General features: G+C 42.5%; 51 protein-coding genes and 1 tRNA gene (2 of these 52 cut by a window edge). 20 read left to right on the top strand and 32 right to left on the bottom strand.

Going from position 1 to position 57,671, the window contains the following annotated elements; all coding sequences use genetic code 11:
• The 19 genes from WC788_04285 to WC788_04195 form a co-directional block, all read left to right on the top strand.
• A protein-coding gene (locus WC788_04285) for a PAS domain S-box protein (protein ID MFA6096818.1) crosses the window boundary here: on the top strand, positions 1–971 show its 3' portion. The gene continues 1,654 nt to the left of window position 1, outside the view; 971 of the gene's 2,625 nt are visible here — the last part of the coding sequence; its start codon lies off the left edge, out of view; it ends in the stop codon at positions 969–971.
• Positions 972–1,042: 71 nt separating this feature from the next.
• Positions 1,043–1,420 carry a response regulator gene (locus WC788_04280; protein MFA6096817.1) on the top strand — a complete coding sequence of 126 codons (378 nt, stop codon included), beginning with the start codon at positions 1,043–1,045 and terminating at the stop codon, positions 1,418–1,420.
• Positions 1,421–1,504: 84 nt separating this feature from the next.
• Complete coding sequence (locus tag WC788_04275) at positions 1,505–1,882, top strand: response regulator (protein ID MFA6096816.1); 378 nt, start codon at positions 1,505–1,507, stop codon at positions 1,880–1,882.
• A gap of 265 nt (positions 1,883–2,147) precedes the next feature.
• Complete coding sequence (locus WC788_04270) at positions 2,148–2,822, top strand: type II secretion system protein (protein MFA6096815.1); 675 nt, start codon at positions 2,148–2,150, stop codon at positions 2,820–2,822.
• Between the two features lie 197 nt (positions 2,823–3,019).
• Positions 3,020–3,625: a hypothetical protein gene (locus WC788_04265; GenBank protein MFA6096814.1), complete on the top strand. Its 606-nt coding sequence runs from the start codon at positions 3,020–3,022 to the stop codon at positions 3,623–3,625.
• A 101-nt stretch (positions 3,626–3,726) separates the two neighbouring features.
• Positions 3,727–5,427 carry a GspE/PulE family protein gene (locus tag WC788_04260; protein ID MFA6096813.1) on the top strand — a complete coding sequence of 567 codons (1,701 nt, stop codon included), beginning with the start codon at positions 3,727–3,729 and terminating at the stop codon, positions 5,425–5,427.
• 237 nt (positions 5,428–5,664) lie between these two features.
• A complete protein-coding gene (locus WC788_04255) occupies positions 5,665–6,876 on the top strand; it encodes a type II secretion system F family protein (GenBank protein MFA6096812.1) in 1,212 nt (403 codons plus the stop codon).
• 117 nt (positions 6,877–6,993) lie between these two features.
• The gene (locus WC788_04250) at positions 6,994–7,461 is read left to right on the top strand and encodes a prepilin-type N-terminal cleavage/methylation domain-containing protein (protein MFA6096811.1); all 468 of its coding nucleotides are present in this window, start codon (positions 6,994–6,996) and stop codon (positions 7,459–7,461) included.
• 24 nt (positions 7,462–7,485) lie between these two features.
• Positions 7,486–8,199 (top strand): prepilin-type N-terminal cleavage/methylation domain-containing protein, encoded by a 714-nt coding sequence (locus tag WC788_04245; GenBank protein MFA6096810.1) that lies wholly within the window; start codon positions 7,486–7,488, stop codon positions 8,197–8,199.
• Positions 8,200–8,217: 18 nt separating this feature from the next.
• On the top strand, positions 8,218–8,805 hold the full coding sequence (locus WC788_04240) for a hypothetical protein (GenBank protein MFA6096809.1): 588 nt from the start codon (positions 8,218–8,220) through the stop codon (positions 8,803–8,805).
• Positions 8,806–8,820: 15 nt separating this feature from the next.
• Entirely contained in the window at positions 8,821–9,792 is a 972-nt protein-coding gene (locus tag WC788_04235) for a serine hydrolase (GenBank protein ID MFA6096808.1), read from the top strand.
• Positions 9,776–13,393: an IPT/TIG domain-containing protein gene (locus WC788_04230; GenBank protein ID MFA6096807.1), complete on the top strand. Its 3,618-nt coding sequence runs from the start codon at positions 9,776–9,778 to the stop codon at positions 13,391–13,393. Before WC788_04235 ends, WC788_04230 begins: the two co-directional genes overlap by 17 nt.
• Positions 13,394–13,402: 9 nt before the next feature.
• Entirely contained in the window at positions 13,403–14,680 is a 1,278-nt protein-coding gene (locus WC788_04225; protein ID MFA6096806.1) for a hypothetical protein, read from the top strand.
• 327 nt (positions 14,681–15,007) lie between these two features.
• A complete protein-coding gene (locus tag WC788_04220; GenBank protein MFA6096805.1) occupies positions 15,008–15,589 on the top strand; it encodes a hypothetical protein in 582 nt (193 codons plus the stop codon).
• A complete protein-coding gene (locus WC788_04215; GenBank protein MFA6096804.1) occupies positions 15,586–16,005 on the top strand; it encodes a hypothetical protein in 420 nt (139 codons plus the stop codon). Before WC788_04220 ends, WC788_04215 begins: the two co-directional genes overlap by 4 nt.
• 12 nt (positions 16,006–16,017) lie before the next feature.
• Positions 16,018–17,493, top strand: coding sequence for a pilus assembly protein PilM (gene pilM, locus WC788_04210; protein MFA6096803.1), 1,476 nt, complete (start codon positions 16,018–16,020; stop codon positions 17,491–17,493).
• A gap of 3 nt (positions 17,494–17,496) precedes the next feature.
• Entirely contained in the window at positions 17,497–18,027 is a 531-nt protein-coding gene (pilO, locus tag WC788_04205; GenBank protein ID MFA6096802.1) for a type 4a pilus biogenesis protein PilO, read from the top strand.
• Positions 18,028–18,036: 9 nt separating this feature from the next.
• Entirely contained in the window at positions 18,037–18,258 is a 222-nt protein-coding gene (locus WC788_04200) for a hypothetical protein (protein ID MFA6096801.1), read from the top strand.
• A 122-nt stretch (positions 18,259–18,380) separates the two neighbouring features.
• Positions 18,381–19,793: an NAD(P)/FAD-dependent oxidoreductase gene (locus WC788_04195; protein MFA6096800.1), complete on the top strand. Its 1,413-nt coding sequence runs from the start codon at positions 18,381–18,383 to the stop codon at positions 19,791–19,793.
• A gap of 27 nt (positions 19,794–19,820) precedes the next feature.
• Here the strand turns inward: WC788_04195 and WC788_04190 are convergent, their stop codons facing one another.
• The 25 genes from WC788_04190 to WC788_04070 form a co-directional block, all read right to left on the bottom strand.
• Positions 19,821–20,651, bottom strand: a complete 831-nt coding sequence (locus WC788_04190) for a response regulator (protein ID MFA6096799.1) — start codon at positions 20,649–20,651, stop codon at positions 19,821–19,823.
• Positions 20,652–20,655: 4 nt separating this feature from the next.
• A complete protein-coding gene (locus tag WC788_04185; protein MFA6096798.1) occupies positions 20,656–21,396 on the bottom strand; it encodes a hypothetical protein in 741 nt (246 codons plus the stop codon).
• A 44-nt stretch (positions 21,397–21,440) separates the two neighbouring features.
• Complete coding sequence (locus WC788_04180; GenBank protein ID MFA6096797.1) at positions 21,441–22,169, bottom strand: hypothetical protein; 729 nt, start codon at positions 22,167–22,169, stop codon at positions 21,441–21,443.
• 20 nt (positions 22,170–22,189) lie between these two features.
• The gene (locus WC788_04175; GenBank protein ID MFA6096796.1) at positions 22,190–22,570 is read right to left on the bottom strand and encodes a response regulator; all 381 of its coding nucleotides are present in this window, start codon (positions 22,568–22,570) and stop codon (positions 22,190–22,192) included.
• A gap of 92 nt (positions 22,571–22,662) precedes the next feature.
• Entirely contained in the window at positions 22,663–24,075 is a 1,413-nt protein-coding gene (locus WC788_04170; GenBank protein MFA6096795.1) for an ATP-binding protein, read from the bottom strand.
• Positions 24,076–24,122: 47 nt separating this feature from the next.
• Positions 24,123–25,301, bottom strand: coding sequence for an FIST N-terminal domain-containing protein (locus WC788_04165; GenBank protein MFA6096794.1), 1,179 nt, complete (start codon positions 25,299–25,301; stop codon positions 24,123–24,125).
• 26 nt (positions 25,302–25,327) lie between these two features.
• A complete protein-coding gene (locus tag WC788_04160; protein ID MFA6096793.1) occupies positions 25,328–26,854 on the bottom strand; it encodes a HAMP domain-containing protein in 1,527 nt (508 codons plus the stop codon).
• Positions 26,855–27,125: 271 nt separating this feature from the next.
• Positions 27,126–27,197 (bottom strand) — tRNA-Arg (locus tag WC788_04155).
• 78 nt (positions 27,198–27,275) lie between these two features.
• Positions 27,276–27,740, bottom strand: a complete 465-nt coding sequence (locus tag WC788_04150; protein ID MFA6096792.1) for a hypothetical protein — start codon at positions 27,738–27,740, stop codon at positions 27,276–27,278.
• A gap of 8 nt (positions 27,741–27,748) precedes the next feature.
• Positions 27,749–28,303 (bottom strand): hypothetical protein, encoded by a 555-nt coding sequence (locus WC788_04145; protein MFA6096791.1) that lies wholly within the window; start codon positions 28,301–28,303, stop codon positions 27,749–27,751.
• A 7-nt stretch (positions 28,304–28,310) separates the two neighbouring features.
• Positions 28,311–28,946 (bottom strand): hypothetical protein, encoded by a 636-nt coding sequence (locus WC788_04140; protein MFA6096790.1) that lies wholly within the window; start codon positions 28,944–28,946, stop codon positions 28,311–28,313.
• 16 nt (positions 28,947–28,962) lie between these two features.
• Complete coding sequence (gene pilM, locus WC788_04135) at positions 28,963–30,033, bottom strand: type IV pilus assembly protein PilM (protein MFA6096789.1); 1,071 nt, start codon at positions 30,031–30,033, stop codon at positions 28,963–28,965.
• A gap of 237 nt (positions 30,034–30,270) precedes the next feature.
• The gene (locus tag WC788_04130; protein ID MFA6096788.1) at positions 30,271–32,331 is read right to left on the bottom strand and encodes a hypothetical protein; all 2,061 of its coding nucleotides are present in this window, start codon (positions 32,329–32,331) and stop codon (positions 30,271–30,273) included.
• Between the two features lie 4 nt (positions 32,332–32,335).
• Positions 32,336–32,890 (bottom strand): prepilin-type N-terminal cleavage/methylation domain-containing protein, encoded by a 555-nt coding sequence (locus tag WC788_04125; GenBank protein ID MFA6096787.1) that lies wholly within the window; start codon positions 32,888–32,890, stop codon positions 32,336–32,338.
• A gap of 6 nt (positions 32,891–32,896) precedes the next feature.
• Positions 32,897–33,406 (bottom strand): hypothetical protein, encoded by a 510-nt coding sequence (locus tag WC788_04120; GenBank protein MFA6096786.1) that lies wholly within the window; start codon positions 33,404–33,406, stop codon positions 32,897–32,899.
• Between the two features lie 20 nt (positions 33,407–33,426).
• Positions 33,427–34,314 carry a prepilin-type N-terminal cleavage/methylation domain-containing protein gene (locus WC788_04115; protein ID MFA6096785.1) on the bottom strand — a complete coding sequence of 296 codons (888 nt, stop codon included), beginning with the start codon at positions 34,312–34,314 and terminating at the stop codon, positions 33,427–33,429.
• Positions 34,315–34,419: 105 nt separating this feature from the next.
• A complete protein-coding gene (locus WC788_04110) occupies positions 34,420–35,634 on the bottom strand; it encodes a type II secretion system F family protein (GenBank protein ID MFA6096784.1) in 1,215 nt (404 codons plus the stop codon).
• Positions 35,635–35,748: 114 nt separating this feature from the next.
• On the bottom strand, positions 35,749–37,542 hold the full coding sequence (locus WC788_04105; protein MFA6096783.1) for an ATPase, T2SS/T4P/T4SS family: 1,794 nt from the start codon (positions 37,540–37,542) through the stop codon (positions 35,749–35,751).
• A 231-nt stretch (positions 37,543–37,773) separates the two neighbouring features.
• The gene (locus WC788_04100) at positions 37,774–38,154 is read right to left on the bottom strand and encodes a response regulator (GenBank protein ID MFA6096782.1); all 381 of its coding nucleotides are present in this window, start codon (positions 38,152–38,154) and stop codon (positions 37,774–37,776) included.
• 77 nt (positions 38,155–38,231) lie between these two features.
• Positions 38,232–39,209 (bottom strand): HAMP domain-containing sensor histidine kinase, encoded by a 978-nt coding sequence (locus WC788_04095; GenBank protein MFA6096781.1) that lies wholly within the window; start codon positions 39,207–39,209, stop codon positions 38,232–38,234.
• A 253-nt stretch (positions 39,210–39,462) separates the two neighbouring features.
• Positions 39,463–41,877, bottom strand: coding sequence for an O-antigen ligase family protein (locus WC788_04090; protein MFA6096780.1), 2,415 nt, complete (start codon positions 41,875–41,877; stop codon positions 39,463–39,465).
• 212 nt (positions 41,878–42,089) lie between these two features.
• Positions 42,090–43,016: a hypothetical protein gene (locus tag WC788_04085; GenBank protein ID MFA6096779.1), complete on the bottom strand. Its 927-nt coding sequence runs from the start codon at positions 43,014–43,016 to the stop codon at positions 42,090–42,092.
• A 209-nt stretch (positions 43,017–43,225) separates the two neighbouring features.
• On the bottom strand, positions 43,226–44,428 hold the full coding sequence (locus WC788_04080; protein MFA6096778.1) for an ATP-binding protein: 1,203 nt from the start codon (positions 44,426–44,428) through the stop codon (positions 43,226–43,228).
• A 275-nt stretch (positions 44,429–44,703) separates the two neighbouring features.
• Positions 44,704–46,641, bottom strand: a complete 1,938-nt coding sequence (locus WC788_04075) for a nucleoside-diphosphate sugar epimerase/dehydratase (protein MFA6096777.1) — start codon at positions 46,639–46,641, stop codon at positions 44,704–44,706.
• Between the two features lie 36 nt (positions 46,642–46,677).
• Positions 46,678–47,790, bottom strand: a complete 1,113-nt coding sequence (locus tag WC788_04070; GenBank protein ID MFA6096776.1) for a DegT/DnrJ/EryC1/StrS aminotransferase family protein — start codon at positions 47,788–47,790, stop codon at positions 46,678–46,680.
• A 379-nt stretch (positions 47,791–48,169) separates the two neighbouring features.
• On the opposite strand from WC788_04070, the gene WC788_04065 reads away from it, so the two are divergent.
• Positions 48,170–49,036 (top strand): hypothetical protein, encoded by an 867-nt coding sequence (locus tag WC788_04065; protein ID MFA6096775.1) that lies wholly within the window; start codon positions 48,170–48,172, stop codon positions 49,034–49,036.
• Positions 49,037–49,242: 206 nt separating this feature from the next.
• Here the strand turns inward: WC788_04065 and WC788_04060 are convergent, their stop codons facing one another.
• The 7 genes from WC788_04060 to WC788_04030 all read right to left on the bottom strand — a co-directional run.
• Positions 49,243–50,001, bottom strand: a complete 759-nt coding sequence (locus WC788_04060) for a cephalosporin hydroxylase family protein (GenBank protein ID MFA6096774.1) — start codon at positions 49,999–50,001, stop codon at positions 49,243–49,245.
• 192 nt (positions 50,002–50,193) lie between these two features.
• Positions 50,194–51,231, bottom strand: a complete 1,038-nt coding sequence (locus tag WC788_04055) for a TIGR00180 family glycosyltransferase (GenBank protein ID MFA6096773.1) — start codon at positions 51,229–51,231, stop codon at positions 50,194–50,196.
• A gap of 122 nt (positions 51,232–51,353) precedes the next feature.
• Positions 51,354–52,949, bottom strand: coding sequence for a radical SAM protein (locus WC788_04050; protein MFA6096772.1), 1,596 nt, complete (start codon positions 52,947–52,949; stop codon positions 51,354–51,356).
• Complete coding sequence (locus WC788_04045) at positions 52,939–54,285, bottom strand: glycosyltransferase family 4 protein (protein ID MFA6096771.1); 1,347 nt, start codon at positions 54,283–54,285, stop codon at positions 52,939–52,941. The genes WC788_04050 and WC788_04045 overlap by 11 nt, the downstream gene beginning before the upstream one ends.
• Positions 54,286–54,361: 76 nt before the next feature.
• Positions 54,362–55,984: a radical SAM protein gene (locus tag WC788_04040; protein ID MFA6096770.1), complete on the bottom strand. Its 1,623-nt coding sequence runs from the start codon at positions 55,982–55,984 to the stop codon at positions 54,362–54,364.
• A complete protein-coding gene (locus WC788_04035; protein ID MFA6096769.1) occupies positions 55,977–57,167 on the bottom strand; it encodes an FkbM family methyltransferase in 1,191 nt (396 codons plus the stop codon). The genes WC788_04040 and WC788_04035 overlap by 8 nt, the downstream gene beginning before the upstream one ends.
• Positions 57,142–57,671 carry the 3' portion of a radical SAM/SPASM domain-containing protein gene (locus WC788_04030; protein ID MFA6096768.1) on the bottom strand. 499 nt of this gene lie beyond the right edge of the window, so the window shows 530 of its 1,029 coding nt (coding positions 500–1,029); its start codon lies off the right edge, out of view; it ends in the stop codon at positions 57,142–57,144. The genes WC788_04035 and WC788_04030 overlap by 26 nt, the downstream gene beginning before the upstream one ends.

Genomic DNA, 57,671 nt, shown 5'->3' with positions numbered 1-57,671 from the left:
CATTCAGCAAAAAGATCAAGTTCATTGAAGAAGAGACCCAAAAGACCAAGGAGGATTTTATCGACAAGGTCCTTTTGAAAGGTGAAAAAGTGGAGCTGGACGATCTCGCCATTTTGAATAAAAAAGGAAAAATGGTCCTTGTCGACATAAATGCCGCCCCGATCAAGAACTACAAAGGCGTCATTATCGGATGCATCATAATTTTCAAAGACGTGACGTTCAAAAGGGAAGCGGAAAGAATGAGAACAGATTTCATCTCGATCGTTTCACACCAGCTGAGAACTCCCCTTTCGGCAATGAAGTGGTTCCTGGAGATCCTTCTTGACGGAGATGTCGGAGCTCTCAAAAAAGAACAGAAAGATGTCGTCAGCGAGATACATGAAAGCAACAAGAATATGATCAATTTCGTGAACCAAATGCTCAACGTATCCAGGATCGAAAGCCGGCGCCTCGCGATAAACATCGAGAAAATAAAACTTTGCAAGACTATAAGCGAACTTCTGAAAGAGATCAAGCCCTTTTTCACGGAAAAGAAACAGAAGATATCATATAACTGCATCGCCGACAAAGACCTTGAGATAAACACCGACAAGAACCTCCTCCGGAATGTCCTGAGCAGCGTCCTGCTCAACGCATCGAGATATACTCCGCAAAAAGGGATCATCGAGCTTCAGGTCAGCAGATATAACAAAGATTTCGTGCTGTTTAAGATCAAAGACAATGGCATAGGCATCCCCGAAGATGAACAGGTGAAGATCTTCAGAAAGTTCGCGCGGGCAAGCAATGCCATCAGATATGAAGCGAATGGAACTGGCTTGGGCCTCTATATAGTGAAATCGATCATAAATATGGTCTGCGGGAAGATCTGGTTCGAATCCGTTGAGAACAAGGGCACGACATTCTATTTCACGATTCCAATCGAAAATATGGTCTGCGAGATCGATGAAAATGACAAAAAAATGCTGATCTGACCGCAGTTCTCCGGAGATTGTTCAAATTTCGCTTATTTTGTGCTATAATCATCCTGTAACAACAAAAACATATGGCAAAGAAAAAAAAGACTATACTTATAGTTGAAGACGACAGATACCTCACGAAAGCGTATTCCATAAAAATAAAGAATGCGGGTTTTAATGTACTCCTTTCCGCGAACGGCGAAGACGGGCTGGTCATGGCTAAAGAAAAAAAACCGGACCTTATCGTTCTGGACCTGCTTCTTCCGAGAGTCGATGGATTCGAGTTCCTGAAACAGATCAAAGCGGACGATGAGCTCAAGGGTATACCGGTTCTGACCATTTCCGTTCTCGGCCAGAAAAGCGACCAGGAAAGGGCTCTCGCGCTCGGTGCAGAGGCATATTTCATCAAAACGGAATATAAGCTGGAAGATATTGTTGACAGGATCAAGGAATACCTCAAATAACCCCCTTCCATTCCCCGAAAAAGACCACGGTCGTCCGGGCAAAAATGATTGCATAGAACGAATTAAACATTACCGCAAAAAAACATGGCAAAAAACGGAAAAAAGATCTTGGTAGTCGAAGACGACAAATTTTTGATCAAGGCCTACAACATCAAATTCACAAAAGAAGGGTTCAATGTCGTCACGGCTATGGACGGAGTTTCCGGGCTGGACCAGGCAAAGAGCGAATTGCCCAAGCTGATCCTTCTGGACCTGATGCTTCCGAAGATCGACGGTTTTGAATTCCTGAAGAGGATGGCGCAAGATGAAAAAATAAAGAACATTCCGGTCATCATTCTTTCCAATCTTGGACAGCAAAGCGACAAAGACAAAGCGCTCTCTCTCGGAGCGAAAGAATATCTCATCAAGGCGGATTATTCTCTGGATAATATAATCGAGTTCGTAAATAAGCACATCGGATAGTTTGGACAGAATAGCGATAAGCTCAATGTTACTGCGACGAATGAAACAATAGGATGAATAAAGCCTTAACGTCAAAGCTCAAATGGCAAATTTCAAATCAATATCAAAAAAACAAATCACAAATGAAAATATATGAACAAACTACAGTGTCCAAAACACAAATGATTTTTGTTTGTTGTTTGTGATTTTGGCAATGCCGGACTTTTTATTGATGAATCAAATGAACTAACATATAATAACTAATTTTGAAAGGGGGTGAAAAATTGTGACTAAACAAGAACAATTAAAAGGATTTACGCTTCTGGAACTTTTGATAGTCATTGCAATACTATCAATCTTGGCTATGGCCCTGATCCTGGTGCTAAATCCGGCAGAAACGATGAAGAAAAGCAGGGACACTCAAAGGATGACCGATCTTTCAACAGTTAAAACAGCCATCGGACTATATCTTACAAATAGTACGACCCCTGCCATGGACATGGGAAGCAATGGTTCCTGCAAAGTGGGAGCAACCTGGGTAGGAGAAGAATCCAGTGGTAAGATATATTACAGCGTTCCAAGCGATACCACCGATATTTCGGATATGATACTGGATGGAACCACTTTCACAGGAACAGCTGGCGCTGGTCAGGTAACCGCAGCAAATATCGGGCTTACGACCGGAAATGGATGGATTCCCGTTAATATAAGCAGTCTAGCGGGAGGCTCTCCAATATCGAATTTTCCAGTTGACCCGGTCAATACAGTTACTGCTGCAGGCGTGGCCAATTCAGACCTTGTTTATAGATATGCTTGCGGAGATAGCTTAACTTATGAGATAGATGCCAAACTCGAAAGCACCGAATTCGGTGCGAAGGCAGTATCGGACGGCGGCAATAACCCGGATTTATACGAAACCGGAACTAGTCTGACAATTTTGGGTGGAGGAACAGATTTCTAAGTTAGCACTCATTTCGATAGATCGTTAAAAAACGATCTATCCATAATGGCTGCTAGATCGATGGGTCTTAAAGCAAATTAAATCTTCAGCGCCTTGTGCCCTAAAGCTTAGTTTTAGGATTATCCTAAAACTAAGCTTTAGGCTCGCCGAGCAAAACAAAAACAAATTCTTCACAAAAATATTCTAAACAAAACACTGTGCAAATTCTTCCTGCATTAAAAATATCCGAGCTTGCAATATCCTTCCTATGGATGTTTTTGCTGCTATACGATTATGTGAAAAACAAAAGGGTCAGCGCGGGCTTTGTTAAATTCGGCATCCTATTTTTGATGTCTGTTTTTATTATGACCGCGTGCTTTTCGACGTCGATCCAATTCCAGGTCTGGGAAAAAGATCCCTTGAGCCAATTTATCCTCCCCCCTTTCCGCTCGATCGACTATTTCTATAACTATGCAATATATCGCTTCTGGCTCCCCTATGTCCTTGACGTCGCAATAGCTCTCGCCTGGGCTTTCTATCTCATGCTGCTTTGCAAATATTCGAACAGACGCTTCCTGGATGAAAAGGAAGTTTATCTGGGTTTTCTCACGGCGCTCATCGCCGGCTGGCCGAATTTTATCATCTATGTCTTTGCCGTTTTCGGGCTTCTGGTCATAAAGCAAATTTTCAATTATTACGCACTTCAAAAAAGAGAGCTCATACCCATCGCGCCATATATGATCATAGCGGCCATCACCGTCCTTTCCCTCTCGCTATATTTCGGCGACAGACTGGGCCTCGACAAGCTGAAGCTGGTATCATAATGATTCTATAATTTTGATTTTGATTTAGACTTTAAGCTTTTGACTTTTGGTTTTAAACTTACGACTTTTGACTTTGGACTATTAACTTTTGACTTTCGCCCATGCTTCTCCCCGAAAAAACATTGGAAAAAATAATCCTGGATTCCGGAATTATCGACGGATCCGATTTTGCAAAAGCGAAAGAAGAGTCCATCCGGTCCGGAGAATCGATAGCGGATGTGCTCATCGGCGGCAACATGCTGACCGAAAACTATCTCACCGAACTTCTTTCGGAATATCTTGATGTTCCCGAAGCCGATCCCTCCAAAGAAAAGATCGATTCGAAGGTACTTTCCAGAATAAGCGAAAGCATGGCCCAAAAAAAACAGCTCATCGCATTCGGGGAAGAAAAAGGATTCCTGAAGATTGCCATGCAGGATCCCCTGGACCTTGAAACCATAGAATATGTGAAAATAACGACTGGCATGCCGGTCAAAATATATATTGCCGGAAAAGAAAAGCTGAAAAAGGCGATGAAAAACTACAAGCGCGATATCGGAAAGGAATTCTATGATATAATCGAAAGCAACATCGAAAAAGCAAAAACGAGCCAGGATGATCCCGCAAAGATCGCCCAGGAGATCCCGATCATTTCCATCATGGACACGATCCTGGACTATGCGGCCTATGGCAACGCGTCCGACATCCACTTTGAGATATTTGCGAACAAGGTCGTTGTGAGATTCAGGATCGACGGCATTTTGCATGACATCACGGAACTTCCCGCCATCGTTCATTCCGCCCTTATCGCAAGGATCAAGATCCTTTCGAACCTGCAGATCGATGAACACAGAGCGCCCCAGGACGGCCGGTTCAAATTCAGATCTCAAGACAGGGATATTTCGGTCAGAGTTTCCATCATGCCGACATTCCATGGAGAAAAAGCCGTGCTCAGGATACTTTCAGGATCCCTCGGACCCGTCAGCTTCGCCGAACTGGGACTATCCGAGAACTGCCATGAATCGCTTTATGCGAACATCATGAAAACTCAGGGAATGATCCTCGTGACAGGCCCCACCGGAAGCGGAAAAACAACCACTCTTTATTCCATATTGCACATATTGAACAAACAGGAGGTCAACATCTGCACCATTGAAGATCCGATCGAATACGACATAGCCAGGATAAACCAGACGCAGGTCAACAAAAAGACCGGCATCACTTTTGCGGACGGACTCCGGTCATTCCTCCGCCAGGACCCGAACATCATCATGGTCGGAGAGATAAGGGATAAAGAAACACTTAATATGGCGATCCAGGCCTCGCTCACGGGACACCTCGTCCTTGCAACCCTCCACACGAACAGCGCGTCTCTTGCGATCCCCCGAATGATCGACATGGGAGCTGAACCGTTCCTTCTCGCTTCCACGCTGAACCTTGTCATAGCGCAAAGGCTGGTCAGGAAGAACTGCACCAAATGCCTTTCGAGCGGAAAGATCGACGCCGAAACGCTTGAGATCATCAAGAGCCAGCTGTCTCAGAATCCGCACTCCAAGTTCAATATAGGCACCTTCGACACTATATACAGCGCGAATGGCTGCGAGATCTGCGGAAAAAGCGGGTATCGCGGAAGGATCGGCATATTTGAATTCTTGAACATCACGAGCGAAATAAAAAAGCTGATCCTGAGAAAAGCCCAGGGAAGCGAGATCAGGGATACCGCGGAAAAAGAAGGCATGGTCCCTATGTTCGAGGACGGACTTGAGAAAGTGCAGAAAGGGCTCACTACCATTTCGGAGATATTGAGGGTGATAAGGGAGTGATGATAATGTAAAATTTAAATATCAAAAATCAAAGTGAAAATGCAAAGCTTAAAATATCCAAACATCAAAATATCTGTCTGCCTGCAGGCGAGTAATAATCAGATGCTCGTACTTTGTTCATTCGGTGATTGAAACTTGTTTGGCGTTTGTTTCCCGGTCATCAGTTATTAAATGCAAACTTTTATCATTTTGATCTGTCATTTTACATTTTGATTTTTTATTTTTGAATTTACTTCAATGTCCACATTCATATATACCGCGGTAAACAGCAAGGGAAAGATAACCAACGGGGAGACAGAGGCTCAGAACAAGGATATCGCCCTCGGCTATCTCAACCGTCAGAATCTGACGGTCGTCTCCATAAAAGAAAAGCAGAATCCCATGGGAAGGCTTTCGCTTTTTGGTCATTCGGCGCCGTCTGCAGTCGACAAGCTCATGCTCACGAAACATCTTTCCATAATAATCAAAGCCGGCCTCAGCCTAAAGGAAGGGCTGGACACACTTCTTAATGACGCAAGAAAAAAGATCCTCATCAGGATCCTCACTGAAGCGAAATCAAACCTGGAAAAAGGACAGCCGCTGTCCTATACTTTCAAAAAATATCCGAATTTCTTTTCAAAAGTATTCATCGCGATCCTCGAATCCGGAGAAGTGTCCGGAACCTTGGAAAGATCTCTTGATTATCTCGGGATCCAGATCGAAAAGGATTATAAGATGAGGCAGAAGGTTAAAAATGCGATGATATATCCGGCGATCCTTGTTCTGGCATCCCTCGGCGTCATAACGATCCTCATGGTCCTTGTGATCCCCCGGCTGACCAAGGTCTTTTTTCAGAACAACCTGAATCTTCCATGGAGCACAAAATTCATAATGAGCGTCAGCGATTTTCTGGGAAAGAATATCCTTGTCATCATAATTGCGCTTATTGCATCCGTTGCAACATTCATGCTTGTCAAGAACCGGCCTTCATTCCAGTTTTTCAGTTCATCGCTGATGCTGAGGACGCCCGTCGTTTCGGACCTTTATAGGAAAATAGTGCTGGCGAGATTCACGCGGACATTGGGGATCCTTCTTTCAAGCGGAGTCAGCATCCTCAAGGCCATTGACATATCAAGCGAAGTCCTCGGATACAACCGATATCGCAACGACTTCAAGGAGATCAACACCGAGATCAGCCAGGGATCATCGCTGGGAATGTCACTGCGAAGAAGAAAGAAGGATTTCCCCTACCTCGTGATAAACATGGTTTCAGTGGGAGAAAAAACCGGAAAACTGGATTCGGTCCTGAAAGATCTTGCCGCTTTTTATGAGGAAGAAGTTGATAACGGACTCAAGAATGTCATCTCCCTGATAGAACCTCTGCTCATCCTTGTGATGGGGCTGATCGTCGGAGGCATCGCGTTCTCGATCATCGTTCCCATATATCAGATCGTCGGGACGGTGGGATGAATCGGTACATAGTATATGGTATGTGATATATGGTATTAGAATTTATACTAGATGCCAGATACTGGATACTAGATACTAACTGTTTGATTCCATATATTAATGCTAAATACAAAATACTTGATACTTGATACTGAGCATGGTTTCAGCCTGATCGAGCTTCTGATATCGATCGCCATCCTTGCTGTTTTTGCTTCCGGAATTTCGCTCTGGCTGGGAGGGTATAAAAAATCGGCAGACCTCGATTCTTCTTCAAGGATAATCATCAGCTTGCTCCGGAGCGCTCAGGCGAAAGCCCTAAGCGGAAACGAAGCAAAGAATTGGGGAGTTTCATTTGATGCGGCAAGCGGCAAGATCTCGACGTTCAGCGATGACGGCACGACAAAAACCACGGTCAAGGAAGATTATCTGCCGAACACCCTGAAGATCAATGCCGATTCGCTTTTGGGCGGATGTAATGAGATCATTTTCTCGCGGCCCAATGCAGAAACAACGCGCGACTGCACTATCAGGATAGAGGACTTCGCAGATACCAGCTTGTATATAGATATATCCATAAGAACTTCCGGATTTGTCGGCATGCCTTAAATCAGAGATAATTCAGGAAATAAAGTGAAATTAAATTCAAAAGGCCAGCTTTTAATAGAAATGCTCGTTGCCATAATGGTGGTTGCGATTATCGTGATCGCGGTCTCAAACCTCTTTTTCGTGAACATGAAAGAAGGAAAGTTCACGGAAAGCAGATTTGATGCGTTGATGCTCGCCCAAGAAGGCATGGAAGCTGTCAAATCCATAAGCGAAAGCTCCTGGCACAGCATTTATCTTCCTCCGGACGGAAACGGCAGCAAGAACAACAAGGGCGAAAGTTTCGTTTATTGCTTGAAGAATGACGCATCCTCCTGGCTGCTCACCGACGTCGCGTCCGATTGCGATATCACGCTTAACAACAAGGTCTATACGAGAAAGATAATCATCGACAACGTCAATCGCGACAACGGAAACATCTCGATATCATCCGGGTCCGAAGATCCGTCAACGCAGAAAATAAAGATAGTAATATCCTATGCCGACGGGAAAGACGCTATTCTGGAACAATATGTCACACGATGGAAGAACAGGATAATGAAACAGGACGGCTGGGGATCCCCCGCTCCCGCCGATCAGGCCGGATGCGAGGCGCTTTCGGGAACATGGAACGCCGCATTGTCCGTTTGCACCGCAGGATTGGATAACCCCGCAAATGAGAATGGATGGGATTCCTATAGCGACCTGGATAATGGCAGCGGTAAACTGGACACCGGTGCGGGCTCGCTGAAATTTAAATAACCTTCTAATAAAAAGAATATGAAATATGGTAAAGCTTTATCAGGTCTTGCGATCATCCTCGCATTCCTCACGGGTCTTGCGCTTGGCTATACGCTGAAACCAGGACCCCTATCCGGAACAAAGACCATCAATCTGCAAAACGATGTTCCTTCTGAAAAAAATGACAATAAATTGATCGAACGAGAAACAGTTCAGGCCGACCTTACGGCGAAAGAAGCTCTGCGGCTTGCAGATCAGGATGCCCTGGCCTGGTCAGAAGATTCATATCTTTCCGAGATCACCCTTTTTTCCAAAAAGTTCACGGCCGAAGGAAAGTCCAATGGCTGGAAATTCGTTTTCTATTCACAGGCGAAGAACATGCTCTATGAGATCGTCGTTAAAGACGGAGAATCGCGGGGCGGAGAAGAAAAAGAATCGGTGAAAGCTCTTCAGACACTGAAAGGAGAATTTGTGGATTCTACGCTTGTCGCAAAAACATTCTTCTCGACTTATCCGGAAAATCCTGAGATCACAAGCCTATCGATGCATTATGATGCTGGAGCTAAAAAATTCATCTGGACGATCTTCTTTCCAAAAGGCAGCCATACGGTTAATGCGGAAATTTAGTTAATTATATATTTTATGAAAGAAATCGGGAACAAGAAAAACAATGATAAAAATATAACTGTAATCGCATTAGGGATTTTGACGGCGATTTTGACGATAACAAACTTGTGGACATTTTTCGTTTATGCGCCGGATGAAACGAATATTTCGAAAGAGTCTGCGAGCGGAAAATTCGAATTTCTTGATCCCGCCAGGAAACTAATTGATAAACAAGACTTGATAATCAATGTACAGCCGCTCCGCGAATACTTAGACGAAAAATATAAAAAAGATTTGAATGTTTCGATCTATTTTGAGTATTTGCCGACAGGTGCCAGTATCGCAACAAACAAAGACGCCGAATTCTATCCGGCAAGCTTACTGAAAGTTCCAGCGGCTATGGCCGTTGCAAAAAAAATAGAAAAAGGCGAATGGAAATGGACCAACAAGCTGGTGCTCATGTCTTCGGATAGGGATGATAAATTCGGATCATTGCACAAAGAATCTACCGGATCGACATTCACCATAGAAGAACTCGTAAGACGTTCTCTTGCCGATTCTGACAACACGGCACACTTTATCCTGGTTAGGAATTTGGAAACGGAGGAAATCGACGATGTGTATGAGCACATGGGATTGAAAGGTTTTCTCTCTACGAACGGCAATCTTAGCGCCAAAAGATATTCGGTTATTTTTAGAACGCTGTATAATTCCTCCTATTTATCCGACGAGAATTCGCAAAAACTGCTTAACTTCCTGTCTCAATCGCCGTTTAAAGATTATATCCAAAGCGCACTGCCCCAAGATATCATTTTTTCGCATAAAATCGGCATAGATCGGGAAAAAGAAATTTATTTGGATTCCGGACTGATATATTTTAAAAACAGGCCATACTTGCTGACCATAATGATAAGAGACAACAATGAAAAGATGGCCATGGAAAAAATGGAAGATGTTTCAGAAAAAACTTACGCCTATATAAGAGATTATCATGAAGAAAATAATTAATAAAATCCTCAGATCTTTTCTGATCTTTACAGCGATCTTGGGAATATCATTTTCCAACGGTCCTTTTTATGTTATCGATTCAGTTATCAACTCCTATCTCGCTTCGCGCGATATCGTCGATAAGGCTTTTCACATTTCAAAAGACGAGAATGTGGTCGATAAATTCAATTCATACAGAAATTTGGCCGAGGGAATAAAAGTTCAGGAAGCGCGTGCGGCAGCCGGTTATATCGGCAACTCCAACATAATTTATACTAATGGAGGCGCACCGGGCGCGATAACTCCGAACGCTTCCACCTCAGACGGCGATCTGTTGGTTTTCTACCACTATTCCCGCGCTACAGGCGGAAATGAAACCGTAAATCTCCCTGCAGGCTTTACTCCCGTTTTCAGTTCAGTAACGGTAAGTAGGGGTCTGGTTGCGGTTGGCTGGCGAATGAAGCAAGCTGGTGATGGAACATTTCAGGCAAGTATCACCAATCACACGGCAGGTAATTCCGGTGAAACCGTGATTGAATTCATTCAAACTTACAGGGGAACAGATACAATAAATCCGATCGTCAACTACACCGCCTCTCTTTCCAACTGGGCATCATCGCTTAATATCGGACCGATAGCCGCGCCGGCGATAGCCACAGTTAATGACGGAGACATGGCCGTGGTGTTTGGTGGCAGATTTGAAAATATTACCGGCCAGACCGTGCTTTCGGGAAATTCGCTTACCTGGGCGGTGCGAACTACCGCCAATACTAATTTGGGAACCGATGCCGGAGCGGTCGTGCAAACCGGATTGAATTCATCCGGCGCGAGCCAGACCATAACCGCCAAAACGATTACCACTACAGGTACCACGCAGGCCGGCGCAGGCAGAATGTTTATTATAAAAAAACAGCCTAACACTGCACCCGTACTTTCTGTCATCCAGCCCGACGGCACAAGTGACACTGTGGCTGTTGGCGATCCATACAACATCATGTATGATCTTTCCGACGCAGAAGACGCGGCTACGGTTAATTTCTATTATGACAGCGATACCAATAGCGGAAATGGATATACAGCAATTCCAACCTGTCAGAATCAAGCTGAGGGTTCCGGCGCCATTTGTTCATGGGACACGACAGGGATTACTCCCGGAAATTATTATATTTATGGGATCGCCACTGATGGCGTCAACCCTGATGTCAGCGATTATTCTCCAGGCATGATTACGATCAATGCGGCGGTGATGGATGCAACCTCCGTTTCTTATGAGATCGGCGGTGATGGAGCGCGAAGCGGCTATAGCGCCATCATAACCGGCTCCAATTTTGGGACGGTGCTGGCAGGCTCCAGGGCAAACTGTGCGGGAGGCGCAGGAACGGGATGCGTGAGATTTATCGTGGGTGGCAATGCCACAGTGACTGACGCCGATGTAACCGCCTGGTCAAACTCGTCCATTACATTTGCGGTTAATGCCAATCTCGCCTCATACGGAGGACTGGTTTCCCTGCAAGTAGTCAGCGCAGGAGCTCCCGACAGCACGCCTTTGGATTTTTATATTTACCCGAATATCAGTTCCGCACCGGCAAACGGACAGATCGGCTCGAATATCGTAATCTCCGGCGATCATTTTGGAACAAGCACCGGCAGCGTGACTGTAATCAATAATTCTGCCGCACTGATCGGAGGTTGGAGTGAAACTAGTCTGACAGTTCGAATTCCCGGACAGCAGGGAGTTGGTGTCACGACCGGCAAAATCCAGCTAACTCGTTCAGACGCAAAAACCAGTAATCAATATCCGGCAGGAAATTTTACTATTGACCCTCCGCTCATAACCAGCTCCTCTTCATCTCCGGTTACAAGCGGACAGACAGGTGTCGTCATACATTTCAATGGTTTCGGGATCGATTCTGACACAATGCCCACCGACACGAGACCGGTTTTCCGGCTGAAGAAAACGGGTCAAACTTCCATTCAGGGAGACAATGTCGGAGCTGCCTATGGCGTTACAACCGCATATCAGAATGTGTACGCAACATTTGACTTATCCAGCGCCATCGACGGAGCATGGGACCTCGAGCTTACAAACATGGACGGATTTGTAAGCACCTGCGGGGGATGCCTTACTGTAAATCCGAACGGACCAAGTATTACAGGAATCTCTCCCGCAAATGGATTTGATTTTGAACTACTGTCGGGCATTTCAATAAATGGAAATAATTTTGACTTAAGTCCTACTATAAAACTTACCATGGCAGGAGAAACCGATCTAACACCTTCCACTCCCTTTACAAGAGTAAGTGCCGCACTTTTGAACGGAGGAGCTTTTGATTTTACAGAAATAAAAGTCGGCACATGGACTGTCGTCGTAACTAATCCCTCTAGCGGCCTATCGGGAAGCTACAGCAGCTTAACCATAAATTCGGCAATCTCAAACATTTTTCAGTTCGCAGCCAACACTGATCTTGCCCAACCCCCGACCTTGGACATTGCGGAAGGAGGAGGGCTCGGGAATCAATCATCGGCGTATTTCAGACTGGATATGGATTCCAACAAGACATCGGGGGAAACGATCACGCCAGAATTTGAAATGCAGCCGATAGGAATAAGCTTTCAGTGCATACTCCCGAATTGTCCTGAACGGACCTCCGGATTCTTTGTTCAGGGATCGTTCCCCTATTCCGGAATAATGATCAGAGACTTCCTGAACGTAAGCGGTATAACCGCAGCAAATGACGGGAATTATCATTGGCATATAAGACTGACGAATTCAGCCGGAAAGATCGGCCCATGGACCGAATTCGGAACCGCGCCTCAGGCGACAAACACGGACCTCTATCTCGACAACACTCCCCCTCTCCTTGCAGGAGTCTGCCCGGCATCGAATATTTCCGATACATCCGCTATGATCGATTGGAATACGAACGACGCCAATCCTCCGGGAGAAGAAGATTTCGCCACAGCTCAAGTCGAATATAAGATCGGTACAGATGCCGAAACATGGTCCATTCCCGGAAACTTTTCTCCGGCGATCCCGAATCCCAGAGCAGGCGGAATTCATATGATCAGCCTTTCAAATCTTTCGCCCGGATCGGGTTATGTGTTAAGGGCCCGTTCGAAAGACTTTTTTGGAAACGAAGGCTTTTCTGCAAACTGCACTTTCGCCACCGGAGCCGCCATGCCCATAAAGACCGTTGAGATGTTTATTGCCCAGGAGCAAGGGTCTGTTGTGGAAACAGCCAGATCATTTAATTTTTCTGTTACCATCCCCGAAAACCCGAATAACACCGTATCCCTGAGATCCGCAATGATAGAACTGAATGGCGTGTCCGGAGCCTCTGCGTCCGATCAGACCATAAACGTGGGATTCCTGCGCGGAAATCAGCCCTCAGGGCCTGCAGGAGACAATTTCACGATCGAGTCTTCTTCCTCAGGACCCACACCGTTCACGATCCTTTTTGACGCATTGAATGTTCAGGGCAACGGACAGGAGAATATGCAGGACCTCACAACCTCAGGCCCCGCCGGAAGCAAGAATTATACCTTGTTCCTGAAAGGTACAACCACACCGACTTATGTCCTGAACGCAAAATTGATCTTAACGTATTCCTACACCCCCTAATTCGATCAGATGAAAAAGCGCAATAAAATTATTTTGATGTTTTTGATCTTGCCGCTGACAACGCTATTTTTTTCATATTCAAAAAAACTGAATGCGCTTACGGTTTCCAAGACAGTGACTTTTTTTGCCGCACAAGATAATGCCGTTCAAACGGCAGGAACCCCCTATTCTTCCGCATTCAGTGTTACGATCCCGGAAAATGCAGTCACGATCAAGACAGCTCACATCGAGATTAGCGGAATTTCATATAATACCTCAGGATCTCAGAGCATCACAACAGACCTTCAGGGCGGAATAGCTTCTGATCCAAAAACATATATGATCGACCTTTCGACCAAAGCACAAGAATTCAATATAAACTACGATGCAACATCCATAATTTTCAATACAACCGCTGCCTATACCCTGAATCTGACGGGAAGCGCAACCGGGGGTAATTTCTCCATATTTTCCGCAAAACTGATCCTGACCTATGAATACGACAGCGTTCAAAGCACTCTTCTCAAGACAACGGAATTCTTTGTCGGACAGGAAAACAGCAAAACTGCCGCAAACGGAGTGATCACCAAAAATTTTTCGATCTCGGCTCCCGAAACAAATCCCGTTTTGAGAAGCGCGATTGTCGAGATTGGCGGCGTCTTCAAAGGCTCCGGTGCCGGCACGGTTCAGGCAGGTCTCTATAATTCGGGCGCTTCAGTGAACTATAAAAAGTCTTATGCGATCGATCTTGGTCCGCAAAGCACGACAAAATTCATGATAAGATATGATGCCTTATCCGACATGGACATCGTCAACAATAAAGATTATACATTTCACTTCACTTCCGATAAACCGGTCAGCTCCTGGAGCGCCCGTCTTTATCTGACTTACGAACACGCGGAACAAGGCACATATCCGATAACCGGATACTCGATATCCTCGACCTTCGACACGGGATCCGCAAAAGGCGCCGCATATAATTCGATAATGTGGATTGGGCTTTTGAACGGCGGGGGCGTCAGACTCCAGCTCGCAACATCGAATTGCCCGAACGGAAAAACAAATCCTCCTGCCTGTGACGACAGCGGCAATTGGGCATACCTCGGACCCGATCAGGGGTTGGGATGTCTGGACACGACATACTACGAGAACGCATCCGGCGCCCCTCAGGAGATCAAGTGCTATGACGATCACAACAACAAAAAATATTTCCGATACAAGATCATCCTATGCTCGGATCCGAGCTGCGCCATAAGCGGATCGAACAATCCGCAAGTTGACAGCGTTGTCGTGAATTGGGCACCCTGAAACAAATGTAAATTTTAAATAAAAAATGAAAATGACAACTCGGATTTCAAACTTTAGGAAAGTCTGAAAAACAGTCAGAATGTAACATTTTGTAAAATAAAGTTTAGCTTAAATAGTGGATTCCTGCTTTCACAGGAATGACAAAATGGAGTTTTTCAGAGGTTCCTTTATTGATTCAGATCTGTTTTTGGCCTGAAGACAAAAACACCATAATTTTTATCTTTGATTTTTTCATTTTACATTCCTGGAATAATTTTCAATTAATCAATATTCATTGAAAATTGGAAATTGGAAATTGGAAATTGAGAATTGTAAATTATAAGTATTATGTCCGATAAAACTATAAAAAATAAGTATAGCGGTGGATTCTCCCTCCTCGAACTCCTCATCTACATGGGGCTTTTGGCGGGAGTCATGATGGTCATTGCCAATGTTTTTTCCATCTTTGCCATCAACTCCGGATCAAGCGAGGCAAGAACCGAGGTCCAGCAAAATCTTCAATTCGCCATGCAGAATATCGTTAATGGCACAAGAGGCCAGGAAGGAGCCGATTCCGTCAATATAAATCCGAATGGAGACATTTTGGATATCGTATCGAATTCAGGCGAGATACTGCTCCGATTTGATGCGCAAAACGGAACGCTCAAAAGAACTTTGGGTGTTTTGGGAGCGAACTGCCTGGCATCGGGCGAGTGCAAGATCGATTGCGCCACCCCCGACCCCGACTGCACGCCTCAGGACCTTCTAAGCTCGAAAGTCACTCTTTCCGCATCAAATCCTCCGAATGATCCGACCTTCAAAAACATAGCCGGCTCTATTCAAATTAAGCTGAATATAAGCTATAATGATAACGGAAGACGTGATTATGTATATCGACAAACAAGCCAGACAACTGTTTTACCAAAATGACCAAATTTATATCAAACAAAACCGCATTGCATGATAAGGGAGCAATCGCGCTTCCGACTGTTCTGATACTTGCTGCCGCACTGCTTGCGATCGGACTGGCAATGAACTTGGCAAGCTATAATAAGATCGAGATAATCAGGAACAACGAAAATGCGCTTAACGCCTACTATATCGCGGAAGCAGGAATAAGAGATGCGCTGGAAAAGGTCGCACGGGACAAGAACTATAATACCGGCTATACGTTGCAGCTGAATAATGGCACAGCGACCATTGATTTTGACAGCTCCCCCCCCCCGAATCAGATCATAATAACCAGTACCGGACTTTTTGATAATAACACAAAAAAAATTCAAGCATCTTTTGATATGGACAGCAACGGCAGACTGACGCTGCTATCCAAAAAAGAGATATTCTAACAAAACAAAACGATGAACCTGATAAAACTCCTTGTTCCAAAAGAAAAGATCGTAGGGATCGATATAAGCAGCGAGAAACTGAGGATGTTTTATTTGCAGCAGGACGCTTATGGCAATATCTCCATCAAGGGAAGATCCGAGGTTGAGCTCGATGACGGCATAATCGCCTCAGGAGAGATCACGGACAAGAAAAAACTGGTTGTGGCGCTGGAGAAGCTGAAAAAAACGTTCGCTCCGAAAAAACTTCTTTCAAACTTCGCAGTGGTCACGATCCCGCCCAACAGGATATACAGCAAGATCCTGGAATTCCCGAAGATCCTCGACAGCGAACAGCTTCTCGAAGCGATCACCACGAACGCATCCGACAGCTTTCCATTCCCGCTGTCTTCATGCTATTTTGACTGGGAGATTGTCGGCGAGATCAACGGCAAAAAACAGGTCCTTGTTTCTTTGGCAAAAAAAACATTGATCGATGCATATATCGAAGCGTTGAAGGCGAGTTCATTCGAACTTATCGCGCTCGAAACATACTTCCTCAGCCTGGAAAGAGTGATTGATCTGCCGGAGTCCCCTATTGCCCTGATACATCTCACGGACGAGGGCATAAGCAGCACGATATATCAAAACAAGCGGCCCTATTTCAGCCAATTTGAAACATGGCGGGAAGCATCAGCTGGAAAACCCATAAAAAACCTGAACGATCTCAAAACTGTAATTAAAGCGAAGATCGTCACACTCTCTCTGTATTTCGAAAGCAAGAACGGATCCATCGGCATAGAAAAAGCGCTTATTGTCAGCCAGGGTTTCAATACAGACGCCCTGATCAAAAAGATAGGGAAGATCCAGATCCCCATTGAAAAAACGAGTATCAAGATCAAATCCCTTGAAAACAGCGACTGGCTTCCTGTTGCAGGCGCCGCCGCAAGAGCTTTCATACCCAGAAGCGACGACACCATAATAAGCCTTCTCCCTGTCGGGACCGAAAGCCTGTACGAAACCCAAAAAGCCATATCTTTTTCGAAATCAATACTTTTCTTTATATCGTCCTTATCGGTCTTCTACGTTTCAATATTCATAGCATTCTTTATATTCATAACATCGCTTGAAGCCGGCCTCACAAATCAGCTGAATGTAAAGAACAGTGTCCCGATATCCGCAGAATACCTCAAAATGGAAACTGACACAAAAGAGTTTAACGGATACATTTCCGATATCAGCAGCATCAGATCCCTGTCGCAAACTGATCACTCCGAACTGATCGGAAAGATAAACAGGCTCGCAACGACCGGAATATCCTTTTCGAACATCAGCATAAACGACCTGGCAAAAACGATAAACATATCCGGAATATCATCATCCAGGGAAGGATACAAGTATTTCAAGAATACTGTAGCCGCTTCTGATGATTTTTTTAACGCTTCTCTGTCTTCATCGGATATTGCGAAAAAAAGCGACATAAATTTCAATCTTACGATGTATATAAAATAACATATGCCGATATCCAAGCCAATCATAAAGATCTCAGCTTTCGTCATTATTGCGGCCATTTCCTCCACGCTCGCGCTTTTTGTAATGAAAGACAAAATATCCGCAGAGGTCAACCAGATCTCCCAAAGGCGCAACATGGTTATTTCTCTCGATAAACGGGAAAGCAATTTTGTTAATCTGAAAAAGGACTATGCGATAGTAAGCGATGGCCTTCCAAAAGCAAGAAGTCTGTTTCCGGGAATAGACGATATGGATGATCTCATTGACAGGATTGATAAACTGTCCCTCGAGCTTGGGGGAAGCAATACGATCAAATTCGATAATAACCCCGAATCTTTCAGCCCGAATACGAACAAACTTAATTTCACGGTAATTTTTTCGGGAAAGAAGGAATTCTTTTCTAGGTTTACCGATGGTTTTTCCAAGCTTCCACATCTTACGAAAATAAACAGGATCGAGATCAGAAATTCTCAGGACACCGATGCCGCTCCCGACCTGATGACGATCGGAGCTTCGATATTTTTAAAAAAGTAACGCCCGGACATGATCAGCAGCAAGATAAAAAATAACATATACGCGCTCATAAGCCTTTCGATCATTATGATCACGATCGTCAGCTTTGTTCTGATAACCGGATTTCTTGTGGACATGAACGATTCTGTGTTCAATATCAGCGATAGCGGCGCTGGCAATAACAGCGTTACCCTCGACATTAATGGATATGACAGGATCAAGGACACACTTGCTACAGGCAATGACAATTGATCTTTTTAGCATGTTTCGGAGCGGGCTGAATGCTTGCTCTTTTTTTTAATTAATATATAATTAGGTCGGCTAATGGCTCTTTGTGGGGTTATTATGCTCATTAAAAATCGAGGTGAATATAAATGGAAGATAAATTCGACGTAATAATAGTCGGTGCGGGCCCGGGAGGCATCTTTGCAGCAAACGAGCTTGCTGAAAAATGCAGAGTCCTTGTCATAGACATGGGGCCTGACATAAATGAACGTAAGTGTATCATGAAAAACAACGGCAATCTGTGCGCGAAATGCCGCATCTGCAACATTATGAGCGGAGCGGGGGGAAGCGGTACATTCTCCGACGGCACTCTCAATTTGAGGCCCGATATCGGAGGAGACCTGGCAAAGCAGACAGGAAGCGAGATATACGCAAACACCCTCGTGGATCTTGTCGACACAATCTTTGTGAAATATGGCGCGCCGGACCGTCTGTTCATTCCGAAAGGAAAAGAAGTTGAGGACCTGAAGCGCAAAGCCGCGTCGTTCGGAGCTAAATTCATAGAGATCAAACAGAGACATATCGGCTCGGATCAGGCGCCCGTCGTCATAAAACATTTCATCGAAGACTTGAAGAGAAGAGGCGTGATCTTCAAATTCAACACGGGCGTGGCCGACATAATTGTGAAAAAAAAGACCTGTGAAGGCGTCATCATCAAAGAAAAAACAGCGGGAAACAGGGCAAGGAGGATCAGAATAAGGTCCAAATATGTCATCATTGCACCGGGAAGGATCGGAGCATCTTGGACCGAAGAGATCATAAACAAGCATTCCCTTAAGGCAAAATATTCCCCTGCGGATGTCGGCGTCAGGGTTGAAGTTCAGGCCGTGACCATGGACCCGATCACAAAAATAAATCACGACCCGAAATTCCACATTCGGACAAAAACATTCGACGACTTCGTCAGGACCTTTTGCACGAATGAGAAAGGATTTGTCGTAAAGGAAGAATACAACGACCTTGTGGCGACGAACGGCCATTCGATGACAAATCAGGTCTCCGAGAACACGAATTTCGCCTTCCTCGTCCACGTCGAACTGACCGAACCAATAGAGAATACTCTGAAATATGCGCGCTCGATCGCAAAACTGGCAAATACTATCGGCGGTAAAAAACCGATAATCCAGAAACTGGGCGATCTCAAAAAAGGAAGAAGGAGCACTGCAAAAAGGATCGAGGACAATCACGTAAGAAATACGCTGAAAGACGTTACTCCCGGAGATATCTCCATGGCGCTTCCGCATCGTATCGTAACCGATATAAAAGAAGGGCTCGAGATATTGAACGAGATCATACCCGGCGTGGCCGCAGATTCAACGCTTCTGTACGCGCCTGAGGTTAAGTTCTATTCGATGGAAGTGATAGTCGACACAAACATGGAGACATCCATAAATAATCTTTTTGCCGCAGGAGATGGAGCTGGTCTATCAAGGGATATAGTCAATGCATCCGCTACGGGCATCATTGCAGCAAGAGGAATAATAAAAAAACAGGGATTTTGACCCCTGTCTTTTTTTATATTCGAACTATTATTTTATGTTCTTTCTCTTCATGACAGTTTTAATCTTTTCGATTATCTCTCCGATCGTAAAATGCGCCTTCACAATATATTCATCCGCCCCGAGGCTCAGCCCCTTTTCAACCTCGCTGGTCTGTCCAAGATTTGTCAGCATTATCACGGGAGTTTTTGCCCTTGCGGGATTCGCTTTCACGGCTTTTAATATCTCAAATCCGTCCAATCCCGGCAAAATTACATCAAGAAGTATCATCTGCGGATCCTCCTCTTCAACTTTTTTCAGGGCCTGAGCTCCATCAACCGCGACTGAAACATTAAACCCCTCGATTTCCAGTTTCCTCTTGCATATATCGCGCAGAAACTCGTCATCCTCCACCAAAAGAACCCTGAGACCCTTGTTTTTAACTTCTTCGCCGATCTCTTTGATGGTTTTATTTTCCATATTGTTTTTTGGCATAGTTTTATCCGTATTATGGCTCATAAAATATTCATTAACATTATTTACGATCTCTTTGGCATTAAAATCCCCCTTCAAAATACAATTTACGGCTCCGAAATGAAAAACACCCTCGATCTCTGATCCCCTGTCCGTATTCGTAACTATCATAAGAGGTATGGACTCCTCATCAAGCATTTCCCGCTTCTCCTTTATGATATAATATTCCGTAAGCTTATTATAAAGCGCGAACAGGATTATCAATTGGGGTTTGTATTCTCTGATCACCTTCATAACACCCTCCCCATCCTCAAACACAATAACGTCATAATTCTCATTTTCCAGTCCCGTCTTCAGGCTTTCGGAACACCCCTCGCTGTCCTTGATTATCAAGACCTTTTCATTCATATGCTTATTTCTTAATTAAATTGACTTGGTGTTTGCATAAAACATCGGTCAAATTCGCACCATAGAATAACATGATCAATCCTATTATTGCCGCCGCATCGGCAATCATCACATAAACCATACTCCGCAGGTTATTGTTTAATAGCTGCCCGACAAGTGACAGCCCCACACCAGCCCCCATGATCACATAAGCCCTAGTATTTTGTTTTGCAAAAAATGATCTTCCCGCAAGAAGAAGCGAAGACGGAAACATTGAGATCAGGATCATCGCCACCATCATTTTATAAACAAACGGATCATGGTTCGCACTGATCAAAAAAGTTTCTTGATCGAATGACGGCTTTGCCTGATAGAAAGCGCTTACAATGATTATTACAAGGCCGAATATCACGATAATTGCCTGATAATATTTCCTGACATTTATGACTAATTCCGCCGTTTCAAAATATAATCTTAATGCAACGGATATTAACTCAGCATATGCGAAAAATAAAAGTAAATACGCTATGACATATGAAGCATTATACAATGGCACGGACACCTCCGCCACGTCAAGCGTCAGAAGCAACATCCCTGCCGCCGCGAATAGTTCATATGCCGACATCAATACAAAGAAAATAAACAAGCTCTTCAAATTCTCATTCGATCTTCCTTTTTTAACATAAGCGCAATAAAGCCAGATACCGCATATAAAATCAACAGAGAACGCCATTAATTTATCAATGCTTTCGATTGGTATGACCATAAATATTTGCTACCTTATTTTAATCGTGGAAATATTCGGATACATTATTTCTTTTGCACCTTGGAGCTGAACTGCTCGTAATAAATTCCCAGCATTACGATGAAAAATGCGACTACGATCAGGAAATCGGCCAAAAAATACTCGAATATGTTCTTTGCAGTCTCATGCATAGGTCCCCCGATAACGATCATGATCATCCCAACTCCCAAGATTATCGCCTTAACCTTTGCACTTCCCTGAAGCTTAACGGATTTCGCCAAAAAAAGTATGCCCGAAAATCCAACCGATATGATCGTTATGATCGGAATAAGATTCGCCACTAAAGAAGGCACATTGAAAATAGTAACTCCCGTCTTTTCATCAAATACGGGATTTGTGGGCATCATAACATTAATGATCGTTATGATGGCCCCGAATATCAGCAAAAACCTGGAATAATTCACGCCGTATTTTTCAAAATCGCTTTTCGAAAAATATAGGTACATCGGCACCAGAACTATATAAGCCTCGGCCATATAAAGGAAAATATGCCCGACGATATACCCGAAGTTGAATGTATAATAAAAAATATCCGTCATACCGAACAATATCGGCAAATGGCCAATCCCGACAAGAATCTGAAATATATCCACATATAATATGAACCACAGCAGATATTTCAGCGCCTCATCCTTGATTTGCATGTCCTTATATGTTTTATTAAGCTTTAAATAGCACATATAGATCATGGCCGAATTCACAAGATGAACGATGCCGGTTAGCGGTAGAAACATATTTTTATTTTAATAGTGAATTACTCGTTCAGGCAATATTTTTTAACCTTGTCAACAACCTCCTGCGGATCGAATTGCGTCTTTATCAGATAGTCCCTTATTCCCAATTCTTGCGCCTTTCCGATCTCCACGGGCTGGCCTGAATTCGAAACGATTATGACAGGGAGATCTTTTAGGTTCAACTCGGGTATCTTGTTCATTTCTTCCATCACCTCAAATCCTCCCATTTTCGGCATAACTATATCCAATAATACCAGGTCCGGCCTCTGTTTTTTCATTATCTCGATGCCTTCCTCCCCGTCAAATGCGACTATAACCTCATATCCATTTTCTTCAAGTTTTCGCCTGAGAAGACCCGACAATATTTCTTCATCTTCTATAAGCATTATTTTCTTTGCCATATTTGTGCACTTATTTGTTAACTATTCATATTATACAGTTTTTAATTTATTCTTACAAATTCGGTTATACTCAGAATGCCCAAAAAACATCACTAGAATTTACCGAAAAACTGCTCATCCTTTTTGGCATAAGGTATGGTGAAATAGAACGTCGAACCCTTATCCAATTCCGATTCAAACCATATTCGCCCTTTATGGGCTTCAATGATATTTTTATCAATAAAAAGCCCCAGTCCCGACCCTACGGTTTCCGCCCTTACCGCATTTTCCGCTCTGAAGAATTTCGTAAAGATCCTTTCTCTTTGGTCTTCCGGTATCCCTATGCCGCTGTCTTTTATGGAAAATATCACTTCGTTCTTATTTATATCATCAGTAACCTCAATCTTTACGGAACTTTCCCGGCGGCTGTAGTTTATCGCATTTTCGACCAGATTCTGCATCACCAGTTTTATCTTTTCCTCATCGATCGTCAGATCAGGAAGATGTTTGTCGATACTGGTGCTTAATTTGATCTTTTTTTCGTTCGCTTTAAGTTCAACCGCTTTCAGGACCGTATTTAGCAGGTCATATATGGAAGCAACGGACGTTTTGTATATATATCTGCCCTCTTCGATCCTCGAAAGATTCAATAGGTCGTCAACCAGATTTATCATCCTTTCGTTGGATAAATTGGTTTTTCCGAGATATTTTCTCTGATCATCGCTGAGAGCTCCGAAATCTCCATCCAGAAGCGAGGTCAGCGTCCACTTTATGGCGGAAAGCGGGGTCCTCAGCTGATGCGCAGCTATTGAAACAAATTCGCTTTTCAGCGACTGGACCTTTTTTTCCCTTGTGATGTCGTGAAGAATGACGAATTTTCCATACCTCATGCTCATCTCCGAATATTCCTGAACCGAAACCTCGAGAATAAGCTCAGGGCCCATATCAAGTTCTTCCTTAAAAACGATCTTTATGTCGCTGCCGATCACTTTCATAAGGCTCTTGAATTCAAGCACATTTTCAACGTCCCATGATTCATGATAGATATAATCGAGCTGGGAAATTCCAAGATATTCCTTCGCTTTTTTGTTTATGATCGACAGCTTGTTGTGATTATCGAATATCAGCAGCCCATCCGGGAAATTGTTGATGATCGCGAGATTCTTCTTCTGCTCGTCTTCCGTCAATATTTTTTGCCTCCTGAAATCTTCAAGTATGTTCATAAGCGCGATCTTCGAGTTTTCAAGCTTCCTCGTCCTTTCTTTTACCTGGCCGTCGAGAGACAGGATGTTTTCCCTCAGCTCCTTCGTTCTTGCATTAAGCCTGATCTCCAAGACCTCATTCATTTCTTTCAATTTTTTCTCATCTTCTTTGAGCTGATAGATCGTTTCATCAAGCTCTGCATTGACCCTGTTCAATTCAAGATCGCGCCTGACCAAAAGCTTAGCCGTCTTATCCATTTCAATAAGCAGGTTTTCATAATTCTTCTCATCCGATTGTTTTTTTTGCAGATACTTTTCGGGCATAATAATATATGAACTTAGTCAAACAAAACCGGGGGCCGGAAAGGTCGCTACTCTCCAAGGGCCAGAATAACCGAAGTTTCATTGTGGAAACTTGAATTGCAGCTGGAGACATCTCCTCCGAGAGGAGCGATCTCTCCATACGTATAGAATCCCAATATCGGAACATTTTCCCCCAAAACGCTTTTTATAGCCTTGATCTCGTCAAAAGCATCTTTTCCAAAAAGCTTCTTGCGCGCGATGCAATCAAAAATAACAACAGCCTTCGCCTCTTTTCCCTTCAGCTGTTCTTTGGCCTGCATCGCAGCATCTTTTGCGGCTTTTATTGCATCCTCTTTGCTCCCTATCATAAGCCTGATCTCGGACCCTTGCGGTATTTCCGCGGCGCAAGTTATAGCTCCCTTTTCATCCACCGTGATCGGATCCCTGATCAGAAGTTCCGAATTTCCCTCAACGTCCATGCCCAAAGGATATGTGATAGCCATCCTGGCCAAAGGTTCTTTCTTGATCTCTTCCGCTTTTTTTCCGAAATAATCTTCATATATTGAAAGCGCCGGTTTTCCATCCAATTCTTCGAGTACCGCTCCTTTTGATTTCGTAACTTTCATTGGAATGCCGATCGGCGACCATCCATGCCTGACACCGACACCAACCGCGGTATTCCCCGATATTCCGGCCCCAACCACTGAAGATCTTAAGACCTTATCATTAAGATATTGATACGTTTCCTTAAAAAGAAAATCATCTCCTGCGGCTCCTCCGACAATGAAATAATCTTTTCCGAGAACGTCTTTCATACCCCTTACAACATCGGCTCCGTTCCCGGTCAAAACGTCAGTGAGAAATAAAACATATTTGCTGTCAAAAAAATACTGGCTTTTCAGATTTTCCGCAAGTTTGGCTCCGGCTTGCCTGGCTCCCGGTTTCACCTCTCCGCCGGACGCAAGAACAACCTTCATTTGGTCGGATTCTATGGCCATAACCGCAACACTGCCGTCATATACGCCTTCGTTCGTGATCTCGCCCGCGCTGCTGCACCCAATAAGAGGAGTCTTTCCGCTAACCTCCCGCACTCCCGCTACAACTTCCTCCTGATTATGCTTCACGGAACAAAAAACGATCATCAATCCCGGATCAGATGCGCCATTTAACGCATTATTGCACGCCTCGATCCCGGCTTGTTTTGAATCAGTCTTCAGACTGACCCCGACTCCAGCTTTTATTCCCATATTTATTTGTTATTAATTAATATTTATCAACCGATATTATTTATTTTCTTATACCATCCGCAATCTTTGCAATCCTCAAATCCCCTTTCTTTTGAACGCGGACACTTTCCGGCCGAAACTAGCCAGCATTCCCTTCCTGATTTCGTTGTATATGCCGGGCATTTTTCACGAACTTCTTTCCCGCATTTCCAAAAATCCCAGCAATTCATTATTTTGTCGCCTGAAACTTCCGCACCTTTCTTTTTTTCCTTTTCCGATCCCTTTCCCTGCCTTATTATTTCCATTTCCCTTTTAAGTTCGATCATACGGAGTTCCCGCCCGACCGCTAGGTCATTAAACCTTTCCAGTTCATTTATTTTTTCATTCAATTCTTTGGTTTTGCTGTCTATTTGAGCTTCAAGATTCCTGGACAGTTCCTCAAGCCGCTTTGTTCTCGCATCAACCTTCACTTCGAGCACCTGCGTTGACTCTTCAACCTTATCGAGCATTAAATTGAATGCTTCCGCCACTTGTCCGATCTCATCGTGCGTATCCACGCCTATCCTTCGCTTGAAATTACCTTTCGCGGCCATCAATGCGAATTCGGACAGTTCCCTGATAGGCCTTGAAACAAAACTCGACAGTATATATCCGAATAGCACGGTGAAAAAAACCAATATGAAAATAAATACAAAAACTCCCATAAGTACGATCGTGTTGATCTCCGACAGGTTCTGGTTTGTGAGCTCTTTGGAGAGCTCGTCCTGTATGTCGTTCAAGCCTTCAATGGAAAATCTGAAATCATCTAATTTTTTTTGCTCTTCCCGGGCGATCGATTCAAGCAACACGACCGCTTCCGAGGTCTTGAGCGCTATATCACGATAATCATCAAATCCGGGTATGTCGATCAACCTCTGAGCTGCGGCTTCTTTCACTTTATCCAAAGCCTCGATCCATCGCTTTGCATGTTCGGTATCTTTATACTGATACAACATTTCCTTACTTACGTATTCGGAATACAAAAATGCGGTATACATATCGCCGTCACCCAGATCCTCCACGTATCTCCTGATCACATATCTTTTTTCTTTTTCTTCCGCCTGAAGCCGGATCATTGAAATTCTGGCTGCTATCTCCCGCTTATGAACCTCTACCACATCCGATTCTTTTTCAAAGAAAGATGCGCTTTCACTCGTGTACCTTGCAGTCAGGTCTTCGTTCAGAAACGAACCTCCGGAAGACATAAAATCACCGAATTCTTTCTCAATTTCCATATATATATCCTGAAATTCAGAATCCGGTATGCTTTCTTTCGTTTCCGACGAAACATATCCCTCCACCATTATCTCCAACTTCTTTTGCAATGCAAATATGTTATGAAACATGTGCATAGTATTGTTCACCGCCCTGAACTCATTGACTATGAAAGAATTGCTGTAATAATTGGCCAGTCCGGATATTATCGATACAATAAAAAAACCAAAAATTATCTTATTTCTGATCTTCAGGTTTCCGAAACTGAATTTTATTTTATTTTGATGCCTTGCGGTTTTTTCTTTGTTTTGGGCTTCCATCTTTGATGAATAGCAGCTTATGTGATAATTATACCACAAAAAACGCGTTATCGCAAGTCCCTAAAATCAAAAAAAGCCGCAAAATTTTGCGCTTTTTTTCAGCATCATGCTTCCATTTTCGAAAGAATCCTCCGCCAGTGGGCGGACACGCGTTTTCCTCATCTCGCTAAATCCGCCTCTTGGCAAATAAACAGGTCAAGGTTTCTCCCATTTGAAATGTACCGTATTCCAAATTTTTGATATTTGATCTTTGCATTTTTAACTTTCTATGTATCCCCGGTAGGAATCGAACCTACATCTAGAGCTTAGAAGGCTCCCGTTCTATCCATTGAACTACGGGGACATAAAAATAATCTCCTTTGAATGCTAGCAGGAAATCATTTCAAAGTCAATGATAATTTGATCGGATGGCACTGTCGTACTATTTGACCGTTTCATCCACTATTATGCCGGGATCTATCGGACTTCCCGCATTGCCCCCCTCTGCTGCGCCCACGCCTGCGGCTGAGCCATCCGCGTTCTCGGAAACAGGGCGTTCTGTGCTATATTCTGTTTCCAGAGGCACGGAATTCTCCGCTTTCTGAATAACCTCATATACGAAAATATCTTTATACTCTTTATCTAAAGCTTTGTTTATAATGGCATCTTTTTCCCGCAAACTATCAGTGATCTTTGTGATCACAGCGCTTTCTTTCCTTCCATCAAAGATAACCGCGCTATTCGAATAATCGATGTATTCCAATTTGATATATGCATTTTTATAGATCACATCGAAACTATATATCAAAAGAGCGCCAAAAAAAACGATCAAAAAAACACCTCTTTTTGCGACTATCCAAAGCGCCATTTTATTCAAGGTTCTCGAATTTATTTCGATTTTTTTCATATTTGTTCCTATTTACTGTCAAGATAGACCTGAAGCTCCGCGTTCATTACCACCTGGGTGATACCGTTTTGATCTTCGCCCGTACCAGACATTTGAATATTATTCAGATCTATATAATACCTGAAATTATCCAGATAAAGCAAGAACCTCATCATGTCGTCAAATCCGCCATTCGAGGACATAGTGAAATATGCCGCTGAAATACTGTTTCCCATCTTTTCCTCAGGTTTTTGCGCCGGATTTTTTATAAGTACAATATTATTCATCCGGGCTATTTCTTCCAACTCCATGAACATCTCTCCGACTTTCTGATAATCCTTTTTCACAAAAGTATCCGAGATCACACCGATCTCTTTTTCGATGTTATTATAGTTGCGCCGGACCTCATCGATCTTTTTATTCCGTTCGGTTATCAGCACAGTATTCTTTTTCGCAACAACCACCTCATTGCTCATGTTTCCGATATAAGCCAACAGGTATTGACTCATAAAATAGAACATACCGCCTGCAACAAGAATAAGGATCGCAATATTGATATATGTTTTTTGTTTTTTTTTGTTCATAAAATATTTATTCCCCCGATATTTTAGCAAGATCTTCACGTGCAACTTCAAAATTGAACTTAAAACCAATATTTTCCGAATTAACATATTTATTATATGCCGGATCTCCTGTTTCTAAAATATTAAACACTTTAGTTTCGTTCAATTGATTTTCAAACACGACAAGATCTTCCCTTTTCAAAGCCTCGCCTGTAACTTCAAAAATATATCTGCCTTTGTCAACAACCACTTTAGTTTTCGCCTTATTGCTTATTCCAGCCACTTCTTGTTCGTACGGCCTGAACCTGATACTGCTTATTTTTATACCTTTTGAAACAAGAAAAGAGAACGCATCTATGACATCAGTCCATCTGATATGATTCTGATGAATATTTGTCACAACTTTAAGATTTTTTTCATATTTCTTCAAACTGTCCTCCATCTCCTTGATCTCAAGAGTCTCCTTTGTCGATTCAATCATTGTGAGCTGATTCTTCGCCATATCTCTTTCATAATTCAAATATACCATCGTAGCCGCCAAGGAAATTGCAAAAAATGCCTGGATAATAACAACTTTCAGGCCATACGAAACAGCGATCCTGTTGATCTTCTCCCATTTCAGGCTTTCTTTGTCCTCTTTTGATACAAGATTTATTTTTATCATATTCCGATTATCATGTTTATGATTCGCTTATGCCTCTGATTGCAAGACCCAACACCGTAACAAAAATGAGCGAATCGTTCCTGGAGATCGGAGGGATCTCTTTTTCCGAAGATAAGACTATATTCACCCACGGATTTCCCTTTTCCACTTCTTTTTTTATCCGGAGCGACAAAAAAGAACTTATGCCCAGGATCCTCGCCTCTCCGCCGCATATGATCACTTTGGCGATATCTGACTCTTCCTTGTAATGCTCTTTGTAATAATCCGAAAGTTTGTTTATATATTTGATCATTTCATGAAGAGACGGCTGTATCGCCCTATACAGATCTTTGCATTCCCCTTTGGCGCTGAGGCCGCACTTTCTTTTCAACACCTCCGCATCATTATCGCTCATGTTCAGCGTTTCAGATATGGCTTTATTGAATTCATTCCCGCATACCGGAATACTGGCAGTGAATTGTACCGTAGGATTCTTATAGATTATGAAGCTTGTCCTGTCCTTGCCAAGATCGATTATCAATATCGGCCTCGCCGACTGTCTGTCGTTTATCAAGCTTCTGGAAATAGCTATAGACTCGATCTCTGCAGTGATCGGCATCAGACCCGCTTTTCTCAGCATCGAAGAATATGAATCCACCAGCTTCATCGGAACCGCGGCAACCAGCACCTCAAGGACCTTACCATCCTCTCCGGACAGAACCTGCCAATCGATATACGACTCGCTGATATCAATCGGAAATAACTGCTCCGCTTCATATTTCACAGCCTCCTCCAGATTATCTCCTTCTATCTTTGGAATCTTGATCACCCTGATAAATCCTTTTGTTTCGGGAATCGAATAAACCACGTATTTTGAACTGATAGATCTCGGTTTCGCCTCCCTCATGGTCTTCTTGACGAGGTCAATAACCTCATCCTCTTTCTTTATTTCCCCATCTTCGATCCACCCCTTGGGAATATCTTTGCGCGCGAAAGACAAAAGATGCACTTTCCCGTTCTTTTTGCCAAGCTGGGCCACCTTGACGGATCTGTCGCTGAGATCCATTCCAAAAGCCGCTATGTTGTCGTTGAAGATTGACATGATCATTTATTCTAGTGTAATTATCATCGCATTACGAAATCAAGCATACAGCGGTTCAATGCTGGTCTGCGGCGAAAATTAAAGATGCAAAACTAAAAATTCAAAATTACAATTCAAAATTTAAAAATCTCTAAAATCAACTTTTTTGATTTTTGAATTATGTAACAATAGTTTACCCTCAGCTCAATTCGATAATCTATTGATACATATTTCTTCTCACAGATACAATATTATTATAACACATTATTCAATTTCGTTCCATCCGCTTATGCTCCACCCTCCACCGGGACCGGAAGTAAAATCGGCATTAGCGAGTCCGGTCTGATAGCTAACGTTGGCATTCTGTAATATTTCCAGCATGTAGCCGGTCACCTCTTTTACATCACCCTGATTTTTGATCGTTACCTTGCCATTGGTAGCATAATATACGGAAGCGTCGCTATGAGCGCCTCCATAAATTGCATTATCGGCGGTTCCCGGATGAGTTGACAGCATCATGATATATGTATCATTGGAGGTGCCGCAATTTGAACCATTATATCCCTGCGAACCGCAGACATAACCGCTGACATCTATCATTCCCTTGGCAGGATCTGTGGAATCGGCAATTACAAGCCCGCTCTTCGTCCCATATCCGCCATCCAGCTGCAAATTGCCATCGAAGGTGATATTACCCTTCACCCAGATCGTACCACCCAAAGTCACAGTATTTCCCGTAGAAATTACAAGGTCGCAATCCAGAACCGCCGGACCAATCACAGCGCCATCAGATGGATTGCAATGAGCCGCATCGGAAAAAGTTCCTCCTGCCAAAGCATCCGCTTTCCAATCGGTAATATTACCATCAGAAACAGGCAAGGCTTCAAAAGGAGGATCCTCGCTGCCAGGATGGCAATATGCATTAAGGCACTGGGATCCACGGACCGTAGTATCGTCATCTATCGTTTTATAATAAGCGTCTCCCGCGATAATACTATTAAGTATCGTGTTGGCTTTAGCGTTTCCGCCCACAGTTATGCCATCAATATGAGTCGGATTCCCTCCGATCCACGCTTTATATGCATATCCCTGGCCCGTATCAGTTGTCCAGGAGGGACTGGTCCAATTTGGAGCGCTATATTTGGAAATATCCGAATTGGCAGCCGACCTTCCGACAGAATAATATTTAGTAGCCGAACTTGAAGAAGGCGCATCTATCACGATCCAATAAGTAGATCCAGCTGTCAGGAGCGGCGGCGTGGCAAAGCTGTAACTGACCCAGCTATAACTGGTACCGATATTCTCAGCTATAAGTTGCGTACTGCCGCCTGAGATCGCTGATGTCATGGGAGAACCGCTGCCATTATCCTCTGTGACATATATCATTCCGTCGGTCGGTTCGGTATTCGTCCTTTTCAAATAGAAAGAAACTTGCGATAAATTTCCGCTGGTTGAACTATATCCGCTTCCGCCCGCACTGACTGTAATATCATTTTGCAAAGCACCTCCGCTTATGGTCGGAGCGGAAAAAACCGCTCCCGATCCGCCGCCGATCGATATCACAGGAGGGGATGTGTATCCTGTACCGCCTGCGGTGATAGTAATCGACGCTATCGCACCTCCGCTGACAATTGCAGTAGCCTTGGCACCCGATCCCCCGCCGCCTGAGATCGCCACCGGAGGAAATTCGGGAACATAGCGCATTGCGATATCAGTGGTTTCTGTGTTAGGAGGTTGTTTAAGTCCAAAATTCTTGTCAGTTGTCTGTCCAGTCCAATTACCTGCTGATCCGTCCAACTCTATGCCCGTGGCGACGAAAACATCTCCGGTGATCGTGGCTGCGCTTCCGCTTCCCTTTTCCACGGAGCCATCAGAATACAAGTTACCCGTGATAGTGGAACCTTGATGCATGAACAATCCGCCCGCACCCACCTGCACGCCATAGCGAAATTTAACATTTGTCGTAACGGCAACCTTGAGCTTTGCCGTCATTTTTCTTGTGTTGTTTGAAAAATCGGAAATAGACTCGATCGTGATCGTATCACCACTCGAATTTCTGGTCTGATCAATAGAAGCCCCGTCCAGGGTCAGCGTACCTGAAGGCGAATCATAGGGCGTCATTTCCCTATATATAGCGTCTTCCAGCCCGGATTCCGCAGAATAAAAAGATTGTGCGGAAAATACGATATTTTTGCTTATATTTCTTTTGGAGATCACGATGTTCGTCAAAGCCATGACAATGATCAAAATAAGTCCCGTCATGAGAGCGACCGTGATCAGCGCGATATAACCTCTATTGTCGTTTTCTATTTTTATCGGACCCATTTTTTTATCTTATAGTAGCCGTATTTATGAGATCTATCATGATCGTAGGCTCTGACGCTGATCGCGCCTTGAGGCTGATCCTCACCGATTCGCGCTGGCCATTTTTGAAATAATCGAGATCAAAATCGAACACTGTGACATTGCTCGAAGTCAATGGCACCGGATCAAACCCGTCCATATTCAAGAAAAGCGTCCCGCCTTCAACATAAAAATCCATGAACGATATGCTGTCGTCCACAGTGGCATATTTTTCCGTTGCGATCGAAAGCTGTCCGCTTTTTCCGGCAATATAATTATAATTAGTGAAATTACTGGTAGGAAGATAGAAATATTTGGAATTCGTGACTTCATATACAATACGCTCCATTGCCGAATGCGCGTCCGCCGTCACGCTCGAATAGGAAGTTATTCTTTTGTTCATTCCATAGACAAACAATATCATGTTGAATATCATCCCCATGATTATTCCGAAAAGAGCGACATAAATAACCATCTCGATAAGCGTGAATCCCGAGCTGTTTTTTTTTCGTGTTGGATCGTTTTCCTTTATTCCGGCCATGATCGTTTATTTTATGTCTGTAAGATATTCATAAAGACTTATTTCCTCTGCACCCCGAGATGATGTCCAGTTGACATATGATGTGATTTTTACGGTTCCGGGATCAAGCGTCCCCCCGGTTACGATATCGCCATCGCTCGCTCTCGTAACATCCGAAACCGTGAACCAGACAGTATATCTGCCGACTGTCTGAGCACCCGAAACAGATCCCCATGTATAGGGTCCCGTGCCGCTTTGCGCAAAATAATATGCCGTATCCCGGGTCAATGCATAGATATTATTCCAGCCGAGCTTGGGATCGACAGTGGGCGTAGATTGATCCTCATCTCTCGCCGCCCTCGCCTCTTCAAGCGTGGCCCTTACGAGATTCATCGCTTCCACCTTATGCATATCATCGATCGCCATTTTCAACGACAGGGTCAGAAAACCGTTCACGCTCAAAAACAAGATCACTCCTATGGTCGAAGCGACCAATATTTCAATAATTCCATATCCATTTGGCTGATTGCTGTTCATTTATATGATATTATTTCCGATCATAGTTCATTTGTCGAAATGACGCTGGATCCGGGTGTAATGGTTATCACCCCTCCGATATTGGCATATGTAGCGATTTTTTCCGTATCAAAATATATTTCAAGCTTATCTGCCTCGGTGTTATGCCTTATGACATCAAGCACTGTATAATTGCTTGCGTCCAGCCAGCTGTTTATTGTTATTGTCTGATCTATTCCGCTTTCGCTTATCGTACTTTCCCAGTTGAATCTTGACTTATCTGCATTGAAATATGCCGACGTACTGATCGATTTGGTCAGTATCAGATTGTTGGATAGGTCATACCACTTCAAGATCAATTGCGAAGAACTTCCTATATCCCAGTTTAGATTGAAATGAGTGTGTCTCGCATTCGCTATGGCAGGCCCCGAGCTTATATTGAAAGAAGAAAAACTGTCCTGTCCGTTGGAATTTATGAATATAGTCTTCATCCTCGTCGTGTCCCTGACGGATCTCAGAACAACACTTCCGAAATTAACCGTATTTCCCGTAAGTCTTTCAAAAAAAATATCCGATCCGGTCCCGCCTCCCGCAAGGCTGATACTGTAAATCTCGACGCCCGTCGGCAAGATAAACTCCTCGTTCGATGCGGCTCCATCCACATACAACCCCGATCCGTCGAAGATCACGACCTTGGACGCTTCAAAATGCACGCCATAGCTGGTGTTGTTCAGTGCGCCTATAGACCTCGATTTTGCTGTTTTTATTTTGAGATCTATATTTCTGCTTGCATTCTCAAGTTCCACTGTCGTGTTCATGGATCGTCCCTGTTGCAACATAACTCCTATAATTATCGAAAAGATCGCAATTGTGATCATCAACTCGATCAATGTGAACCCACGGTTATATTTAACTGAACTGTAAGACATGATAATATTGCGATAAATATAATTAAATTTTTTATCTCTTGATCTGGAAATTTGGTATTTAGTATTTAGCTTTATACTTAATACTGAATACTTTATACTATTCCACTACATCTTCCCCATTATTCCATACATCGGCTGAATGATCGCAACCGCGAAAACTCCGACCGCGGCACCTATCACAAGCATAAGGATCGGTTCTATTATAGCCGACATATTCTCCGTAACCTGCTCTACATCCTCTTCATAGAACTCCGCAACCTGCTTCAAGGTTTCTTCGAGAGTACCTGTCTCCTCTCCCACTTCAACCATATGAACCATCATCGGATGGAATAGTTTTGGATATTGCGTAAAGAATTCGCTCAATGTCGTGCCCTTCTGAACGCTGGCGGAAGCTTTGCCTACAGCCTCCCTATAATAGGTGTTGCCCAATATTCTGGAAACGATCTCAAGCGCCTTTACGATCGAAACACCGCTGGCGATCATGGAACTCAGCGTCCTGCAGAAACGGGCCATGTTTATTTTCATTATTATCGTTTTTATCGTCGGCAAACGGAGCAATATATAATCAAATCCCTTCTTTCCTCTTGGAGTCCTGATAATCGAGATTAATATTGAGAAAAAAGCGATTATTCCGATAAGAAGCAATACTCCGTGCTTCTGAATGGTATCGCTTATGAATATCAATATCTTGGTCGGAAGCGGGAGCGGCACATCCATATCGCGGAAGATCGAAAGTATCGAAGGAAGAACGAATGTCATCATGAGAGCTCCCACCACGGACATCGCGAATATGATCACGGCCGGATACATCATGGCGCCCTTCACTCTTGAGGTCAATTCATTGCTCTTCTTGATCTGAACATAGAGAAGATCCAAAACTTCTTCGAGGTTGCCTCCGGTTTCCCCGACTTTTATCATGTTCACAAAAAGCTCATCAAAAGCTTTGGGATGTTTTTCAAGGCTCTCTCCGAGCTGGCTCCCTTTTTGCACATCATCCTGCACTTTTTCCAGCACTTCTTTGAAATATGCATTTCCGGTCTGCTCGGAAAGCACAGTCAGCGCCCTTGAAAACGAAAGTCCGGCCTTCAACATGATCCCGAGATGCCTCGTGAAAAGCATCCTGTCCATTGCTTTGACGCGCCGAAAGAAGTGAGGCATTTTGATCTGCATGCCGGCTCCCTTATTTTCTTCGTCAACTGAAACCAGGATCAGATTCTGAGCCCGAAGCATTTTTGCCAGTTCGTTTTTGTCTTTTGCGACCAATTTTCCGCTTTTCGTCTCCCCCTTGATCGTTCGCGCCTTGTAGGATAATAGAGACATGATTAGCTTCTTAGCTTTTTAGCTGTTTAACTCATAAAAAATATATCCGAACATTCCATCTCGGAGCTTCTCCATACTTCAAATAGCCGAGAAGCTGCAAACTGATAAGCTTATCTATTCCGTCGTAACCCTCATAACCTCTTCAATGGTCGTCACTCCCATAACAGCCTTGATCAGCCCGTCTTCCATCATTGTGGTCATTCCTTCTTTTCTGGATTCATTCTCAATGTCGTCGCTTGTGGCATTCGTATTGATAAGCTTGGTTATTTTTTCGGTTATTTCCAGAACTTCATATATTCCGGCCCTTCCCCTATATCCCTCATTTCGGCATTTGTTGCACCCCTTGCCCTTCTGAAATTTGATACTAAGCCACAGATCCTTGTTGTTCTTGAAGCTTCCGCTGACGATCTTTTCCTTTTTTAATAATTCTGCGATCTGGTCCGTATCAAAAGACTTGGAATAGCTTTCATATGTCTCATTGTCTATATTGAACTCTCCCTTGCAGTCCTGGCATACTCTTCGCACAAGCCTTTGGGATGCTATGATATTCGCGGTCGAAGCGAGCATGAACGATTCAACTCCCATGTCCGTGAGCCGGGGAAGCGTTCCCGCGGCGCTGCTGGTATGGAGAGTTGAAAGGACGAGATGTCCTGTAAGGGCCGCATGAACTGCAAGCTCGGCGGTTTCCCTGTCTCGGATCTCTCCCACCATTATAATGTCCGGATCCTGGCGGAGTAGCGACCGGAGGCCTGCCGCGAAAGTGAAATTTATCTTGGCGTTGATCTGGGATTGATTCACTCTTGCCATCCTATATTCGATCGGATCCTCAAGCGTGCTGATGTTCACATCCGGCGTGTTCAACATTCCAAGGATCGTATACAGAGTCGTGGTTTTTCCGGATCCTGTCGGACCTACGACAAGGATCATTCCATTTGGTTTTTCCACCCCCCTTTTCACCACTTCGAAATCTCTTTTTCTGAAACCCATCTGCTCCAGGGTCAGCACTCTGTCGCTCGATTCATCAAGAAGCCTCATAACTATTTTCTCTCCGTCAAAAACAGGGATTATGGAAACACGGAACGCCACCCTGTAATCGCTCGTTTCAACTTTAAATCTTCCGTCCTGAGGAAGCCGGTGTTCGTCTATCTTCAAATTCGAAAGGACTTTTATCCTTGCCGCAATTCCCGCAAAAGCCATCTTGGGAAGCGTCATGGCGTCGTGGAGAACTCCGTCGATCCTATATCTCACAACCAGATCATTCTCCTCAGGTTCTATATGAATATCGCTTGCACCCTGCAAGATCGCATGCTTCAGAAGCGTATCTACGATCTTCACGACAGGAAGGTCTTCCGCCGCCTTCTTCAGGTCAATACCTTCTCCTTCAGCCTCTCCCTCAGCCTTTATGACCAGCGGTTCTCCTTCCGCGCCCTCTTTGATACCGACTTCCTGCACAAGGGCTCCGAATTCCGCTTTGAGGCTTTTCTGAAAAAGTTTCAGCGCTTTTTTGATACTCTCGCTGTCCGTCAGACAGGGAATTATTTCATAGCTCGTTTTTTTGCTTATAAAATCCAAGAATTGCAGATCATTCGGGTCGGTCATGGCAACCTTCAGTTGGTTGCCCTGTTTATCGAATGCAACAGCATTATATTGCCTTGCGACCTGTTCGGGTATGATCTTCAGGATATCCGGATCCACTTCGCTTTTCTTCAGATCAACATAAGGTATCCCAAGGATATAAGCCTTGAGCTTGTTCAGCTGTTCCTCGGTTACCAGATTTTTCTTCAAAACAACATCCTCAAGACTTGTCCCCGTATCCCTCGATTCGGTCAGAGCAATTTCCAAATCTTCCTTAGTAATAAGGTTTGTGTCTATAAGAAATATTTTCAGCTGTTGATCGTCAACTTTCATTTATTCCATTTAATAATAACACGGCAAAACTGCGGCTAAGAAAATAATACAGATCATTCTTACATCATAAACACAGAGATTGCCGCGCCCCGAGTACAGGGCTCGCAATGACAGATATGCCTGGAATTGCTCAAAAAAGAAGAATGAGTGATTTCGACTTGATTGACTTTTGACTTTATAGACTTTACGGACTTTTAACTTTATGGACTTTTGACTTGATAGACTATCTCCCTACATCTTCAACGTCGCTTTAACTTTCTTCAGCACATCATCAAGATGGAAATCAGCCTTCACGAGATATGTATTCGCCCCAAGATCAAGAGCTTTCTGGATGTTCTCAAGATCGCTGAGATTGGTCAGAATTATCACGGGTATTTCTTTTGTTTCTTCCGTAGCTTTCAGATTGGTAAGAACTTCAAAACCATCCATCTTGGGAAGAATTATATCGAGCAATATTATGTCGGGCTTTTCCTCCTTTGCCAATTGAAAACCTTTTTCTCCATCAAGCGCGCTCACAACATCAAACCCCTCTCCGACAAGAACGTCATTGAGCGCTTTCTGAAGTGTCGCCTCATCTTCAACTACAAGTATTTTTTTATTATTCTTTGCCATGTTTATTAAATATTAAGTATTAAGTAGAGAGTATTAAGCATTAAGTAGAGAGTATTAAGCATGATACTTACTACTAGCTACTTGATACTATTTTTGATATCCTCGCATTTCGCGCACACCGGATACGTAAACCAAAATGTGGTTCCTTTGCCGTCTTTCGTATCAAATCCAATCTTCCCTCCGGAACTTTCTATGGCCGCTTTTGCGATATATAGCCCAAGACCCGTCCCGATGGTCTGTGTCTTCGCAATTCCGCTTCCTCGGAAGAATTTGTCGAAAATGTGCTTTCTTTCCTCGGCCGGAATTCCTATTCCATTATCCTTTACTGCGCAATAGATCTGTTTTCCTTCGTTTCTCAATATGATCTCGACAACACCCCTCTTGTTCCCTGTATACTTTATGGCATTGTCGATAAAATTCTGTATAACCATCTTGATACGGACAGGATTCGTATTGATCAGACAAGCCTTTGACATCGGCTTGAATATAATCTGGACATTGTTCGCGAGAGCGAATGAACCCAGTTCTCTTATGACCCCCTCGATAATCTCACATAGACTTACCTGCTCGGTTTTCATATTCATTCTTCCTGAATCTATCCTGGAAACATCCAAAAGATCGTTCACCAGCCTGATCATCCTCGATGTATTCTCCTGAATGTCCTTCAGATATTCCTCCTGCTTCCCGGTTATTTCTCCAACTTTCTTGCTGAGGAGCACGTCAGTCGCCCACCTCATGCCGGAAAGAGGCGCCTTGAGCTGGTGCGAAGCGATCGAAACGAATTCCGACTTGGCATAATTCGCCTTTGCTATCTGCTCCACCCCGGTAATCACCGACGATCCAAGTATGAATATCAGCATGCTCACTCCGCTCACGCTTCCCACCATGATTTCCGGAGAATTATAGTTGTTGCTGACAAGAATATACACTCCAACCATTGCGCACATGTTGACTATGCCCATTACGACAAATAAAAAAGTTGGGCACTGCCAAAGTCCCAAGTTATATTCCTTGCAATTTTGAAAACCAAATGTGTTTTTGAAGCCTCCGATCATCTATTTTTGTTTTCTTTTATCTGAGATATTTTAATTATAGCACAAAATAAACCCGCCGTAAAGGCGGAAATTATCGCAAAGAGGTCTGCACTCCCTTACGAAGAGGTCCGCACCTCGCCAACGAGGTCGGATCCTCTGACCAATAACAACTCAGCAATGGAACGATTTACAATATACAATTTGTTCCCCTCTCTAGAGAACTTGGAGATATATTGATTTCCCCCTTTACAATCTACTAACCGCCACCCACTCTCTACTTCCCACCTTCCAATTCATCAATAAATTTCTCCCCTTCAACCCTGAATGATTCGTCCAAAGATATAGCCTTTTCCGCCATCTTGATCGCACCGGTTTTGTCACCAAGCTCTCTATAGACCAACGCCAGAGATACATAGATTTCAGGATTATTTTGATCAAGTTCCAAAACATCCAGATATATCTTCTCAAGTCTTTGATAGTCCTTGAGTTCGATATAGATCGGAGTGATACTGAGCAAATCTTTGATCGTTTTATATCCATACCCCAGCTTGATCGCCTCACTGATCTCAGAATCCGCCAAACCATATTCCTTTGCATTAAGATAAGCCATTCCAAGATACCAATGCGAGATGGGAACAGGAGGGTTCAGGTCAACCCCCTTCTTAAATAACTCGATTGCTTTCTTGTAATCTTTTTTGAAAACCATAGCCTGGCCATATTCATAATACACAGTCTCGCGCTCAGGACTGAGCTCAACCGCCCTTTGCAAAGTCTTTTCGGCTTTGTCTATATATTCCGGCTCCCTGAAATTGCTGTAATATTTGTTATAGAGCGCACCCAAAAGCGAATAGAATTGCACGTCTTCTTTGTTTTCCGCTACCGCATTTTCCATCTCGGATATGGCAAACTTCAGATTGGCTTGGAATTCTTCCGTCTTGCGCCGATCTCCCGGATCAGAAAGCACATATTTCGCATTGGCGTAATTTCCAAAACGCTTATAAAGCTCCTGCCTCCCAAGGTAAGTCGAATTTTTCATAGCTTCCTTGTACCACAGAAATGAATCATCTGCATTAAGCGAGATTGCCCCGACAGCAACGGTTGTCAGATCATGGAATCTCCAAGCTTTGAAATTGGCAGAATAAGTGGAAAAAATTAAAACAATTCCCGCAACCGCGATAATGATATTCCCGCTATCGCCGCCCGCAGCAGAAGCCTTGAGAGATAATTTCCTCCGGATAAAATCCGTAACTTTCTTTCCCTTTTCGGCACTATATTCAAACCCAAGTCCATGGTTGAAAAAATTGCTCACGAATGCGAAAAACATGAAAAGCATCAGATAACTTGAAAAGTCATCGAACCAGAACATATTCTGGACAAAATAAGCAACGGGAAGCGAAGCGATCAGCGCAAATGCCGGCAGATTCTCCCGCGCTTTTCTCCTGTTTTTGATCAAGAACCAATAAATTATGGCAAAGATGCCAAGATAGCTCAACAGTCCCACAATTCCCATAGTCGTCAAAATATCAAGAAATATATTATGAGCCTTGTCGTACCAAGAAGTCGAACCATATCCCGTGAAATGCAGAGGATTGAAATACTTATTAAAAACAACATTATAATTCTCGGGCCCCGCTCCCAATAAGGGCCTATCGGCAAATCCTTTCCAGGATGATTCCCACGTCATAGTCCTGGATTCATTATTTTCAAAAGATATACTAACCATCCTCGAAAGTATAGTACTATTTTTGACCCAATCCTCTTTCTTATTAGCCCAAACAATTCCGCTTCCAATAATTAATAATAGAATGAACAAGACGGAAACGATCCTCATCTTCTTTTTTTTGGACAAAATGACATTTATAACCGATAAAACGGCAAATCCCGCCAGAATTGCGATGTATGCACTTCTCGTGCCTGCACCAGACAAAGCGGAAAATAGAAACAAGAGTGCGATAATGCCACTGAATTTATTTTTAATGCTTCTTGCCGAACTGATAACATACAACCCCAGAAGGACATTAAACATAATATATCCCGCAAAGGGCCCTGCATTCCCGATCATACCGAAAGTTCTCCAGTCATTGATGATGACAAAATTATCAGTCGTAACATATCTGGCTATTTCCGTATATATATTGATATTTTCGGATTTTATCCATGGAAGAATATCTCTCCAAAAAAATGCGCTCTGCCCGAACGCATACATTGACGAAATGACCGCCACAAAGATCGAAACAGAAAAAAGTATCTTCCAGTCTTTTTTTGTTCGAAACACGCTAATCAGGATCATAAAATATGCCCAGAAGTGGAGCATTGTGAAAAACCCACCCATTCTTTCAGTTGTTCCCCAAAAACTCCTGAGAAAGTTCACACCCGTTAAAGAAGTCAATAGATAAACCATTATAAATGCCGCGATTGAAAGCTCGAACAAACCCCATTTCGGACGATACTCCTCTTTTTTGATAATCAAAATAATATAAAAAAAGGCTATTATTTCAATAATAGTCCGGAACACTAGAACCTTTCCTACCTGCATTGCAAACATATGGGAATGAACAACGAGCAACGGCAAAAAAAGACAAGCGACGATCCCTGCCTTTATAATAAAGAGATAATATTTCGTATAGTCCCTTTTGGGATTGTTAACAATATCATCCTGTCTATATCTATTTTTCTTTCTTTTACTCATAGACCTGCTTCCTAAAGCTTAGTTTTAGGATTTTCCTAAAACTAAGCTTTAGGCGCATCTGGCCCAAACTCGGTTTTAGGAAATGCCACTTGCTCAGTTTCGCTTGATTTTTATTAACTTCTCTCAACAATCAACCAATAAACTCGATTTACCATTTACGATTTACTATTCACTTTGTGCTATTTACTTTTTCACTTTTCATTTTTCACTTTTCATTTTTCACTTTTCATTTCTTTGCCGTTCTTCTCCCACCACTCCATCACAAAAGCCAGGAATATGCCCAGGAATAACCCGAATATCACTGCAATAATCAGATTGGAAACAATATCCGGACTGACAATTTTCTCAGAAACAGCCGGACCTTTCACCACTTTTGTCATGCGGATATCAGAGATCTGTTTTTCCAGTATATTAATCTGCCCATTTATTGCATTTATATTGTTCTCCGAGGAATTGACTTCTATATAAGTATTCTCTATTTCCTGTTTTTTTGATGCCAGTTTTTCTTTTGTATCAAAAAGGGCGAACTGACTTCCTGCATCCTGCCGATAAACCAGCACTTTCTGCAAAGCTGCAACTTTCGCGTCCAGATTATTTCTTTCTTCCTCCAAAAAAACGATCTTAGCTTTCACTCTTTCAACGTCCTTACCGACAGTTTCAATATCCTTCTTCCTTAACTCAATCTCGCTTTCCAGAAGTGCTTTTGCGTCTTTTGTCTTTTCCTGATGACCGGCTATGATCAGATTGCTCAACTCATCCAAAACACTCTTCGCCTGATCAGCCCTATTGGAATTAATTTCCATTGAGATCAAATTCGTCCCGGAAGTATTCCCTGTCTTTATCTTAGGGAAATCCGTTTCGGAAATATCAAGCTTTTCCCTGACCATGGCGCCATAGACATCCCTTTTGATCCCCTGCAACACCTGTTCCGGGCTCTCTATCGGCGCACCGACCGATACCGTACCGATCTCAATCACGGATTCGATCTTGTATACCCTATTCATGACCAAACTGACGATTGTCGCCAAAACAACAACGCTCAAGACCACCGTCGTGATCACTTTTTTTCTTTTTACCATCACTTTTACATAATCGATTAAATAAACCTCCTCACCCTCTTTTCTCCCGATTTCCTCCATATGATTGTTTTATTTTAGTAAATATAAACCTTTAGCGCAAGGGGTCTGCACCCCTTTTCACAGAGCTCTGCACCTCGACCGCGAGGTCAGTGCTCTGAGAAAGTGAACAATTCAACAATAGAACAATCTAACAATTAGTATCTAATATTCGGAATCTTTCTCCGACTTTATAGACTTTCTACTTTCTACTTCCGACGTTCGACACTCCGCTAAAGCATCGACCCAAAGATCGTTTTTGGAATATTCGCATAATCCCTGCTTACCAAATAACTGTTTGAAATTCCAATTCCTTCGGATCTCTTTTCCAGATCCCTTAAATATTCCTTTGTTCCTTTAGTTTTAATTTCAAAAGCAATTTTTTTATCCAATATTGCATCTATTTCCGACCCGCTTTTTCCCCTATAAAAATGGATTTCTCCGAATCTGTCCAGCTGATTGATAACTGCATTCTCAAAAAGCTGCCCTTCATTCACGCTTCCAATCGAATTAAGAATGCCCGTATCAGAAAAATACACACGCCTCCCTCCAGCCACCGTGCGATCGATGCTCTTTGAATATTTTGGGATAAGTTTTATGAAGAAAGTGCCTTGCAAAAAAGCGAGGTATTCATATATCTTCACTCTGTTTACGCCCAGTTCGGAAGCAATTTTCGTCACATCAAGCATTGAACCGACCCGCGGGACAAGAAGAAGAATGAGGTCCCGAAGTTCACGGATATCCCTATAGTCTGAAATAATTTTCAGATCTTTTTCGAAAAAAGACACAAATATGTTTTTTAGAACTTCTCGCTTTGTCGCCAGATCCTTCGTGAGGCAAACTTCAGGAAACCCTCCAAACGTAATGAATTCCGTGTAATCCACTTCCAGCTTTTTGAAATCGATCAAATTTGAAGATTTAATGGCCTTATCGATATTCCAATTTTCCGCATCCTCAAATGAGATTTTCTCCTTAAAATATAAATATTCTCGAAATGACAGGGGGGACAATTCGTAAAGAAATTTTCGCCCGCTTAATGACTCCGGGAAAAGGTTTTTTAGATAAAAGTTTGATGACCCTGTCACAAAAAACTTCACGCCATACTGACCTATCAGAAACTTCATCACCTTTGTGATCTCAGGAAAGTTTTGAATTTCATCGACAAAAACAAAAATTCTCTCGTCGTCCCCTGCTTTCGATTGATTTTTCAGATTTTCATAAATATTCCGATATTCAATATCTTCAAATATTTTTTGATCCAGGGGATTATCAAAATCGAACCAAAGTTTGGGTTTGTCGATAATTTTATCAAAAACACACCGCATAAGCGTTGTTTTGCCGACTTGTCGCATTCCGGTGATCACAATGGCATTCTTGTGATCAATATGCTTCTCTATTTGGCTTAATATAAGCCTTTTCTTGAAATTACTCTCCATTTTGCTATGTGTAATTATTGCATTACAATTATGCGTCTTTTTGTTATATTAATTATACAACCATATATAATACTGTCAACGGCAATAGTATTCATTCCCCTCTTTGCTAAGAGGTCCGTATCTCCCCCAAGAGGTCGGATCCTCTGAGGCAACGTACGAAAGAACTCGGAGAGCTCTGTACCTCCCCAAGGAGGTCAGTACTCTGAGAAAGCATGATCCACTGAAGCAAAGAACAATTCAATAATGGGACAATATAACAATAGGGCAATTAGCATCTAATATCCAGAATTATTTTCTGACTTTATGGACTTTCCACTTTCGACATTCGACACTCCACTATAGCTTGGCACTAATTCCTTCAAAACTCGCTTAATTTCAGCACCATTTGAATTATACATGATGTTTTTCAATTTTCCCATCCCATCATTAAGTTTTCGTTCATCCGTTGCAGCAAGCTTTGCAATGAATATCTTGTTGTTCTTTGTCGCCACAGTACCCTCTTTTGGAGTCAGGATCTCTTCATATAATTTCTCTCCCGGCCTCACACCTGTAAAAACGATCGGCATATCCTCATCGGGCTTAAAGCCGGATAGCTTGATCATTTCCCTTGCAAGATCCACGATCTTGATCTGCTCGCCCATATCCAGAACAAAAACCTCTCCGCCGCCGCCCATTTCCGCCGCCTGCATGACCAAAAGACATGCCTCGGAAGTGATCATAAAATATCTTTTCATATCCGGATGCGTCACTTTCACAGGTCCACCCCGCTTTATCTGATCCTTGAAAGTGGGAATGACGCTCCCCCTGCTTCCCAAGACATTCCCGAATCGCACCGAAACAAACTTGGTGTGATCCTTTTGATTCAAAACTTGCGATATCATTTCTCCAACCCGCTTGGTTGCACCCATGACCGAAGTGGGATTGATCGCTTTGTCAGTCGATATAAGAACAAACTTCTCGGCGCCATGTTTCAAAGAAGCTTCCGAAACGGTCTTCATGCCAAAAATATTATTCTTCACCGCTTCTTCGGGATTCTCTTCCATGAGAGGAACATGCTTATAGGCGGCCGCATGGAAAACAATATTCGGCTTGAATTGCTTGAATACTTCATTTATTTTATTCGGATCTCTGATGTCCGCAATAACTGAAACAATCTGTAAATTGGAAAAATTCGCCTTTAGCTCATTCGCTATATAGAACATGCCCGTTTCATCTTGGTCCAAAATAAGAAGCTTCCGGGGTCTGAATTTTGCAACTTGCCTTGAAAGCTCGCTTCCGATCGAACCTGCCGCGCCTGTGATCAGGACAGTTTTATCCTTTATGAATCTTTCGATCTTTTCAGTATCAACCGACACGGGCTCCCGGCCCAAAAGATCCTCCACTTCAACTTCCCTGATGTTCCCGATCGAAACTTTTCCACCGATCAACTCCGCCATCGACGGAAGTATCTTTATATTCCCTACTCCGGCCTTTCTCCCAAGTTCCACCGCTCTCTTGATGGTCTTTGATCCGGCCGATGGAAGCGCAATGATCATCTCCTCGATATTCTCAGTCTTTGCGATTTCAGTTATATTATCGATAAAACCAAAGACTTTCAAGCCATGGATTATAACTTTCTGTTTCATCTGGTTGTCATCCACGAACCCTATCGGCAGATACATTCTCTGTTTTCCCGTTTGAATGCTCCGCAGGATCTGCTCCCCCGCGTCTCCGGCCCCCACGATCAACGTCCTTTTTCCATTTTTGGCTTCACCCTTGCCGCTCGCAATATTCAAATAAATTCTTTTCGAAAAACGGATCAGCCCGGTTGAAAACAAAACCAAAAAATAGCTGATCACGAGAACCGAGCGGGGAAATCCGCTAAACGCGCTATAATCCCTGAAAATAAACAACGATGCGCCAATGACCAAAAACCCGAGAGATACCGCTCTCAAAAGTGCGATCAATTCTTGCGTACTGACATATGACCAAGAAAAATGGTACAGCTTGGAGAGATAAAAGATCGGAACGCAGGCAACGAGCGCAAGTAAAATTGACGACTGGATATTTCCAAAAAAATACTGCGAAGGTATCTGCCCGTCAAACCTCAGAATAAATGCCAGATAGAAAGATAAGGTTATGAATATTATATCACAAATCAAAAAAAACATTGTTCTTTTTCCGGCGGTTTTCTTGAATATATCGCTTTTTGCCAAACGATCCAACAGCTGCATCGATTTAATATAATTATTTGAAATATTTGATCTTGTTTATATGATCCGTTTCAGGGATTTGACCACGTACTTTATCTTATCTTCGCTCAGGTTATTATAAAAAGGCAGAGCAACCGTGTGATCGGAAATATTTTCCGCGATCGGGAAATCGCCGCGTTTATAACCATACAGATCTTTATAGAACGGCTGAAGATGAATGCATTGAAAATAATTACTGCATTGTATTCCGGCGTCTTTTAATTTTTCCATGATCCTGTCCCTGTCCTTGCGGACATATTTACCAGAAAGCCTGATCACATAAACAAACCATGAGATCTTCGCCCACGGAGCGACATAGGGAACGCTTACACCATCGACGCCACCAAGATATTTATCATAAAGCTTTGCGACCCTGTCTCTTTTTTTGAACATATCATTGATCCTTGAGAGCTGCGCTATTCCCAAAGCGGCATTGATATCGCACATGCGATAGTTGTATCCCAAACGGACATGCTCCAGCCATTTCCCGTTTTCAACCTTCCTTCCCTGATTGGCCATGCTTGAACACAGATCTTTTATCTCTCGGCTGTCAGTCAGGATCATTCCTCCCTCGCCTGTCGTCATCTGTTTATTGGGATAAAACGCAAAAACAGACGCCTCTCCGAATGTTCCGCATTTTCTTCCCCTGTATTCGGCGCCAAAAGCTTCACAACTGTCTTCTATTATCTTTAATTTATTTTTTCTTGCCACCTTTGTAACCCGATCCCAATCCAGCGGATGGCCTAAAATATCCACCGCCACTATCGCCTTCGTTCTGTCTGTGATCGCTTTTTCAATTTTTCCGGCATCGATATTCAAAGTATCGGGATCAATATCGACAAAAACAGGTTTCGCATTTTCAAACAAAATGCAATTTGCCGAAGCTATGAAACTGAATGGCGAGGTTATCACTTCGTCCTCGCGCCCGATACCGAGTGCGCGTACGATGAGATGCAATCCGCTGGTTCCTGAATTTACGGCAACCGCATATTTTGTCCCGATATAGCGGGAAAATTTTTCTTCAAACTCTGTCAACTTCGGCCCCAACGCCAAACACGGCGTTTTTAAAACGTCCAACACGGCCTTTCGCTCCTTCTCGCCGATATCCGGCTGAGACAAGGGAATCATCATACTATATAAATTTTATCGATAACTTAAATATCACATCTTTAATATTAAATTAATCTACCGTTTTTGGCAAGAAAATAACCTCTCAAAAAAACATTCAAATAAAGCAAAAATCGCCCGAGATCAGTTCCTGGATTGACTAATGATGGCGGATATGTTATGCTGCTTAGTCAGTATTTATTACTGCTTGTTGATCAAACCACGAAAAGATCGCTCTTTGAATAAATATCGGAATAGGCTAGAATACTAAAAGCCGATTATGCATCATACATCGTCTCCGGGGACAATACTTGGTCAATATTGAATTATCGACCGAATACTGTCCCTGGAAAATATAGAATGTATATAAAACAAAATTACTTTATTAAAGGAGGAAATAAATATGATCTGGCAATATGCACTATTAATACTCGCAGTAATAAACATTGCAAGCGTGATCCTGAGCAAGGTGGCGACGGATAGCGCTCCCAAAAAAGCTAACGGCATCTTCTATCAATATCTATTCTGCGCCATTATCGCGATCTTTCTGTATGTTTTCAGCGGAAATAACGATCCGGGTCCGATGCTTATTTGGGTCGGGATAGTCGGCCTCATCAATGCTTTCGGAAACTATTTCCAATGGCGCGCGTTTGAGATCAGCCTGAGCAGAAGCGTTTTATTCCTGCCTCTCATGGAAGTTTGGGCAGTTCTTCTGGCGATAATATTTCTGAAAGAAGGCAGCCTCTGGAACTTCCAGATGATCCTTGGAGCGGGACTCTGCTTTATGGCTATGTGGCTGTTCCGATTGCCGAAGAATGACAATGGAAAGAAGTCCTCTCTGGACAAGAAATGGCTGTTCTATACGCTCGGAATGGTGATGATCTTCGGAACAGCAAGTTTCCTGCTGAAAGTGTTCTCATATACCGTAAACCGTGAGACATTTCTTATGGCATGGTATGGCGGAGCCTTTCTGGGCTCGATACCGATCCTGATGCTTGAGAAACAGAATCCATTGAAAGTGTCAAAGAAAACGCTTATGATCGTTCTGCCTCTCAGCCTCGCCATAATCGGATCGCTGTTCGCGCTATATTGGACGTATCAGCTTGGAGGACCGATCAGCCTGGTCTCCCCGCTAAAAGGCGTTCTCGTCACAACCATACCGATAATAGTCGGATGGTTCCTGTTCAAAGAAAAAAAATCGCTTTCAAAAGCGGAAAAACTGGGATTCTTAGCCGGAGTGGCAGGAATAATTCTTATTCTTCTACGCTAAACATAGCTGGAAAAAAAGTATCCTGCTCTTTTTTTATGTCTAAAATTTTGGCACCGGAGCTTCTGTGAAACAGAATACATACAGAGTCAAATCTTAACGTATAACAAATTTCAAAACGAACATCGATGCAATAAAGTGAAATGTTAAGACTTGACCCTTTTTCCCTTGATAAATACTACTGCATTCAACTTAAAATTCATTTTACATTATCTAACTCGCTTTAAATATCCATCGGGAGAACCGGTAATTATAAGTTTTGAATCAATACTTTTGTCAATCTCAAAATCTTTATTTTCTTTTAAAAATTCCCATACTGCCGTTTTAGGATTATTTCCTTTGCCCCACGGCCGATCTTTATCAGTCGTCCCAGAAGGCAAATCTTCAACTCCCGTATCCCCAACGACAAAATAACTCCCCACGCTTATCATTGGAGCATATGCTCTTAATTCGCCAAGTACATGATCATGCGTATGATTGCTGTCCAAACAAGCCAGAACCCTCTTCTTGGTCTTTGCGATCTCCATGACTTGCCGCACTATTGCCTTATCCGTACTCGACCCTTCTATCATTGTGATTTTACTGCTCAAAGGATGAGCAAGGATGGCCTTTTTATTATGAGGACGAATATCGGTATCAATGCCAACAACTTTTCCATGCTCAATCTTGCCGCATGCCTCCAAAATAGCAAGCATAGAAGCGCTAAACACGATAGATCCGCCCCATGCTATGCCGGTTTCAATTATCAAGTCCGGCTTGACCTCCCAAATGATCTCCTGCATCGCCTGAAGGTCCTGTGGTGCTTGGATGATTGGCACTCCAAGCCAAAAAAAGTTATAAGCATATTTCGCCTTAACGATCTGTTTGTGGAAATTTTGCCAAGTTCTTTGAAGCTCTTCATTGTTTTGATATGATTTCGCTCTTTCAATTGCTTCAACTCGAAATTGTTCAATTGGATCTTTTTGCATATTATTTTTCAATTAATTTTAATTAAGCTATATACTGCCTATTTATCTCATTCGAGAGAAAAAGCACTTTTTTTATTAAGAAAAAGCTTTAATGAGAAATCCATCCCCCTGGCGCCAACCTGAAATAAATATATTCACTATGCTCTACTTTTCAACCATAGGTCTTGGAACACTTTCGAATATTGCTCGTGCTCATTTATCATCTAAATATGTCATAATTGCCTCATGAATTTTCTTAAAGTTTTCGCTATTGGCCAAATCATCCGAATAGCCTTTGGGCTGTTTGTGCTTTAGCATTTTTACATAAATAGATCTCAATACTTGATTCAGTCCAAACGGTAACTTTGTCTCACGCAGAATTTTTTTAATCCTGACTCCGGAATTAAAATAATATTTCTTAAGATATATATTCATTCCTGCATCAATGACCTTGCCAGCTTCTTCCTCGCTTATTCTCGCTTCTTTACATAAATTTATCACCAAGCCTTGCTTGAATTTCTTATATAGCGCTCCATAGCTGCCCCTATCAACCAAATCATCAACATCTTCATGAACTTTACTATATGAATCAGAAATAGATTCTTTGGCTGAATATAGACTATTAAGACTTTTCGATTTGCCATAAATCAAAGATAGTATTGAACAAAAAAGCTCTCCCATATATCCATTTTCCATAGAATATTTCACCGTTTGTTTAAAGATCATTTCGAGAATATAGGTACGATGCACTGAAAACAAAGTAGGATAATAATTGGCAAAATGAAAAGCAACCCTGGTTGCCGGATCCGAAAAATCAATTGTTTTATGAGGATAGATAGGCCGCCACAAGAATCGTGATTTTTCTTCTGCCCCCTTTCCTGCTTCGAAAGAAACATAAGCCCCATCCGCCAAGACAAAATCTGAGTTTTTTTCAAGGAAGCTCACAGCCTCATCTATGCATTTCGGGACAATAAAATCGTCATCTGCGCAAATGACCGTGTATTTACTATTGGATCGGCCGATTGCTTCTCCCCACTTAACCCATCCAATAGTGTCAGGCGCGAAGTGATCAAGATACAAAATATCCATTCCAGAATAAGACGAAACGATCGCTTTGTTTCTCTTTTTATTTTCAGAAGTGCTTGAATCCGCAATTATTATCTTACCATGGATTCCGGAATCACTGAAATAGCCCAAGAGTCTTTTTAAACGATCAGGTCTATTGTAAGTTGGAATTATTATAGTAACCATATAGTTTAATGATATAACGCAATAACGCCTTTCCAATACCTTTGTCACTTTCTACAGTTTAATTCTATTCGACTCCCGCCACAAGTTCCGAATAAGGTTATGCCGATCCATCATTCCGCATATTAATTGATTCTAAAATATTCAGCATATCTTTTCCATGTAGCGTCTTTATTAAGTATTCCATTATATTTATTCAGCGCGTCTTGTGCTTTCTGGTTTTCATGTAAAGCATATAATGCCTTGGACAGATAATAATAAGCAAAAGCATGATCGTCATATCTTTCGATGACATCGCTAAAAGCATCTGCCGCAACACGATATTCTCTGTTTTTCATTCTGTAATTATTTACGAAATTTACATCCAGATTCATGAGATATGTTTTATCCTTGACATACTCAGAAGAGTATTCTGGAGTATTTATTGCAATCTTACCGGCATCAATTTCCCCTATTCCAACATTCTTATCTATATACCCTTTTTCTATGCAAATCTTAAACAATCGACTGCCTCTTGTCGGAATAGCAACACTAAAGCCGCTCCAATCTAACCCCACTCCATTAATAAATCTTACCGTTTCGTCTCTGTGCTCATCTCTTTCACCCGGTAATCCGGTTACAAAGTACCCATGGATCCAAAAACCATACTTTCTAAGATTTTGAACGACCGGTTTTACCATATCAAGCCTCAATGGCTTATTAATAATTTTATTGAGCACATGGGACGATCCGGATTCAATAGCCAAGTTTACTGTGTCCATTCCGGCTTTTCTCATTAAACTTATTAGCTCCTCATCCATAAACGCAACCGACAAACCATTAGGACATTCAATCCTCAGATTAAATTGGGCAAACTCCCTGAATAATTGTTTAGCCCTTTCCTTATTCAACAGGATCTGATCGTCATATATCGTTAATATATTCATGCCATATTCAGATACCAGATATCTTACATGCTTAATCACCCGATCTACGCTCGCATATCGAATGACCTTTTCCTTGTCCGCAGACCGCATACAGAATACACAGTTATAGGGACATCCGCGGGATGTGACAAGAAAGAATTGCTTCCTATCTTCTATTTTATCGGCAAATGGAGAGAATGCTTCTTTCATGGCATAATTCGAAACATCGACAAAACTGTAGTCTATATCAATTACTTCATCCAGATCTTGAATTGACGATTTCTGAGGTTCTCTTCCTTCGTCCAAAGATTTTTTTGTGATCCATGATGGATCATTTTCCAAAAAGTCAAGTACATTCTCGCTTTGAACCATTTTTAGAAATGGCATTTCTCCTTCATAAAAACAAATAGCATCGAGATTATCCTGCTCATTCATTATTGTAGTATAGGACGACGTTGCAGCCGATCCACCCAAAACGACAACAACATCTTCGTTATATTTTTTTATTACGGAAGAAATATCCTTCACGTAAACATAGGAATTATCAAACATCATCGATAATCCGACTATGTCCGGTTTGAATTCTGTTATTTTTTTCTTAATTATTAAATCCACATCTCTTTCGTCATCGAGGTTGCAATCTAACACTTGTACGTTTACACTATCACCAGCCTTCTTTTTTAAGTACGATGCAATTGAGAGAACGCCATAAGGAAATGCCTTAAAGCTCCTTAGCTTAGTGCGTACAAGATCATCGCGTTTTAATAAATACGGTAAGACAACAAGAAGGATATTTTTCTTTATATCAGTTTTCATTTTTTTTCATTAACTTACTCCATTTAGAAAGATAGGGATCGCCCGGAAAGAAAGTGTTATATTGCTGCACACTGCCTTTTGTTTTTGCTTGCCAATTCGCCGACTTGGACATAGTTTTTATTTTTTGCATTGCTATCTTCGCTTGATTATCGTTTTTTGCGTTGCAACACGCAGCAAACTCCTTGTCATAATCGCCTAATGATTCCAAAAATACATCTTTAGCCATTATCGTTGAATTACTCTTGGACATATGCCATATCTTATCCGTTTTAGGTACCCTCAATACTTCCTTGAAAATAACATTCCAGTCTTCAATCATTTTATTTACAGAAAAGTTCTTTATAGCATATGCACGGGCATTTTTCGACAGTCTATCTCTTAGGACCTTGTCTTTATACAATCTCTCTATGGACCGGACATATTCACGTTCATTTTTCGCAACAATACCCGTCACTCCATTCTTGACCATAAGACTTTCCATTTGATTGTTGAGAACCACCGGAACAATTCCCGCCGCCATGGATTCCTGAAGAACCTGATCGCAGGTGCCATAATGATACGGCGCCAATGGATATCCAAACACGTCGAATATTGATAAATATTTTTTAATATCGGGAACAAGACCGGTAAAATTGAATTTTTTTTCGATACCAAGTTTTCGTACATGCCTCCTGAATTCTTCTTCTTTCGATCCGCCACAAACGATAAATTTTACATCGGGAATATCGATCTTGCTGCAGATGTCCAAAAAATCCGGATGAATTTTCGCATAATCTACCGTTCCTATATATCCCACATTAAACCCCGTATGTTTTTCCGGCTCTACCGACCTGACATGCTCCACGCCGCCAGTTGACCATATAACACGTAAATTTTTCTTTTGCCCTTTTGTTAATTTCACTACTTCCTTCGCCTTCATGCTCACAGGCGTCGTGAAGACAAAAACATCCGGATAACACAGTATTTTCTCAGTAAAAACATACGGCGGATGAAAACCGGAAATATGGCTCCAGATTATCAGACGGCACGGCGGAAACTGGGTACGGACCAATAAGTCGTACAGTAACGGATGATTCCACCAATGGATAAGCACAACGTCAGCCTTTGTCAGCATGGCAAGTAATTTCTGTTTCTTTCTTGCCATATCTCCTAATAACCTGAAACCAAAATTATCGGCCTTTTTTACCGATTCATCATTTGCATAATCAAGGCAAGCTATTATATGTTCAAAGGTGAGATCATTTTTGACTGAGATCAAATAATTAAGAAGCACCTTTCCGACACCGCCGCCAAGATGCGGAGTAATATGAAGTATTTTATAGGATTTTTTTTTCATCTGATTATCTTTCTAAAAATATCTGCTTGTCTCCAAATGAGCTACCTCGCACCAAAACTTCGAGAAATTCAATCGATTAATTTTTAACTTCCTCCATATAATCAATACCAAAATGCTCAAAATACTCTTTCCATACACTTTCAATATTCATTACCTCTTTCATCTTATCCAGTACTTGCTCTATTTGTTGATTATTTTTATTTACAGCACTTAATGCCCTTGCTAAATAATAATACGCGAAAGCATGATTTTCATATCTCGCAATAACATCCTTAAAGCATAAGATCGCTATCTCATAATCGCCCACCTTCATTCTGTGATTATTAACAAAGTTTACATCCAGATTCATTAGATATCTTTTTCTCTTAATATCAACGGGATTGAGGCCTGGGGCATTGATAACATAGTCATGCATTCCCAGATCACCAATGCCAAAATTTGGGTCAATATACCCATTTTCGATGCAAATTTTATAAAGTTCACTTCCCCGCAAGGGAGTTGCTAAATTAAAACCGGCCCAATCAAGTCCAACTTCTTTAATAAATCGAGCTGTTTCAATTCTGTCCTCCTCCTGCTCGCCCGGTATGCCTACCACAAAATATCCTTGAACAAAAATATTGTTACGATGCAATATATCGACTACCGGCTTAACTTGTTCAAGACGCAACGGTTTATGTATAACCTCGTTTAACATATGTTTTGAACCAGACTCTATTGCCAGAGGAACAGTGTCTATCCCAGCGCGTTTCATCAGCATAGCCATCTCTTCATCAATAAAAGCGACTGATAGACCATTTGGAGTTTCTACTCTGAGATTAAACTCAGCAAGCTTTCTAAAAAACTCCTTGGCGCGATCTCGGTAAAATAATATTTGATCATCATAGATAGTAAGAACGTTCATTTTATATTTTTCAACCAAATATCTTACGTGCCCTATTAAAACGCTCACATCCGCACAGCGGATATTTTTTCCATGAAGCGAGGATCCTGAACAAAAAACGCACCTAAAAGGACAACCTCTGGATGTTACTAAAAAGAATTGCCGCACATCGCGAGATTCTTTAACGGATGAAAATGGAGAAAAAGCCTCCTTCATACTATAAGAGCCGACATCGATTAATTCATAGTTGACATTTATCACCTCATTGAGGTTGTCAACGTATCGCGGTTGAGGTTTTAGATTTTTAGCCAGTGATTTTCTGGTTACCCAAACAGGATTTTTGTCCAGCGTTTCTGAAATGTTATCAGCTTCAACCAGATGCCGCAATGGATACTCGCCTTCACCATAGCAAATCGCGTCCACATATTCCTGTTCATGAAGAATCTTGTCCCACGAAACCGTCGCCGCGCTGCCCCCAAGAACAACGGTTATTTTATCATCATAATCCTTGATTTGCTTTGAGATCCGATTCAGACTTTTATAAGATGAATCAAACATCATTGACATGCCGACAATATCCGGTTTATTTTTTTTCAGAGCCTGTGAAATCGCGCCAGATATCTCCTCCGCGGCATATAAATTCAAATCAAGAATGCCAACACTCGGATTTTTGGCCGCTTTCGCTTTTATGTACGAAGCAATTGATAAAATGCCATAAGGAAAAGCCAAAACGCTTCTTGTGTTATTATTATTCTTCGCCTCCTTGCTCCAGGTAAGATATGGCAAGATTATAAGAAGAATGCTGCGTTGCTTATTCATATGCGTTTTTCCTTTCTTTCGGAATAGCATAAAGCACAGCTCCCGTGCCACCCCAGGAATGTAGTCTTAAATAATATTTATAATTTCTCGTATTGCTCATTAAAAAATACGGTGTCTCCCAAACTCCATCGGCATTGTGATAGATAGTAACCGCTATTATCGGCCGGTATTCGCGTATAGTGTTCACCGCTCCCTTCAATGCTTTCAAGTCTCCGCCCTCTAGATGCAGCTTGATAAAAGTCGCGGGAATATTCATACGGTCCAGAGTGGTTATTTTTACCAAATCACCGCCATTTTCGCTCAATTTTGATGCATAATCAAATCCTTGATAAAATTTACCCTCACCATTTACGTCGCCTAAGGCACATTTCAAAATTTTAATACTAGAAATATTCTTCAACCTTTCTTCAAGCATCTTCACGTTATTGCTATCTGGTTCAATAGCATATAATGCCTTATATCTATGTTCGACTACCTTCACAAATTTTTCCATGACAAACCCCCAGTGGGCTCCGCAATCAACAAAAACTTCGTCTCCATGCAATACGCTGACAACCTCAGGAATGAAAAAACGGTTATCATTATTTACCTCAAGGCTCTCAAACAACAATTCTATTCTCAACTTTCTCCATGCAAGAAACTGAAGATAATACAAACGGGACGTGTCATCTGCAAATGAAGAATAAACTTTCCCTATAGCCTTCTTTTCATTCTCATTAATTTTGTTCAGAAACCATCCGTTATTGATGGGATATCGATTACTGTAAAATTCACTGACATCATAAAAGAAGGCGACATCCCCCCAACCGTCATCTCTTAATTGATCTCTCAGCGCAATGAGCGGAATAGTAACAATACAGATCACGAGTAAGCAATTTGTCTTATCTGTTTCCTTAACTTCGCTTGGATGTATAATGTTTACGCCTTGCCAATATTTGTCTTTTTTATATTGTGCAGCATTTTTATCGACGACATATAAATATGGCATGTGCAGATAGTCAAAAAAGTTTTTTGCCATTTTCCCGAGACTTCCGGCACCATAAAGTACGACTGGCCTGTCGATCTTTCGAGGAAACAGTTCTCTGTCAGACGAAAGAATGCCTTCCAGAAGCTCATCACCACTCCGTAAAGAAGATACTTTAATGGAGGTGTAGGGCTCAGCGCTTTGAATTATTTTGTTCATGCTCTGATAATTTATTTAATAACTCATCGGCATATGCATCAATATCATCCGGCAAACCGTGTGTCATCTGCCCGCATTTTCCGCAGAAGGGATGATCTTTCCTCTTTTTCTGCAAGAACATTTTCCGGTATTCAAACATTTTTTCCCCGTTCCAAATATCCTTTAAGCTTTCGGTTTTCACATCACCGATGATAAGTTTTTCCGACCAATCAAGAAAACACGCGCTCGCCAAACCGTCAGAATTGACCGAGAAAGAATAGAACACATACGGACAAACCTGGACCTCTTTTATTTTTTGACCATAAATACCTACTTCCTGATTAGCCTTGATCCCCTTTAATTCGAATTCGGGCCAGCATGACATGACATGTTCTATAAACACGCCATCCGCGATCTCTCCGAATATATCATAAAATTTCTTCTTATCCTCTTCTGACATCGAATCACCGCTGATCTTTATTATTATTTCACATTTTTTCCTGTTCTCATACAGATGGCGGATAT

The organism is Candidatus Paceibacterota bacterium, assembly GCA_041661265.1.
Classification (GTDB): domain Bacteria; phylum Patescibacteriota; class Minisyncoccia; order JAHIHE01; family JAGLIN01; genus JBAZUT01.
The sequence above is the reverse complement of the archived record's forward strand: the minus strand, read 5'-3'. Positions and strand labels throughout refer to the sequence as shown.

Excerpts from the sequence above, each read along its gene's own strand:
- WC788_04255 (MFA6096812.1), top strand. The coding sequence starts at position 5,665 with ATGTCCACATTCATATATACCGCGGTAAACAGCAAGGGAAAGATAACC.
- WC788_04040 (MFA6096770.1), bottom strand. The coding sequence starts at position 55,984 with ATGAATAAGCAACGCAGCATTCTTCTTATAATCTTGCCATATCTTACC.
- WC788_04185 (MFA6096798.1), bottom strand. The coding sequence starts at position 21,396 with ATGGTCATACCAATCGAAAGCATTGATAAATTAATGGCGTTCTCTGTT.
- WC788_04195 (MFA6096800.1), top strand. The coding sequence starts at position 18,381 with ATGGAAGATAAATTCGACGTAATAATAGTCGGTGCGGGCCCGGGAGGC.
- WC788_04085 (MFA6096779.1), bottom strand. The coding sequence starts at position 43,016 with ATGGAGGAAATCGGGAGAAAAGAGGGTGAGGAGGTTTATTTAATCGAT.
- WC788_04275 (MFA6096816.1), top strand. The coding sequence starts at position 1,505 with ATGGCAAAAAACGGAAAAAAGATCTTGGTAGTCGAAGACGACAAATTT.
- WC788_04060 (MFA6096774.1), bottom strand. The coding sequence starts at position 50,001 with ATGCAAAAAGATCCAATTGAACAATTTCGAGTTGAAGCAATTGAAAGA.
- WC788_04145 (MFA6096791.1), bottom strand. The coding sequence starts at position 28,303 with ATGAACAAAAAAAAACAAAAAACATATATCAATATTGCGATCCTTATT.
- WC788_04100 (MFA6096782.1), bottom strand. The coding sequence starts at position 38,154 with ATGGCAAAGAATAATAAAAAAATACTTGTAGTTGAAGATGAGGCGACA.
- WC788_04170 (MFA6096795.1), bottom strand. The coding sequence starts at position 24,075 with ATGCCCGAAAAGTATCTGCAAAAAAAACAATCGGATGAGAAGAATTAT.
- WC788_04055 (MFA6096773.1), bottom strand. The coding sequence starts at position 51,231 with ATGGTTACTATAATAATTCCAACTTACAATAGACCTGATCGTTTAAAA.
- WC788_04150 (MFA6096792.1), bottom strand. The coding sequence starts at position 27,740 with ATGAAAAAAATCGAAATAAATTCGAGAACCTTGAATAAAATGGCGCTT.
- WC788_04225 (MFA6096806.1), top strand. The coding sequence starts at position 13,403 with ATGAAAAAGCGCAATAAAATTATTTTGATGTTTTTGATCTTGCCGCTG.
- WC788_04110 (MFA6096784.1), bottom strand. The coding sequence starts at position 35,634 with ATGTCTCTATTATCCTACAAGGCGCGAACGATCAAGGGGGAGACGAAA.
- WC788_04180 (MFA6096797.1), bottom strand. The coding sequence starts at position 22,169 with ATGTTTCTACCGCTAACCGGCATCGTTCATCTTGTGAATTCGGCCATG.
- WC788_04035 (MFA6096769.1), bottom strand. The coding sequence starts at position 57,167 with ATGAACAAAATAATTCAAAGCGCTGAGCCCTACACCTCCATTAAAGTA.
- WC788_04165 (MFA6096794.1), bottom strand. The coding sequence starts at position 25,301 with ATGGGAATAAAAGCTGGAGTCGGGGTCAGTCTGAAGACTGATTCAAAA.
- WC788_04200 (MFA6096801.1), top strand. The coding sequence starts at position 18,037 with ATGATCAGCAGCAAGATAAAAAATAACATATACGCGCTCATAAGCCTT.
- pilO (MFA6096802.1), top strand. The coding sequence starts at position 17,497 with ATGCCGATATCCAAGCCAATCATAAAGATCTCAGCTTTCGTCATTATT.
- WC788_04075 (MFA6096777.1), bottom strand. The coding sequence starts at position 46,641 with ATGCAGCTGTTGGATCGTTTGGCAAAAAGCGATATATTCAAGAAAACC.
- WC788_04190 (MFA6096799.1), bottom strand. The coding sequence starts at position 20,651 with ATGAATGAAAAGGTCTTGATAATCAAGGACAGCGAGGGGTGTTCCGAA.
- WC788_04050 (MFA6096772.1), bottom strand. The coding sequence starts at position 52,949 with ATGAAAACTGATATAAAGAAAAATATCCTTCTTGTTGTCTTACCGTAT.
- WC788_04280 (MFA6096817.1), top strand. The coding sequence starts at position 1,043 with ATGGCAAAGAAAAAAAAGACTATACTTATAGTTGAAGACGACAGATAC.
- WC788_04105 (MFA6096783.1), bottom strand. The coding sequence starts at position 37,542 with ATGAAAGTTGACGATCAACAGCTGAAAATATTTCTTATAGACACAAAC.
- WC788_04215 (MFA6096804.1), top strand. The coding sequence starts at position 15,586 with ATGACCAAATTTATATCAAACAAAACCGCATTGCATGATAAGGGAGCA.
- WC788_04235 (MFA6096808.1), top strand. The coding sequence starts at position 8,821 with ATGAAAGAAATCGGGAACAAGAAAAACAATGATAAAAATATAACTGTA.
- WC788_04125 (MFA6096787.1), bottom strand. The coding sequence starts at position 32,890 with ATGGCCGGAATAAAGGAAAACGATCCAACACGAAAAAAAAACAGCTCG.
- WC788_04115 (MFA6096785.1), bottom strand. The coding sequence starts at position 34,314 with ATGTCTTACAGTTCAGTTAAATATAACCGTGGGTTCACATTGATCGAG.
- WC788_04120 (MFA6096786.1), bottom strand. The coding sequence starts at position 33,406 with ATGAACAGCAATCAGCCAAATGGATATGGAATTATTGAAATATTGGTC.
- pilM (MFA6096789.1), bottom strand. The coding sequence starts at position 30,033 with ATGATCATGTCAATCTTCAACGACAACATAGCGGCTTTTGGAATGGAT.
- WC788_04175 (MFA6096796.1), bottom strand. The coding sequence starts at position 22,570 with ATGGCAAAGAAAATAATGCTTATAGAAGATGAAGAAATATTGTCGGGT.
- WC788_04230 (MFA6096807.1), top strand. The coding sequence starts at position 9,776 with ATGAAGAAAATAATTAATAAAATCCTCAGATCTTTTCTGATCTTTACA.
- WC788_04140 (MFA6096790.1), bottom strand. The coding sequence starts at position 28,946 with ATGATAAAAATAAATCTTGTATCAAAAGAGGACAAAGAAAGCCTGAAA.
- WC788_04240 (MFA6096809.1), top strand. The coding sequence starts at position 8,218 with ATGAAATATGGTAAAGCTTTATCAGGTCTTGCGATCATCCTCGCATTC.
- WC788_04130 (MFA6096788.1), bottom strand. The coding sequence starts at position 32,331 with ATGGGTCCGATAAAAATAGAAAACGACAATAGAGGTTATATCGCGCTG.
- WC788_04065 (MFA6096775.1), top strand. The coding sequence starts at position 48,170 with ATGATCTGGCAATATGCACTATTAATACTCGCAGTAATAAACATTGCA.
- pilM (MFA6096803.1), top strand. The coding sequence starts at position 16,018 with ATGAACCTGATAAAACTCCTTGTTCCAAAAGAAAAGATCGTAGGGATC.
- WC788_04090 (MFA6096780.1), bottom strand. The coding sequence starts at position 41,877 with ATGAGTAAAAGAAAGAAAAATAGATATAGACAGGATGATATTGTTAAC.
- WC788_04220 (MFA6096805.1), top strand. The coding sequence starts at position 15,008 with ATGTCCGATAAAACTATAAAAAATAAGTATAGCGGTGGATTCTCCCTC.
- WC788_04070 (MFA6096776.1), bottom strand. The coding sequence starts at position 47,790 with ATGATGATTCCCTTGTCTCAGCCGGATATCGGCGAGAAGGAGCGAAAG.
- WC788_04045 (MFA6096771.1), bottom strand. The coding sequence starts at position 54,285 with ATGAAAAAAAAATCCTATAAAATACTTCATATTACTCCGCATCTTGGC.
- WC788_04260 (MFA6096813.1), top strand. The coding sequence starts at position 3,727 with ATGCTTCTCCCCGAAAAAACATTGGAAAAAATAATCCTGGATTCCGGA.
- WC788_04160 (MFA6096793.1), bottom strand. The coding sequence starts at position 26,854 with ATGGAAGCCCAAAACAAAGAAAAAACCGCAAGGCATCAAAATAAAATA.
- WC788_04095 (MFA6096781.1), bottom strand. The coding sequence starts at position 39,209 with ATGATCGGAGGCTTCAAAAACACATTTGGTTTTCAAAATTGCAAGGAA.
- WC788_04080 (MFA6096778.1), bottom strand. The coding sequence starts at position 44,428 with ATGGAGAGTAATTTCAAGAAAAGGCTTATATTAAGCCAAATAGAGAAG.